51 protein-coding genes and 1 pseudogene (1 of these 52 only partly in view) are annotated in these 57,671 nt (G+C 38.2%); 32 read left to right on the forward strand and 20 right to left on the reverse strand.

Features of this window, described 5'->3' with window-relative positions; translation table 11 throughout:
• Window positions 1–5 precede the first annotated feature (5 nt).
• From DW103_RS06765 to DW103_RS06775, 3 genes are all read left to right on the forward strand, one after another.
• On the forward strand, window positions 6–1,355 hold the full coding sequence (locus tag DW103_RS06765) for an MATE family efflux transporter (protein ID WP_122275037.1): 1,350 nt from the start codon (window positions 6–8) through the stop codon (window positions 1,353–1,355).
• Window positions 1,356–1,423: 68 nt separating this feature from the next.
• Window positions 1,424–2,065 (forward strand): AAA family ATPase, encoded by a 642-nt coding sequence (locus tag DW103_RS06770; protein WP_122274907.1) that lies wholly within the window; start codon window positions 1,424–1,426, stop codon window positions 2,063–2,065.
• Between the two features lie 174 nt (window positions 2,066–2,239).
• Window positions 2,240–3,010, forward strand: coding sequence for a sulfide-dependent adenosine diphosphate thiazole synthase (locus DW103_RS06775; RefSeq protein WP_122274908.1), 771 nt, complete (start codon window positions 2,240–2,242; stop codon window positions 3,008–3,010).
• Between the two features lie 152 nt (window positions 3,011–3,162).
• Here the strand turns inward: DW103_RS06775 and DW103_RS06780 are convergent.
• A pseudogene (locus tag DW103_RS06780) lies at window positions 3,163–4,132 on the reverse strand (hypothetical protein).
• 186 nt (window positions 4,133–4,318) lie between these two features.
• Between DW103_RS06780 and DW103_RS06785 the strand changes: the two are divergent.
• The 6 genes from DW103_RS06785 (at window position 4,319) to DW103_RS06810 (ending at window position 12,501) form a co-directional block, all read left to right on the forward strand.
• Window positions 4,319–4,732 carry a DUF6769 family protein gene (locus DW103_RS06785; RefSeq protein WP_199652987.1) on the forward strand — a complete coding sequence of 138 codons (414 nt, stop codon included), beginning with the start codon at window positions 4,319–4,321 and terminating at the stop codon, window positions 4,730–4,732.
• Window positions 4,733–4,807: 75 nt separating this feature from the next.
• A complete protein-coding gene (locus DW103_RS06790) occupies window positions 4,808–6,046 on the forward strand; it encodes an efflux RND transporter periplasmic adaptor subunit (protein WP_122274909.1) in 1,239 nt (412 codons plus the stop codon).
• An 83-nt stretch (window positions 6,047–6,129) separates the two neighbouring features.
• The gene (locus tag DW103_RS06795) at window positions 6,130–9,297 is read left to right on the forward strand and encodes an efflux RND transporter permease subunit (RefSeq protein WP_122274910.1); all 3,168 of its coding nucleotides are present in this window, start codon (window positions 6,130–6,132) and stop codon (window positions 9,295–9,297) included.
• A complete protein-coding gene (locus tag DW103_RS06800) occupies window positions 9,294–10,475 on the forward strand; it encodes a TolC family protein (RefSeq protein ID WP_122274911.1) in 1,182 nt (393 codons plus the stop codon). The genes DW103_RS06795 and DW103_RS06800 overlap by 4 nt, the downstream gene beginning before the upstream one ends.
• Before the next feature lie 175 nt (window positions 10,476–10,650).
• Complete coding sequence (locus tag DW103_RS06805) at window positions 10,651–11,196, forward strand: RNA polymerase sigma factor (RefSeq protein ID WP_122274912.1); 546 nt, start codon at window positions 10,651–10,653, stop codon at window positions 11,194–11,196.
• Window positions 11,197–11,202: 6 nt separating this feature from the next.
• A complete protein-coding gene (locus DW103_RS06810) occupies window positions 11,203–12,501 on the forward strand; it encodes a porin family protein (RefSeq protein ID WP_122274913.1) in 1,299 nt (432 codons plus the stop codon).
• A gap of 56 nt (window positions 12,502–12,557) precedes the next feature.
• Here DW103_RS06810 and DW103_RS06815 read toward each other — a convergent pair whose 3' ends face one another.
• Window positions 12,558–13,511: a nitronate monooxygenase family protein gene (locus DW103_RS06815; RefSeq protein ID WP_122274914.1), complete on the reverse strand. Its 954-nt coding sequence runs from the start codon at window positions 13,509–13,511 to the stop codon at window positions 12,558–12,560.
• A gap of 176 nt (window positions 13,512–13,687) precedes the next feature.
• Here DW103_RS06815 and DW103_RS06820 point away from each other — a divergent pair, with 176 nt between their 5' ends.
• Both DW103_RS06820 and DW103_RS06825 read left to right on the forward strand, forming a co-directional pair.
• On the forward strand, window positions 13,688–15,808 hold the full coding sequence (locus DW103_RS06820) for a M3 family metallopeptidase (protein WP_122274915.1): 2,121 nt from the start codon (window positions 13,688–13,690) through the stop codon (window positions 15,806–15,808).
• A gap of 80 nt (window positions 15,809–15,888) precedes the next feature.
• The gene (locus tag DW103_RS06825) at window positions 15,889–16,236 is read left to right on the forward strand and encodes an MGMT family protein (RefSeq protein ID WP_122274916.1); all 348 of its coding nucleotides are present in this window, start codon (window positions 15,889–15,891) and stop codon (window positions 16,234–16,236) included.
• Here the strand turns inward: DW103_RS06825 and DW103_RS06830 are convergent.
• The 3 genes from DW103_RS06830 to DW103_RS06840 all read right to left on the reverse strand — a co-directional run bounded on the left by DW103_RS06830 (window position 16,223) and on the right by DW103_RS06840 (window position 18,211).
• Window positions 16,223–17,434 (reverse strand): DUF4861 domain-containing protein, encoded by a 1,212-nt coding sequence (locus DW103_RS06830; protein WP_122274917.1) that lies wholly within the window; start codon window positions 17,432–17,434, stop codon window positions 16,223–16,225. The genes DW103_RS06825 and DW103_RS06830 overlap by 14 nt on opposite strands.
• Window positions 17,435–17,661: 227 nt before the next feature.
• Entirely contained in the window at window positions 17,662–17,889 is a 228-nt protein-coding gene (locus DW103_RS06835; RefSeq protein WP_122275039.1) for a (4Fe-4S)-binding protein, read from the reverse strand.
• 19 nt (window positions 17,890–17,908) lie between these two features.
• Window positions 17,909–18,211 carry a GNAT family N-acetyltransferase gene (locus tag DW103_RS06840; RefSeq protein ID WP_199652991.1) on the reverse strand — a complete coding sequence of 101 codons (303 nt, stop codon included), beginning with the start codon at window positions 18,209–18,211 and terminating at the stop codon, window positions 17,909–17,911.
• A 205-nt stretch (window positions 18,212–18,416) separates the two neighbouring features.
• Between DW103_RS06840 and DW103_RS06845 the strand changes: the two genes are divergently transcribed.
• Entirely contained in the window at window positions 18,417–18,641 is a 225-nt protein-coding gene (locus tag DW103_RS06845; protein WP_122274919.1) for a winged helix-turn-helix domain-containing protein, read from the forward strand.
• A gap of 573 nt (window positions 18,642–19,214) precedes the next feature.
• Window positions 19,215–19,811 (forward strand): recombinase family protein, encoded by a 597-nt coding sequence (locus tag DW103_RS06850; RefSeq protein WP_122274920.1) that lies wholly within the window; start codon window positions 19,215–19,217, stop codon window positions 19,809–19,811.
• Here DW103_RS06850 and corA read toward each other — a convergent pair.
• The 3 genes from corA to DW103_RS06865 are packed head-to-tail and all read right to left on the reverse strand — an operon-like array spanning window position 19,808 to window position 24,809.
• Entirely contained in the window at window positions 19,808–20,890 is a 1,083-nt protein-coding gene (gene corA, locus DW103_RS06855; RefSeq protein WP_122274921.1) for a magnesium/cobalt transporter CorA, read from the reverse strand. The two genes, DW103_RS06850 and corA, sit on opposite strands and share 4 nt — an antisense overlap.
• A gap of 8 nt (window positions 20,891–20,898) precedes the next feature.
• Window positions 20,899–23,376, reverse strand: coding sequence for an endonuclease MutS2 (locus DW103_RS06860; protein ID WP_122274922.1), 2,478 nt, complete (start codon window positions 23,374–23,376; stop codon window positions 20,899–20,901).
• 14 nt (window positions 23,377–23,390) lie between these two features.
• Window positions 23,391–24,809 (reverse strand): PDZ domain-containing protein, encoded by a 1,419-nt coding sequence (locus tag DW103_RS06865; protein ID WP_122274923.1) that lies wholly within the window; start codon window positions 24,807–24,809, stop codon window positions 23,391–23,393.
• A gap of 201 nt (window positions 24,810–25,010) precedes the next feature.
• Here DW103_RS06865 and DW103_RS06870 point away from each other — a divergent pair, with 201 nt between their 5' ends.
• The 11 genes from DW103_RS06870 to DW103_RS06920 all read left to right on the forward strand — a co-directional run bounded on the left by DW103_RS06870 (window position 25,011) and on the right by DW103_RS06920 (window position 35,538).
• On the forward strand, window positions 25,011–25,595 hold the full coding sequence (locus tag DW103_RS06870; RefSeq protein ID WP_122274924.1) for a nucleotide exchange factor GrpE: 585 nt from the start codon (window positions 25,011–25,013) through the stop codon (window positions 25,593–25,595).
• A 132-nt stretch (window positions 25,596–25,727) separates the two neighbouring features.
• Entirely contained in the window at window positions 25,728–26,885 is a 1,158-nt protein-coding gene (gene dnaJ / locus DW103_RS06875) for a molecular chaperone DnaJ (protein WP_122274925.1), read from the forward strand.
• Between the two features lie 239 nt (window positions 26,886–27,124).
• Entirely contained in the window at window positions 27,125–27,877 is a 753-nt protein-coding gene (locus tag DW103_RS06880; RefSeq protein ID WP_122274926.1) for a hypothetical protein, read from the forward strand.
• The gene (locus DW103_RS06885; protein ID WP_122274927.1) at window positions 27,849–28,232 is read left to right on the forward strand and encodes a GtrA family protein; all 384 of its coding nucleotides are present in this window, start codon (window positions 27,849–27,851) and stop codon (window positions 28,230–28,232) included. The genes DW103_RS06880 and DW103_RS06885 overlap by 29 nt, the downstream gene beginning before the upstream one ends.
• A 5-nt stretch (window positions 28,233–28,237) precedes the next feature.
• Window positions 28,238–29,170 (forward strand): glycosyltransferase family 2 protein, encoded by a 933-nt coding sequence (locus tag DW103_RS06890; protein ID WP_122274928.1) that lies wholly within the window; start codon window positions 28,238–28,240, stop codon window positions 29,168–29,170.
• Between the two features lie 51 nt (window positions 29,171–29,221).
• Window positions 29,222–30,421 (forward strand): uracil-xanthine permease family protein, encoded by a 1,200-nt coding sequence (locus DW103_RS06895; protein ID WP_122274929.1) that lies wholly within the window; start codon window positions 29,222–29,224, stop codon window positions 30,419–30,421.
• Window positions 30,422–30,574: 153 nt separating this feature from the next.
• Complete coding sequence (gene potA, locus DW103_RS06900) at window positions 30,575–31,981, forward strand: polyamine ABC transporter ATP-binding protein (protein WP_122274930.1); 1,407 nt, start codon at window positions 30,575–30,577, stop codon at window positions 31,979–31,981.
• 16 nt (window positions 31,982–31,997) lie between these two features.
• A complete protein-coding gene (locus DW103_RS06905; protein ID WP_122275040.1) occupies window positions 31,998–32,771 on the forward strand; it encodes an ABC transporter permease in 774 nt (257 codons plus the stop codon).
• On the forward strand, window positions 32,768–33,568 hold the full coding sequence (locus tag DW103_RS06910; protein WP_122274931.1) for an ABC transporter permease: 801 nt from the start codon (window positions 32,768–32,770) through the stop codon (window positions 33,566–33,568). The genes DW103_RS06905 and DW103_RS06910 overlap by 4 nt, the downstream gene beginning before the upstream one ends.
• Window positions 33,569–33,573: 5 nt before the next feature.
• Window positions 33,574–34,902 carry an ABC transporter substrate-binding protein gene (locus DW103_RS06915; RefSeq protein WP_122274932.1) on the forward strand — a complete coding sequence of 443 codons (1,329 nt, stop codon included), beginning with the start codon at window positions 33,574–33,576 and terminating at the stop codon, window positions 34,900–34,902.
• 21 nt (window positions 34,903–34,923) lie between these two features.
• On the forward strand, window positions 34,924–35,538 hold the full coding sequence (locus DW103_RS06920) for an HAD family phosphatase (RefSeq protein WP_122274933.1): 615 nt from the start codon (window positions 34,924–34,926) through the stop codon (window positions 35,536–35,538).
• Between the two features lie 149 nt (window positions 35,539–35,687).
• Here DW103_RS06920 and DW103_RS06925 read toward each other — a convergent pair whose 3' ends face one another.
• Together DW103_RS06925 and DW103_RS06930 are read right to left on the reverse strand one after the other, a co-directional pair.
• A complete protein-coding gene (locus DW103_RS06925) occupies window positions 35,688–36,371 on the reverse strand; it encodes a queuosine precursor transporter (protein ID WP_122274934.1) in 684 nt (227 codons plus the stop codon).
• Between the two features lie 102 nt (window positions 36,372–36,473).
• Window positions 36,474–37,145, reverse strand: coding sequence for a DUF2490 domain-containing protein (locus DW103_RS06930; protein WP_122274935.1), 672 nt, complete (start codon window positions 37,143–37,145; stop codon window positions 36,474–36,476).
• A 111-nt stretch (window positions 37,146–37,256) separates the two neighbouring features.
• On the opposite strand from DW103_RS06930, the gene DW103_RS06935 reads away from it, so the two are divergent.
• Window positions 37,257–37,928, forward strand: a complete 672-nt coding sequence (locus DW103_RS06935; protein ID WP_122275041.1) for an SGNH/GDSL hydrolase family protein — start codon at window positions 37,257–37,259, stop codon at window positions 37,926–37,928.
• Window positions 37,929–37,931: 3 nt separating this feature from the next.
• Here the strand turns inward: DW103_RS06935 and DW103_RS06940 are convergent, their stop codons facing one another.
• The 5 genes from DW103_RS06940 to coaW all read right to left on the reverse strand — a co-directional run bounded on the left by DW103_RS06940 (window position 37,932) and on the right by coaW (window position 42,639).
• Window positions 37,932–38,666 carry a LytTR family DNA-binding domain-containing protein gene (locus DW103_RS06940; protein WP_122274936.1) on the reverse strand — a complete coding sequence of 245 codons (735 nt, stop codon included), beginning with the start codon at window positions 38,664–38,666 and terminating at the stop codon, window positions 37,932–37,934.
• Window positions 38,663–39,742 carry a sensor histidine kinase gene (locus DW103_RS06945; RefSeq protein WP_122274937.1) on the reverse strand — a complete coding sequence of 360 codons (1,080 nt, stop codon included), beginning with the start codon at window positions 39,740–39,742 and terminating at the stop codon, window positions 38,663–38,665. Before DW103_RS06945 ends, DW103_RS06940 begins: the two co-directional genes overlap by 4 nt.
• Window positions 39,743–40,030: 288 nt before the next feature.
• Window positions 40,031–40,156 carry a hypothetical protein gene (locus DW103_RS18585; protein ID WP_255418440.1) on the reverse strand — a complete coding sequence of 42 codons (126 nt, stop codon included), beginning with the start codon at window positions 40,154–40,156 and terminating at the stop codon, window positions 40,031–40,033.
• A gap of 145 nt (window positions 40,157–40,301) precedes the next feature.
• Complete coding sequence (locus DW103_RS06955) at window positions 40,302–41,675, reverse strand: aminopeptidase P family protein (protein WP_122274939.1); 1,374 nt, start codon at window positions 41,673–41,675, stop codon at window positions 40,302–40,304.
• A gap of 121 nt (window positions 41,676–41,796) precedes the next feature.
• Window positions 41,797–42,639 (reverse strand): type II pantothenate kinase, encoded by an 843-nt coding sequence (coaW, locus tag DW103_RS06960; protein ID WP_122274940.1) that lies wholly within the window; start codon window positions 42,637–42,639, stop codon window positions 41,797–41,799.
• 91 nt (window positions 42,640–42,730) lie between these two features.
• Here coaW and DW103_RS06965 point away from each other — a divergent pair, with 91 nt between their 5' ends.
• From DW103_RS06965 to DW103_RS06985, 5 genes are read left to right on the forward strand one after another with little or no spacing between them, the layout of a single operon-like run.
• Entirely contained in the window at window positions 42,731–43,075 is a 345-nt protein-coding gene (locus DW103_RS06965) for a hypothetical protein (RefSeq protein ID WP_122274941.1), read from the forward strand.
• Window positions 43,076–43,090: 15 nt separating this feature from the next.
• The gene (locus tag DW103_RS06970; protein ID WP_122274942.1) at window positions 43,091–43,516 is read left to right on the forward strand and encodes an anti-sigma regulatory factor; all 426 of its coding nucleotides are present in this window, start codon (window positions 43,091–43,093) and stop codon (window positions 43,514–43,516) included.
• Between the two features lie 4 nt (window positions 43,517–43,520).
• Entirely contained in the window at window positions 43,521–44,900 is a 1,380-nt protein-coding gene (locus DW103_RS06975; protein WP_122274943.1) for a [Fe-Fe] hydrogenase large subunit C-terminal domain-containing protein, read from the forward strand.
• Window positions 44,887–45,225, forward strand: coding sequence for a DRTGG domain-containing protein (locus tag DW103_RS06980; protein WP_122274944.1), 339 nt, complete (start codon window positions 44,887–44,889; stop codon window positions 45,223–45,225). Before DW103_RS06975 ends, DW103_RS06980 begins: the two co-directional genes overlap by 14 nt.
• Window positions 45,222–45,977 (forward strand): PHP domain-containing protein, encoded by a 756-nt coding sequence (locus DW103_RS06985; protein WP_122274945.1) that lies wholly within the window; start codon window positions 45,222–45,224, stop codon window positions 45,975–45,977. Before DW103_RS06980 ends, DW103_RS06985 begins: the two co-directional genes overlap by 4 nt.
• Before the next feature lie 135 nt (window positions 45,978–46,112).
• On the opposite strand, the gene DW103_RS06990 is transcribed toward DW103_RS06985, so the two are convergent.
• The 4 genes from DW103_RS06990 to DW103_RS07005 form a co-directional block, all read right to left on the reverse strand.
• The gene (locus tag DW103_RS06990; RefSeq protein WP_122274946.1) at window positions 46,113–47,210 is read right to left on the reverse strand and encodes an isochorismate synthase; all 1,098 of its coding nucleotides are present in this window, start codon (window positions 47,208–47,210) and stop codon (window positions 46,113–46,115) included.
• Window positions 47,207–48,439: a Cof-type HAD-IIB family hydrolase gene (locus DW103_RS06995; RefSeq protein WP_122274947.1), complete on the reverse strand. Its 1,233-nt coding sequence runs from the start codon at window positions 48,437–48,439 to the stop codon at window positions 47,207–47,209. The genes DW103_RS06990 and DW103_RS06995 overlap by 4 nt, the downstream gene beginning before the upstream one ends.
• Before the next feature lie 107 nt (window positions 48,440–48,546).
• Complete coding sequence (locus tag DW103_RS07000; RefSeq protein WP_122274948.1) at window positions 48,547–49,824, reverse strand: BamA/TamA family outer membrane protein; 1,278 nt, start codon at window positions 49,822–49,824, stop codon at window positions 48,547–48,549.
• A gap of 48 nt (window positions 49,825–49,872) precedes the next feature.
• A complete protein-coding gene (locus DW103_RS07005) occupies window positions 49,873–51,483 on the reverse strand; it encodes an ATP-binding protein (protein ID WP_122275042.1) in 1,611 nt (536 codons plus the stop codon).
• A gap of 326 nt (window positions 51,484–51,809) precedes the next feature.
• On the opposite strand from DW103_RS07005, the gene DW103_RS07010 reads away from it, so the two are divergent.
• On the forward strand, window positions 51,810–54,164 hold the full coding sequence (locus tag DW103_RS07010; RefSeq protein WP_122274949.1) for an ABC transporter permease: 2,355 nt from the start codon (window positions 51,810–51,812) through the stop codon (window positions 54,162–54,164).
• A gap of 33 nt (window positions 54,165–54,197) precedes the next feature.
• Here DW103_RS07010 and DW103_RS07015 read toward each other — a convergent pair whose 3' ends face one another.
• The gene (locus tag DW103_RS07015) at window positions 54,198–55,100 is read right to left on the reverse strand and encodes a helix-turn-helix domain-containing protein (RefSeq protein ID WP_233545633.1); all 903 of its coding nucleotides are present in this window, start codon (window positions 55,098–55,100) and stop codon (window positions 54,198–54,200) included.
• 265 nt (window positions 55,101–55,365) lie between these two features.
• Between DW103_RS07015 and DW103_RS07020 the strand changes: the two genes are divergently transcribed.
• Window positions 55,366–57,671 carry the 5' portion of an ATP-dependent helicase gene (locus DW103_RS07020; RefSeq protein ID WP_122274950.1) on the forward strand. 25 nt of this gene lie beyond the right edge of the window, so 2,306 of the gene's 2,331 nt are visible here — the first part of the coding sequence; it begins with the start codon at window positions 55,366–55,368; its stop codon lies beyond the right edge, outside the window.

Below are 57,671 nucleotides of genomic sequence, written 5' to 3' on the forward strand. Positions count from 1 at the left end.
GTGGCATGATAAAACAGAATTCTCCGTTGGTTCTCGGAACTGAACGTATTGGTAAATTGCTGATGCAATACGCAATACCTGCGATAATAGCCATGACAGCTTCTTCGCTTTATAACATGGCAGACAGTATTTTTATCGGACACGGAGTCGGCCCGCTGGCTATTTCCGGTCTTGCTTTGACTTTCCCTTTGATGAATTTGGCGGCAGCTTTCGGTTCGTTGGTCGGCGTAGGGGCTTCTACGCTGGTATCTGTGAAATTGGGACAAAAAGACTACGAAGGGGCGAATCATGTATTGGGGAACGTGCTAATACTGAATGTCGTTTTAGGGTTGACTTTTACGCTGGTTTTTATGCTGTTGCTCGACCCGATACTTTATTTCTTCGGAGCCAGTGAAAATACAATCTCGTATGCCCGTGATTATATGAATGTTATTTTGCTGGGGAATGTGGTGACGCACATGTATCTGGGATTGAATGCCGTTTTGCGTTCATCCGGTTTTCCTAAGCTGGCGATGTATGCTACATTGTCGTCGGTTGTGATTAATTGCGTGCTGAATCCGCTTTTTATTTTCGGGTTTGGCTGGGGGATAAAAGGTTCGGCGTTGGCAACCGTTATTTCCCAGGTGATATCGCTCACAGGCCAGTTGATACATTTTTCGCGTCCCCGACAATTGCTACATTTTAAGAAAGGTATCTATAAGTTACGGCAGGAGATAGTGAAGGGTATATTATATATAGGTATGTCGCCTTTCCTGATGAACCTTTGCGCTTGCCTGATAGTCATATTGATAAATCGCGGCTTGAAAGAACATGGTGGAGATATGGCTATCGGAGCCTATGGCATCGTGAACCGTATTATTTTCCTTTTTATTATGATTATAATGGGCTTCAATCAGGGTATGCAGCCGATTGCCGGATATAATTTCGGCGCGCGCTTATATCCGCGTGTGACGGAAGTAACAAAGTTGACGATGAAATGGGCTATCGGGGTGGCGACAATGGGCTTTTTGCTTTGTCAGTTGTTTCCGTCCATGATAGTTCGTTTGTTTACAACCGACCCTGATTTAATCAAGACATCTGTATTTGGGTTGCATATCGTATTTGCTGTTTTTCCTATTGTTGGTTTCCAGATGGTTGCAACGAACTTTTTTCTCTCAATCGGCATGTCGAAGAAAGCTATTTTCCTTTCTTTGACCCGCCAGTTGCTGTTCCTTGTTCCCTGTCTGCTTATTTTGCCGTCGCTATTGGGAACTTTAGGTGTTTGGATAAGTATTCCGATAGCTGATACGACGGCTACGATTGTGACGGCAATTGTACTGGTTAACCAGTTCAGGAAATTCAAACATGATAATTAAAAGCTATTTCGTATTTAGATGGAATAAATTTTATTTATCTTTGTATTTAACACCAATACGAAAAAATAATGGATGACAAAATCATATTGACCATCGGCCGTCAATTCGGGAGTGGTGGCCGTGAGATAGGGAAGAAATTGGCTGCAGCATTGGGTATCGCTTATTATGATAAGGAACTGATGGCTGTGGCGGCTAAGGAAAGTGGGTTGAGTGAGGAATTCTTTGAAAAGGCAGACGAACGAGCTTCCAGCGGATTGTCGTATGCGTTTTCTGTAGGTTTTTCCTATATGGGTATGTTTACGCCTTATACGGATATTCTTTCTAATGACGGACTCTTCAAATTCCAAAGTGATGCTATCCGTAAACTTGCCGAAAAAGGCTCTTGTGTATTGGTTGGCCGTTGTGCCGATTACATTTTGCGGGACAATCCGGATTGTTTGAGCTTCTTTATCCATAATACAAAGGAGAATCGTATCCAGCGTATTATCGAATATCAGAACGTGACGGTGGAGCAAGCGAAAGAGTTGATGACAAAAACCGATAAATCCCGTGCGGCATACTACAATTATTATACAAACAAAGAATGGGGAGTGGCTTCTTCCTATAATTTCTCAATTGACGTCTCCGTGCTTGGTGTAGACGAGACAGTGGAGTTTATAAAAAGTTTTGTTGAACGGAAAATGAATAAACGCCCCCCGCATTTCGGATAATTTACTATCTTTGCAATCGACTTATCATAGGGGTGCCTTACTAACACAGGCTGAGATTATACCCATAGAACCTGCCGGTGTAATACCGTGAAGGGAGAACAGGTAGAATTACTAAATAAAGAGAAGCGTTACCTCTATGTGCTTCTCGATGTTTAAACTCTAATTTTTATTGTAATGGAACAAATTGTTTCAACAGGAATTATCGACTCTTACTTTGCGAAGTTAAAGAGTAATTTGTCTATTGATGTTGCTATAGTCGGTGGTGGTCCTTCAGGTATTGTAGCTGCTTATTATCTGGCTAAGGCCGGTAAGAAGGTCGCTTTGTTCGACCGCAAACTTGCTCCCGGTGGAGGTATGTGGGGAGGTGCCATGATGTTTAACGATATTGTGGTACAAGAAGAAGCTATGCCGATAGTGAAGGAATTGGGGGTTGCGTATAAAGATGCCGGTAACGGTACTTATATCATGGATTCTGTTCATACGACTTCCGCTTTGATTTATAATGCGACTAAAGCCGGTGCGACAATCTTTAACTGCTATTCTGTTGAAGATGTAGTCTTTCACAATGACGCGGTTGCCGGTGTTGTTGTAAACTGGGCTCCGGTCATTCGCGAAGGAATGCATGTGGATCCGCTTACTATCATGGCTAAGGCTGTGCTGGAAGGAACCGGACATGATTGTGAAATAGCTCGTGTTGTCGCTCGTAAAAATGATATTAAGTTGAATACTCCGACCGGTGGTGTAATCGGTGAACGTTCATTGAATGTGGAATTAGGTGAAGCTACGACTGTTGAGAATACAAAGGAAATTTATCCGGGTCTGTTTGTCTCCGGTATGGCAGCCAATGGTGTAAGCGGTAGTTTCCGTATGGGACCAATTTTTGGAGGCATGTTGATGAGTGGCAAAAAAGCGGCCGAATTAATTTGTGCCAAGCTGGATAAATAGTCGTAAAGTCTGAAAAGACTGCTCTGACAATAGTTGATAAGGCACGGCTTTTATGGTGAATATGGATAGTAAAGTCATAGTAACTGTAAAAGCCGTGCCTGATTTTTAATAATCAGCGGTATTTATGTTTTTTAAATATATTTGTTTTGTATTCAACTCAATAAGAGATTTACAGTCTCTCTTTGTTTGTTGAAAAATTTTATCCGTTGAATTTCCCCGCTTTCAGAAATCTGCATAGAGAATTTTTTTAGAGAATAAATCCACTCTTTCTGGTTCTGGCACAATTCTTTGTCCATCGAAGTGATGGAGTTGATTGAATAGATGCGAATCAGACTCAATTGAATATTTTGCGCCTCTATATAACTGTATGTCGCTTCTACGTTAATATTGGAGATATAGATATTCACATCTTTGCCTGTTTGGAATTTGCCTTTGGTGGCAATATCTTCCAATTCGTCCAGCAAAGCAAGCAATTCATTTTTTAATAACATCAGCTCTTCTTGTGTGATAAGATGGATATCGCAAAAATACTTGATTTCATTCACCAGATAAGTAAATATCATCGCATCCCAAATATAATTTGTTGTTTGGATATATTGGGAAATATCAACGAAAGCGGTTTGAGCTGTTCGCAATTCATCCGAAAGTTTCAATTCTGAAAATCTCTTCACACAATTAACCTTCTCATGTTGGTACATCCATTTGAAAAGACGGAATTTCGACAAATTGTCGTATTTCAAATAAAATGTTTGCGGAATCATATTGGATGCCGTGTTAAGAATGGATATCGGATCGTTGGCGACTTGTTCAAATATATTTACAGAATATTCAATAAGGGATAAATATGTCTGAATAGGTTCCGAATAATGAAGTAGATTAAGATCGAACATTGCATTATTGGTATAACTTGTCCCGACAATATGATCTAATGAGACTCCTAATTTTTTTTGAAATGATGGAGGCTTCTGCAAATGTGAAAGGAACTTCACCCCTTAAACGGCGGTATATGGCTTCTTTTCCGATATAAAGTATGTCCATCAAAGTGTTGGCGAGGTTTACACCATCGGGTATTTTGACTTTCATAGCTTCGATTAAGTTCTCGTTTAAAATATTGGTTGTCATTGTCTATTTCTCCCTATTTAAATATTGTAGTACTATTTCTTCTTAATAAACGGAAAATGAATGAGTATTGTTTCGGAAAATGCAACATTTTTTTGAAATGTGAATAAAAATAGTAGCTGATAGATGATTATTAAGAAACTTCTTCGTTCAAAAATGAAATAATCTTTATACTTTTGCAGCATTAGTATGGAAATAAGGAAAAAAATAATTCAATATGTCATGCTGGTTGCCAGTATCGTGATGTTGTTGTCGGTAATAATACCGCATCACCATCATAGTAACGGGTTGCCTTGCTATAAATCGTTGGCTACGGAAGTTCCCGATGGAGGACATAATCATCCGCAGTCACACGATTGTGGATGTAGTGGACATAATGTGGCACTTTATACTTCCATACTTTCACATGCTACGGACAGTGATATCAGTCAGCATCTTTTCCCTTTGCTTGTATTATTCGATTATATAAATCCTCCGGAGCCTGTCTTCTGTCAGCAATTGTTTGAGAATGAACAGGATATCTACATCGAATCTATGCACGATACCTGGATATCGACTGCATCGGGACTTCGTGCTCCTCCTTTTGCATTGTTGTTTGTATAAGAATGATTTATCTTATTGTAAATCAACCTTTTCTATTTCTTATTGTTTTATTCAAACATATAATGCATCATTACAATGAAAAAAATATATTTGTTGTGGGTGATTTTTGCCTACATATTAGTCGGATGTGCGGGAAATACCGCACAGCATGAGCACGAACATGATCATGAAGCGCACGAGCATGAAGAAGGCCACGAACATGAAGAAGGTCACAAGCATGACCATGAAGGAGAGCACGAACATGAAGAAGGCCATGAGCATGACCACGAACAAGAAGAGGCACATGCTCCCGGCGAAATCATTTTTAAAAAAGCACTTGCAGAAGCTGTTGGCCTGAAAACGGTAAAAGTAGTGCCCTCGACTTTTACCGACGTTCTTAAAACCAGTGGTCGTGTGATGGCTGCACAGGGTGAAGAGTCTGTGATTGTTGCGACAGTTCCCGGTGTTGTGGCTTTTGGTAATTTGTCGTTTGTTGATGGTACTGCTGTACGAAAAGGCCAGGCAATCCTAAGTCTGGTTTCCGGTAATTTATCGGAAGGAAATGTAGTGGCCAAGGCCAAGTATGCTTATGAGACTGCTAAAAAAGAATATGAACGTATGCAAACTCTGGTAGATGATAAAATTGTTTCTGCCAGAGATTTTGAACAAGCCCGTCTTAATTACGAAAATGCTCGTGTAGCTTGGGAAGCTGTTGCCGGAAAGCAAACGGCAAATGGAGTCTCTGTTGTTTCGCCCATGAATGGTTACTTAAAGAATCTGCAAGTAAAAGAAGGTGATTACGTAACGGTTGGTCAGCCTTTAGCTACGATAGCACAGAATAACCGTCTTATGCTTCGTGCTGAAGTATCGGAAAAATATTATCATTTGTTGCCGGCTGTTCAGTCTGCTAATTTCCGTACCCCATACGATAATACGGTTTATAAATTATCAGAATTGAGTGGTCGTTTGTTATCGTTTGGAAAGGCATCCGATGCAAATTCTTTCTATGTTCCTGTGACCTTTGAGTTTGATAATAAAGGAGCTATCATACCAGGTTCGTTCGTTGATATTTATCTGCTTACGGCACCGATGGAAAATGTACTTAGTGTTCCTGTTGCCGCTTTAATAGAAGAGCAAGGTGTTTATTCCGTTTATGTACGGATAGATGAAGAGGGTTATGTGAAGCATCCTGTTACTTTGGGGGCTGATAATGGTTCGGAGGTTCAAATCTTAAATGGCCTGCATGCAGGAGATGAAGTGGTCACCGAAGGAGCATATCAAATTAAATTGGCTTCCGCTTCTAATGCTATTCCGGCTCATTCACATAGTCATTAGAATTAAGGATTGTAGCTTATGAACTATTCTATAGATGGCATCCATAAGCTATAGTTTAAAATTCATCATTCAAAATTATTCTTATGCTAAACAAGATAATATATTACTCGCTACATAATAGGCTGGTCGTTCTAGTCTGTTCCCTGTTACTGATGATTGCCGGAACATATACAGCTTTTCATACGGATGTAGATGTGTTTCCGGACTTGAATGCTCCGACGGTTGTGATAATGACCGAAGCAAACGGCATGGCTCCTGAAGAAGTGGAACGTTTGGTCACTTTTCCGGTAGAGACAGCGGTGAATGGTGCGATGGATGTACGTCGTGTCCGTTCTTCTTCCACTACGGGATTTTCTGTAGTTTGGGTAGAATTTGACTGGGGAACAGATATTTATCGTGCCCGTCAGATTGTTTCTGAGAAATTGGCCGTAGTAAATGAAAGTCTTCCTGAGAATGTCGGCAAACCCACTCTTGGGCCGCAATCTTCCATTTTAGGGGAGATGATGATTATCGGTTTGACGGTAGACGAAAATAAACGTTCCGACTCGCAAGTCGTTCCGACGACAGAAATGGATCTTCGTACAATTGCCGACTGGACTATTCGCCCACGCTTGCTTTCTACAGGTGGGGTTGCTCAGGTTGCCGTAATCGGCGGTGATATCAAGGAATTCCAAATTTTGCTCGATCCGGCCCGGATGAAACATTACGGAATTAGTCTAAGTGAAGTTTTGGCTGTTACCCGTAACATGAATCGCAATGCAAACGGAGGAGTCCTTTATGAATATGACAATGAATATATCATCCGTGGCGTTCTTTCCACATCCAAAGCGAATGAAATAGGCAAGGGAGTGATAAAGACTGCCAATGATTATCCTATTTTACTGGAAGATGTTGCAACGGTTAAGATTGGAGGGAAAAGTCCGAAATTGGGAACTGCATCCGAAAAAGCCAAACCGGCTGTTCTGATAACGGTTACTAAACAGCCGAATACCAGTACAATCAATTTGACTGAACAGTTAGACGGTATCATGGCCGATTTGCAAAAAAACTTGCCACCAGATGTAAATGTGTCAACCGATATTTTTCGTCAGAGCCGTTTCATAGATAGTTCTATTAATAATGTAAAGGATAGTCTGCTGGAAGGAAGTTTCTTTGTTATTATCGTACTTTTCCTTTTCCTGATGAATATCCGCACGACGGTAATTTCATTGGTTGCATTACCGCTTTCACTTTTGGTATCTATTCTTGTACTTCACTTTATGGGACTGACAATAAATACCATGAGTCTTGGTGGTATGGCTATAGCAATCGGCTCATTAGTAGACGATGCTATTGTCGATGTGGAAAATGTATATAAACGTATTCGGGAAAATCGTTTGCTTCCCCCTGAGCAGCAACGTACTATTCTGGAAGTAGTATTTGATGCTTCCCGTGAGGTTCGTATGCCTATTCTTAATTCTACGCTGATTATTGTGGTCAGTTTCGTTCCACTCTTCTTTCTGCATGGAATGGAAGGCCGTATGTTGATACCACTGGGTATCGCTTTTATTGTTGCTCTGTTTGCCTCTACGGTTGTGGCTTTGACATTAACCCCTGTACTTTGTAGTTATTTATTGAAGGGAAAAACAACAAAAAGTGAGGCTTTGCAGCAAAAGAATGGAGAAGCATCAGGCTTAAAGGAATCGTGGGTAAGCCGTAATCTGAAAAAGGTGTATAAACAAGCTTTATTGGGAGCATTGGCTCATAAGGGAGTTGTTTTAGGTTCTACAATCGCATTATTCGTTGTTGCCCTTGTTGTGTTCTTTACCCTTGGACGCAGTTTCTTGCCTCCGTTCAACGAAGGTTCATTTACGATAAATGTCAGTTCTTTACCCGGTATTTCATTGGAAGAATCCGACAAAATGGGACGTCGTGCTGAGGAACTACTGATGCAGGTTCCGGAAATACAGACTGTGGCCCGCAAGACCGGACGTGCCGAGCTGGATGAACATGCCTTGGGTGTGAATGTGAGTGAGATAGAAGCACCTTTTGTCCTGAAAAACAGAAGCCGCAGTGCTGTGATGAATGATGTTCGTGAAAAACTATCCATTATCAGCGGTGCTAATATTGAAATAGGGCAACCCATCTCTCATCGTATTGACGCAATGCTTTCGGGTACGGAAGCTAATATTGCCATTAAACTTTTCGGTACGGATTTGAACTTGATGTTTACCGTAGGGAATCAAATTCAGACAGCCATTCAAGGTATTCCCGGTTTAGTAGACCTGAAAGTGGAACAACAAATCGAACGTCCCCAATTAACCATCACACCCAAACGTGAATTGATGGCAAAATACGGTATTTCTCTTCCTGAATTTGAAGAGTATATAAATGTAATGTTGGGCGGGGAAGTTGTTAGCCAAGTGTACGATGATGGTAAGACTTTTGACCTGACAGTGAAGACTTCGGATAGTAGTCGTGCTACAATGGAAGATATTCGTAATCTGATGATTGACGCGAATGGTAAGAAAGTTCCGCTAAGTTATGTGGCTGAAGTTCGTTCTGTCAGCGGGCCGAACACAATCAATCGTGAGAATGTACAGCGTAAAATCGTAATCAGCGGGAATGTTTCCGAGCGTGACCTCCGTAGTGTTGTTAATGAAATACAGCAAAAAGTAGATGCTTCCATCAAGCTTCCTGAGGGTTATCATATTGAATATGGCGGACAATTTGAAAGTGAAGCTGCTGCCAGCCGGACATTGTTGCTGACCTCTATGATGTCGTTACTGGTGATATTCTTATTATTATATAATGAATTTAAGGATGCGAAAGAAAGTGGTGTTGTATTGCTAAACCTGCCGTTGGCTTTAATAGGAGGTGTGTTTATCCTGAAATTTACTTCAGGTGAGGTTAGTATTCCGGCAATCATCGGTTTCATTTCTCTTTTTGGCATTGCCACACGTAATGGTATGTTGTTAATCAGCCATTATACACAATTGCGTACTGTGGAAAAGATGCCGCTGCGGCAAGCTGTACTACAAGGTTCGCTGGATCGTTTGAACCCGATTCTGATGACAGCGCTCAGTTCCGCTCTTGCTCTTGTACCGTTAGCCTTGCAAGGCGATTTGCCTGGCAATGAAATACAAAGCCCGATGGCAACAGTCATTCTTGGAGGCCTACTTACATCGACCTTCCTGAACGGGTTTATCATTCCGATTGTTTATTTATTAATGAATAGGAAAGAAGATAAATTAAACAACAACACATTATGAAACAATTTTTGATAATAATGGCCTTTGTCTCTATCGGCTTCTCAGTAGGAGCACAGACTTCGATTGACGAGGTTTTACACAGTATAGAAGCAAATAATAAAGAATTGCAGGCCAATCGTCAGCTCATTACGGCTCAAAAGCTGGAGTCGAAGCTGGATAATAATCTGCCTGATCCATCTGTTTCTTATACACACCAATACGGTAATAAGGAAGGAATGGGTATACAAGGCGAACTAGTTGCATCCCAATCTTTCGATTTTCCTTCTGTTTATGTGCAGAAGAATAAACTTTCCAAAGCAAAAGGAGAAAACTTCGAGCGTCAGGGTGCTGAAGTTCGTCAACAAATACTTCTTCAAGCCAAGGAGATTTGCTTGGATCTTATTTTGCTTAATCAGCAAAAAAATCTGTTGGACCAGCGCCGTCAAAATGCCGAACAATTGACATCTCTTTATGAAATGCGTCTTAATAACGGAGATGCGAATATTCTGGAGACAAATAAAATTAATCTCGAACTGCTGAATGTAAAGAATGAAGCCCGTATGAATGAAGCTGCCCGTGTAGCGAAATTACATGAGCTTGCAACATTGAATGGAGGAGTAGCAATCAATTTTACCGACACTGTCTATATGCCGGTAGAAACTCCGCTTTCATTTGCCGACCTTAAGCAAGAAGCAATTCCGGCGAATCGGCAGTTACTTTCCCTGCAAAGTGAGAAAGCGGCAGCTCTATGTCAGTTAAGTGTCAGTAAGTCGACCGGATTGCCCGGTTTTGAGCTTGGTTATCGTTTGAATACAGCTGCGGGAGGCGAACGTTTTAATGGTTTTTTGGTAGGAGTGAGCATTCCTCTCTTTTCTAACCGCAATCATGTAAAACAGGCAAAAGCGCAAAACCTGTATACAGATTTGCAACTGGAAAGTACCACATCTGTTATAGAGAACGAACTACTCCGGCTTTATAACCAATCTGTTGCTTTGAAGACTTCCATCGATGAGTATAGTACCGTTTTGAAAAGCCAGAATAATCTGGCTCTTTTGAATAAAGCGATTCAAAGTGGTCAAATCTCCATGATTGAATATTTTGTCGACGTTACTACTCTCTACCAGAGCATGCAGAATTATATGCAGTTGCAGAATGAATACCAGAAGGTGATGGCTCAGATATATAAATACCGGTTGTAACAATAGGTATTAACCTTATCCAACAATAAGAAATGCAGATTATGTAGAGATTGCATAATCTGCATTCTTTTTGATAATCGTCGGAATAAATTCTTCAATAAATAATATTTTTTACCTTCCCGTGCAATGTTTGCCATTCGGCTGCATTTATTATATAAAAGTACGATAAGAATTGATGACTGAAACGGAGTTGACCGAAGGCTGTAAGCATGGTGATAATCTGGCACGCAAAGAGTTGTACGAACTCTATGCGGAAAGAATGCTATGTCTTTGCTATCGATACTGCGGTGATGTAGAAACGGCCCATGATCTTCTACACGACGGTTTCCTGAAAGTCTATTCTTCCATTGCTTCTTTTACATATAAAGGTGAAGGAAGCCTACGAGCTTGGATGAGCCGGATATTTGCCAATACCTCATTAGAGTATCTCAGAAAAAAAGACTTGCTTCGTGAAGGTCTTTCCTTGACTGAAGCAGGTGACTTTCCGGATGAGCCGGAACCGGATGCCAGTACGCTTTCAATGGAGTTGTTGATGCACTTTGTGACGGAATTACCATCCGGTTATCGTACGGTTTTTAATCTTTTTGTGTTTGAACAATGGAGCCATAAAGAAATAGCAGCCAGTTTACATATAAATGAAATGTCGTCTGCATCACAACTAAACAGAGCTAGAAAACTCCTTATCAAACGAATAAAAGAACAATTAAAGAAAACAGAATAAACAGAAATGAAGGAAAATAACGACATACTGCAGATGCTTCGTAATCGCGAAGATGAATTTCATCTTCCCCTCCGTAATGACGGTTGGGAGAAGTTGGAAGCAGCATTGACGTCGCAGCAAACAGAACAGCTCTTACCTGTTGTACTGCTTGCAAATCGACGGAAATTGATTTTCCGGTGGACTGTAGCGGCTGCCGTTTTATTATGTTTGTTATTATCTGTTCCATTCTTTATTCCGAAAGAATCTTCAGAGATTGTTTCAGAAAACTTGCAACCGGAATATTCCGTCTCAACCGAACAAGTAGCAGAAGAGCCGAACCAAACAGTACAGGATATTCAGACTGTATCGACAAATCATACTGAAAAATCCATTTCAGCTACAACACCTGTTTCTCCTGTAGTTATTGATTTATTTCCGGAAATACAGTTGGCGGATATAGTTGTAGCTTTGCCGGATGCGATAGCAATACCATCTAAAAAATCGGTAGTCGCTAAACATAAAGATTTGGGACCACAACCGGAAAAAACGGGAATATTTTATACCAATCAGGCAAATTTGTTCGAGAAACATAAAAATAACCATTGGTCATTAGGTTTACAAGCGGGTAGCAACTCACTTTCCGCAACAAAAGGAGGGTTTCATTATATGGAACAAGAGCTTACTGATCCCGGACCTGGTCCGGACCCGGAAGATCCGGAGTACAAACCCGGTAAGCCTGAAAATCCCGGACAAGGCGAAGATAATAAAACCAATAAAATACAAACAAAAGCGGCATCCGGAGGTGGTTCCGGTTCTATTCCGAATAATGATAGATATTATTATTATCACCATCATTTGCCGATAAATGTGAGCTTTTCATTACGACGAAATTTGTTTTCCCATATAGCAATAGAGACTGGGCTTTCCTATACCTATCTATATTCGGAGCTTATTGAGGAAAAGAAAGGAGATTCCGGAAATCAAAAATTGCATTATCTCGGTATACCGCTAAAGGCGAATTGGACATTCTATGAGACAAAAACCTTCTCCATTTATGCTTCGGCGGGTATTATGATTGAGTATTGTATTTCGGCCTCCAATACACTGAATGAGCTGAAGATTAAACGTTGGCAACCTTCCTGGAATGCAGGAATCGGAATGCAGGTGAAAGTAGCCAAGCCTTGGTCTATATTTGCAGAACCGGGTATCAGCTATTATTATATAATGAATCCCAATCAACGTAATTCTCTGATGCGTTTCGAAACCATTCGTATGGTACATCCATTCACTTTCAATTTGCAGCTTGGTGTACGTTTCACTTATTGATAGAAATAATTGTTTTTTAAGTTCTCCGGGGTAGATTCCAAAATGGTAGTAACCAATCAGAATTTAAAAGCATCCCTTTCACTCAGTTTTTTCAATCCGTTTTGGAAATCACTTACAATCTCACTCATAACTTCGGCAACAGTCTGTTTTTGCCGGAAAAGAGAAGCAATTTGGCCAATTTCCAGTTCTCCTTCCTGCAAATCACCTTCGAAGATACCTTTTTTTGCCCGTCCTTTACCTAATAGTTCTTTTAATTCATCTGCTGATGCCCCGCGTTCTTCGGCTTCTTCTATAATTGTCATAAAACGACCTCTCACTAAACGGGTAGGAGAGAGCTTTTTTAACAATAATTTTGTGTCTCCTTCATTTAAGTTCAGACAGTGTTCCTTAAAGTTATCATGAGCAGAACTTTCTTCAGTCAAAGCGAAACGAGTTCCAATTTGTACACCTTCAGCTCCAAGTGAAAAGGCGGCAAGCATTGCTTCGCCGGTTGCAATACCACCGGCAGCTATCAAAGGAAGTTCAGTTGTACGACGTACGGCTGGAATAAGGCAAAGCGTCGTTGTTTCTTCACGACCATTATGTCCACCGGCCTCAAAACCTTCCGCAACAATAGCATCAACTCCAGCTTCTTCACACTTTAAAGCGAATTTAGAACTGCTGATGACATGTGCAACTGTCATGCCATGTCCTTTTAGAAAATTTGTCCATATTTTGGGATTGCCGGCAGAGGTAAAAACAATCTTTATTTTTTCTTCTACCAATATTTGCATCAATATTTCTATTTCCGGATACATTAGTGGTACATTGACACCAAACGGTTTATCCGTTGCTTTTTTACATTTTCGAATATGTTCACGTAATGTATCAGGATGCATCGAACCTGCTCCAATGAGTCCTAAACCACCGGTATTACTAACTGCAGAAGCTAATCTCCAACTACTACACCAAACCATACCTCCTTGAATAATAGGATATTCTATCTGAAATAAATTACAAATCCGGTTCATATATCTTATGTCTTAGTTTTTTCTGCAAGATAGACATTATTTCTTGATAATAATATATGAATAAGGGGATTATCTGGTATGATTGAAATGAACTCTCTGAAAATATGGATTCTTTTTACGTTTCTCTGGGACAAATTAGTTACTTTTGTATCATCTGAACTTAATTACAAAATTATATGAACAAAACACTTATAATAGCTGGATTTACAATCCTTTTAGGAGCATGTAGTTATTCAAAAAAAGAAAATGTATCTGATATGACAACAAGCAATCCGTTTTTTGCAGAATACACAACACCTTTTGGTGTTCCCCCATTTGACCAAATTCAGGTAGAACATTATAAGCCTGCTTTTATAAAAGGGATGGAAGAACACTTCCAGGAGATAAATGCTATCATAAATAATCGGGACAAGGCAACTTTCGAAAATACGATTGCCGCATTCGACCAAAGTGGTAAGCTGTTGACCAAAGTTTCATATGCTTTTAGCGGGCAAGCGAGTGTAAATACGAATGATGAGATACAGCAACTTGAACAGGAACTTTCGCCTCTGCTTTCTAAACATTCGGATGATATTAACTTAAATCCTAAGCTTTTTGCTCGTATTAAGGCCGTTTATGATAATCAGGCAAATTTTGACCTTAATAAAGAGCAAAAGAAATTATTGGAAGAAACTTATAAAAGTTTTGTACGGAGTGGTGCCAATCTTACAGATGATAAACAGGCTGAATTACGTAAACTAAATGAACAAATATCCTTTTTGGAACTTACTTTTGGACAGAATGTTTTGAAAGAGACAAATGCCTTTCAATTAATAATTGATAAGAAAGAAGATTTGGCTGGCTTACCGGAGTCTGTGATAGCTGTAGCTGCTTCGACTGCAAAGAATGCAGGAATGGAAGATAAATGGATTTTTTCCTTGCATAACCCAAGTGTAATACCATTTTTACAATATGCGGATAATCGTGATTTACGTGAAAAAATATATAAAGCATATATTAATCGCGGAAACAATAATAATGCAAATGATAATAAAGAGGTAATCAGAAAACTTATTACTGCCCGTCTTGAAAAGGCAAAATTATTGAACTATAATGATTATGCAGCCTATGTGTTTGAAGAAAATATGGCTAAGGATGAGAAGAATGTTTACAATCTACTCAACCAGCTTTGGACTCCGGCACTTGCAAAAGCAAAAGAAGAATTAGCAGATATCAATGCTGAAATAAAGAAAGATGGGAAAAATTTTGAAGCAGAAGGTTGGGATTGGCGTTATTATTTTGAAAAAGCTAAAAAAGCTCGTTTTGATTTGGATGAAAATGAAGTGCGTCCTTACCTTGAATTGAATAATGTACGTGACGGTGCTTTTTACGTTGCCAATAAATTGTATGGTATTACATTTACTCCTTTACAAAATATGCCTCTTCCTGACCCGGATGCACAGGTATTTGAATGCAAAGATAAAGATGGAACGTCATTAGGTGTTTTATATATGGATTTCTTTACACGTCCTGGTAAAAGTGGCGGTGCTTGGTGTGGTGGTTATAGCGACCAGACATATAAAGATGGGAAACGTGTTTCTCCTGTTGTCACTACTGTTTTTAATTTCAGTAAACCGGTTACAGGTCAACCTGCTTTATTGAGTGCAGATGAGGCGGAAACGGTTTTTCATGAATTTGGACATGCCTTGAATGGTTTGTTCGCAGATGTACATTATATAGGTGTGTCTAATGTTCCACGTGATTTTGTGGAACTACCTTCACAAGTAATGGAGCATTGGGCCTTTGAACCCGAAGTGCTGAATGTTTATGCAAAACACCATAAAACTGGAGAAATCATTCCACAAGAGATTGTCAATAAGATAGTAAAAAGTGGTAAATATGGACAAGGATTTGCTACGACAGAGTATTTAGCTGCTTCTATTCTGGATATGGATTATCATACGTTGAAAGAAATTTCCACAGATTTTTCCGTCGAAACATTTGAAAATAATGTAATTAATAGTCGTGGATTGATAAAACAGATACCGCCCCGTTATCGGTCAACTTATTTCAGTCATACAATGGAAGGTGGTTATACTGCCGGTTATTATAGCTATATATGGGCAGAAGTGCTCGATTGCGACGCGTTTGAAGCTTTTAAAGAGACTGGTGATATTTTTAATCCGAAAGTTGCCGCTAAATTTCGTACTTGTGTTTTGACTCCTGGGTGTATCGATGATGCAATGGATATGTATAAAAATTTCCGGGGTAAAGAACCCGGAATTGAACCTTTATTGAAGAATAGAGGACTGAAATAATAGCTTACAAGGGGAGTGTATATGGAAAATTCTAAAAGTTTTCTTAAGAGAATATGCACTCTCTTTAAATTTTGAGCCGTATGTCAAAATTGGATAAAAAGGATTTTACACAGGCTGTTTATCAGATGGTTCGCTATATTCCTTACGGGAGAGCTACTAGTTATGGCGCAATTGCCCATGCCATAGGTTATCCGAATATGTCTCGTCTGGTTGGAGCTGTCTTAGGCCAAGTTTCCATATCTGATTTGGATATTCCGGCTCATCGGGTAGTGAACAGCCAAGGCATATTATCCGGGAAAGATGCATTTGCAACTTCTACACTTATGCAAGAGTTGCTTGAAGCTGAAGGAATAAAAATAGAGAACAATAAAATAAAGAACTGGAAATCTGTCTTTTGGAATCCACTGGATGAAATTAGTCTTTTATAAATACTTCCAATGGCTTTTTAGTTTTTATCGCAAATTGTTGAATATATTTTACCCATTCTTCGGAATTTTTAAATCCCCATTTGCTCCATCCTGCACCGGCATAATAAACGTATTCACAATTTGGTATATATGAACTGATAGCTGCTACATGTCCCTCTGCATCCCGTTCTGTTTTCTCCAATGGGGAGAAAGGGATAGCTTTTACTTCATTCACTTTGTCAGGAAAAACAGCACCGATAAAAATTTGTCCATTTGTGGGATCAGGAGTTTCTGCATAAGTAATGTATCCTTTTTCTGCATCAACTTGATAATCTTCACTAGGAGCATGCATTACAATACCTGTTAAAACTGGCGTTGTTTCTTTCAGATTATCATAATGAATCGTATATTTATTTAGCTGTGAGCCTGCATCTAATGTGATAAGACGTGTCTCAATAATATTATGATTCTCTTTTACCGTGACGGGGTTATAAGTAAGTTTGACTGTAAAACGAAGTGGACCATTATCCAATATTTCATAAGTTTTATAACAATATGGATAGATGATGGAATCATTAGACAAGAGGGCTGAAGTTCCAGCTCCCAAAGTTGGACCAACTTTGTAAAAGTCCAAACCATTTCCATGGTCAATATGATAAGATACAGATTCTGCTAGTTTCTGTGCTTCCCTTTTATTGGTTTTATTGAGTTCGGCGATGCGACTTCTTATTTCTGGATCAAGTTCTGTTTTATAACGCAAATCGACTACCGGATCAGAAATACATTTTACCCAAACGTCACAGCCATAAGCTTTTTCACCACTAACTTGTAAAGCCGGTCCATAAGTACGGAATGCTATGCGGTCATTTTCCCAAGCTATATCATCTACACGTTCCGGATATTGTTTACCACAAGCTATTGTTCGAAATTTATCAGGGGTTCCTCGAGTAATTTTATAGATGGCACTATCTTTTGGAGCAACTGAAACCGGAAAGATTATTTTATTATCATGAGTTAACTGATAAGGAACTTGCATACCTTTGTTATCGGAAATAATGAAAGTATCATCTTTGAATGGGGTGATTACATCGGATGATATTTCTACTATTTCGTTTATGCGTTCGATAGGCAGAGGATTACTAATTGTAATTTTTACAATCTTTTCCTGTGTGCAGGCGGAGGAAAAAATTACGAATAGTATGCAGATGATGTTTTTCATGAATTTGTTTTATATTTGCCGGCTGTAAAAATAGGAATATTTAACAAGTATACAAAGCATACCGGAGGTTTTATTGCAGGCTATATATTTCTTGGCAGTTTATGGAATGGAACAGAGACACAATATTAAATAGAGTTGGGTTGTGTGTATGCAGATAAAAAGAAGGAGATATGTAAATCAAATTTTACAAAACCTCCTTCTTTCTAAGTAAAAACAAAATAGTTTTTCTATTTAGTCTCTTTTTTTTCTAATCTGAAACTTAATGCACCGGAAGGACAATGATTGATTTGATTTATCAATTCTTCTGTTGTTGCATTCTCTATTTTGATCCAAGGACGTTCTTTGGGATTATACACCTTCGGCAACATCTTTACGCAGATACCGGCATGTTGGCAAATATCAGGTTGCCAAATAATAGTGAGTTCACCATTTGAATATTCATGAATTTTTCCCATACTCTTTATTTTTTTTGTTTTATCCAATATTGATACCTTTCATAATGATTCGCTTCCATTCGGGATGGCGCTGGATATAGCCTGCCACAAACGGACACATAGGAACGAGTCGTAGCCCTTCACTTTCAATCCGTATAAGCACTTCCTCTATTAGATGGCTGGCGATTCCTTTCCCCTCAAGTATTTCGGGAACTTCAGTGTGAGTTAGATAAATTTCTCCGTTTTGAGTCTTAATATATTCAACCCGAGGAGTATATTTATCGATGTGAAATTCGAATTGATGCAATTCGGTGTTGTCTATTAATTCATCTTCTTCCATTATACTTTGATTTTATTAGTGTCTAGTCATTTTTTAAACACTTCAGGTTCTGATATTGTTGTATAAAAACATAAATTAAATTATGCTATTTTGTAGAACCATTTCCATCTAAGGATTGTTTCGTTACAAAACAGTTTACATGTTTTGGCCTGATATAGACCAGATAAAGGATTACGAGGATAAATAATATATCAAAAAACGAGGTGTTATGATTAAGAATGATGTTGCATTGGATGCCGGTAAGATCTGGTATCTGCTATCGGAAAGAGGTATTTTATCTATAAAGAAGATTGGGGAGATGACTCATTATCAGGAATCGCTTATATTTCTTGCTTTAGGATGGTTGGTGAGAGAAAACAAAGTTCGTATATTTGAAAAGAGCGGAGTTTTACATGCAGAGCTGAATGCTCCGATACCGGAAACGTATTATTAATGACTTTGTAAAATAAGAAAAATCCATCTCTCTAATTTCTTTTTGTCTCAACCTTATTTACATTTCATAGATACGTTTCTTTTGTCCCACGAACGTGAAACAATAAAAAGAAGAACGAAAAACTTAAAAAGCTCCTCCATCACTGTTTCACGTTCGTGAAACGAATAAATGATAATACCATTTAATTATTATGCTTCGAACCACTGTGTCAATAGCTTATCTTTTCTTCGTATACATGAAAGAAAACAGATTTTCCGGTTCTTTGTTTTCAGAATATGAAATAGAACGCATGTTTTGTCAAAATGAAAAACAATGTTTTCATCAAGAGAAAAACATAAGAAATAGAAATATAGTGATATGTTATAAATAGTTGTTATTTTGCACTGTTGTAATTGGTTGATAATCAGTTGAGTTAAATTGTTTAGAGACGACTTAATTATTGACAAACAATCTGAATATGCTAACATTTTCTTATAATAAAATGGAAAGTTTAGTACCTATCTATCATTACTTTTATTATCTTCACGCCCAAATAATATTTTACATCTTTTAATTATAAATACGCTGAAATGTATGGTAGTTGCATATTTGAAAGTAGGAACAGCAAAAGAACACCTTGAAGAACAGCGAAATGATATCGCTCAGTTTACTAATGATAGAGGCCTTACTGTTGATAAATGGATAACAGATGTTATTGGGAAAAAAACTCGTAAAAACGAACGTAATCTGGATATGATAGTTGTTCGTATGCAAAGAGGAGATATTCTGGTAATTTCGGATATCTCTCGTCTGGGGCGTACATTGTCTGATGTTATGTCTATTTTAGCCGCTTGTATGGAAAAAGGTATTCATCTTTATTGTATAAAAGACCGTTACATATTGGATGAACAATTAGATAATGTGGCAATGGCACATGTTTTTAATATGGTTGCTGATATTGAACATAATCTAATGTCAACTCGTACAAGAGAAGCTTTGGCACAGAAGAAAAAAAAGGGTGGTCCATTGGGACGTCCGAAAGGTTCGGATGCCAAGCAGGCCTATTTAGATGCCAATAAGGAAGAAGTTATTAGCATGTTGGAACAAGGAGAAAGTGTTCTTGATATTTGCAGACGCTTTAATGTATCCAGAAATACGTATTATCTCTTCAGGAAAAATTATGGACTTTAAAACCAGTCCTTTTTTCGCATATAGGACCAGGTGGCAATAGCTGTGATTAATATGAGGGACCAAGCTATTCCATATCCATACTGCCAACTGAGTTCCGGCATATTCTTGAAATTCATGCCCCATATCCCAGCCAAAAAGGTTAAAGGAATAAATAGTGTAGAAACGATTGTAAGTCGTTTCATTATCGCATTCATTCTTAAATCATTGTTGGAGATGTAAAGATCCACTAGTGAAGAAATGATTTCACGACAACTTTCTGTTGTTTGAGCGACAAATTGTAACTGGTCTGACAAATCATTGTAGATAGGTTGTATGTCCGAACTAATAATACTATTATCTGTATGTAAGAGTTTGGAGAACTGTTCTTTCAGTGGCTGGCTGTTTTTTCGTATTACCATATACTCGCGGCGATGTTGTTGGATAAGAAGTCCCATGTTCCCTTGATTGTTTTTAATATCAAGTAGCGTCTCTTCTATATCTTCAAGCATTTCTTCTACTTTGGATGCGGATTCAACAAGATTGGCAATAATTGTGTTAAGCAGAAAAGCGAGAAGCAAACCACTGTTTTTCTTTCTTATGTTCAACATATTGGTTTCAATGGCTTTGTAAGTACTTTCAAAGACCGGATTATTACTTTCTGTAAATGTAATAATAACATTATCCGTTATAAGGATACAGATATGCTCGGAATTGATTTCCATATTGACATCATAATAGGTCGAATTCAGAACGATAAGGATATGCTTGTCATATTCCTCAATTTTTACTACATGCTGGGGTGTCAAAATATCTTTGGCATCGAGATTGTGCATGCCAAATTCGTTTACCATACGTGTGACGGCGTCAGAGTTTGTTAATCCGCTTACTTGGAACCAATTAATGCAATTATTGTCAGTATGTTTCTTAAATGACACATCATCTGTAGAAATCTGTTTTGTGTGCAAAATTTCTGAATTATATTGGGTAAGGCGAATATCCGTAACGGTATCATGTTCGCCTGCATAGAAATATTTATCGGCCAAATGACGATTTGAAATGTGTTTCCGTTTGTGTAAATGTGTATTTTCTCTTCGTTTCATGCCTGTTTTTATTCAAGTTCTACAACTGTAATACCTGCTCCTCCAAATTGTATATGTTCATCATGATATTGCCGTACCCCGGGAACAGTATGTAGATAATCACGTATCAATTGTCTTAGAATGCCGGTTCCTGTTCCGTGTAAAATGCGTATTCGGGAAGCTCCTACTTGTATGGCATCGTCTACAAAATAAGTGACAGTTTGCAGTGCCTCGTCTCCTCTCATTCCTCTAACATCTATTTCTTGTTTGAAGTTCAGTTTTTTCTCATGCATATCGTCTGTCGTTTGAGCACTGACAAAGGTACTTTTAAGGATTTCTTTTTTGATTTGCCCTTTACTTACTTTTTCAAGCTGTTCTAGTTTAACTGTACTTTTTATCATACCGAATGCGACAATAGCCTGTTTACCCTGCAATTCCATAACTATACCAGCCGAAACTTGTCCTTTCAGGCGAACGTTGTCACCAATTCCGATGATATCTCGATTAAATATTTGTTTGGCGGCAGGAACGTTCTGTTTTTGTTTTTTTCGCTCTTTACGTTCCTGTAGTTTTGCCATTTTTCGGGCTATTTTATCATCATTTTCTTCCGTAGCAGTTACAGAAGCTTTAAACTCTTCTAATGCTTTACGGGCAAGTTTGGTTTGTTCTTTCTCTGCTTGTGCTTCTTTGATTTCTCGGATGGTATTTTCTATTTTGGCATTTGCTTCGGCTAGAATATGTTGAGCTTCTTCTTTTGCTGTTCGTATTATTTCTTTCCGTTGCTTGTTAACAGCTTCTAAATCTTGCTCATATCGAGACGTAATATCTTCCAGCTTTTTTTCCTGTGAACGAATATTTTGACGTTTGGTTTCCCAATATCGTTTATCACGTACGATATCTTGCAAATACTTGTCCATATTGATATAATCAGAACCAACTTTGTTTGAAGCATCAGTAATTACATCTTCTGGCAAACCAATTTTTCGAGCTATTTCTACGGCAAAAGAACTACCAGGGTTTCCGATTGAAAGTTTGAACAGAGGCTGCATCATATGACGGTCATATAGCATTGCTCCGTTTACGATACCTTCTGTATCTTCGGCAAAATGTTTTAGATTCTGATAATGCGTTGTAATTACGCCATAGCTCTGATTTCGATTAAAACGCTCAAGGAGTGCTTCTGCGATAGCTCCTCCTATTTGAGGTTCTGTACCACTTCCGAACTCGTCTATCAAAATGATTGTGTTTTCATTGCAATTTTTGACAAAGTACTTCATGTTTGTCAAATGTGAGCTGTAGGTACTGAGGTCATTCTCAATGCTTTGTTCGTCACCAATATCAATAAAAATATTTTCGAATAGACCGGTACGTGAACGTTCGTATAGAGGAATAAGTAAACCACATTGTAACATATATTGCAGCAATCCTACTGTTTTCAGGCAGACTGATTTACCGCCGGCATTCGGACCAGATATAATCAAAATGCGTTTTTCCCCATCTAACGTAATGTCTAATGGAACGACTTGTTTATTTTGTTTTTGCAGGGATAAATAAAGTAAAGGATGTATGGCTTGTATCCAATCAATCTGTTGTTTATCCTCTACTGTTGGTTTAATGCCTTTTATTTGTTCGGCAAAAAGAGCTTTGGCACGTATAAAATCTATTTCAGCTAAAAAATCATATGATTGCAGAATATCCAGAATCAGAGGACGAACGAAATTTGTAAATTCTGTTAGGATTTTTATAATTTCCCGGCGTTCATCTCCTTCAAGTTCACGAATACGGTTGTTGGCTTCTACTACAATTTCAGGCTCTATAAATACCGTTTTACCGCTGGCGGATTCATCATGTACGATACCTTTGATTTTTCGTTTAAATGCAGGAGCAACAGGAATCATCAATCTCCCATCACGCATTGTCGGAGTAACATCCTTGTCTACAACGCCATCCGATTGCGCTGCACGTAAAATGGATTGAAGGCTTCGGGATATACCGTTTGTTGTCGTATTTATTTCTTTACGAATTTGAGTTAATGCAGGGGAAGCACTATCTTTTATACGTCCGAATTTATCTAATATAGTATTGATTTTTTCGATTAGCTGTGGAAAAACCATAACATCGCCAGCTAATGCTGTTAAGGCCGGATATTTAATTTCTTCACTTTCTTCCTTCGTTGGACGAAAAAAACGGATAATGTCATTGATTGTTTGAAGAGAACGTTTCAAGTCGAACAATTCTTTTTCATCGAGCCAAGTGCCTTCAGGTCGTATACGTTTTAGCGAATAGCGTACGTCAAAAAAGAAGCTGGCCGGAAATTCCACATCTCCGTGTAAAATACGGACAAATTCGTCTGTTTGCTCTAAATGCTCTATCACTGTAGTATAGTCGGCAGAGAAACTCATATTTGCGACTCGTTCCTCACCGAGTGGGCTTAGACATTTTTCGGCTATATAACTCCGGACTTTATCAAAGCCCGTTTTTTGTTCAAAATTTGATGGGTATATCACGTGTTGTAAATACTTTATTTAACTTCAATCGTCACAGACCGACGAATGGCTGGACGAACGATTATTTCCATTTTCTCCTTACCCCGTTTAATATTAAATGTACAAGCATTATTACCGGAAGGATTAATATACGGAGCGTAATAGTATAGATAGGCAAAAGCTGATAAACTTTTTGAATTCTGAATAGCATCGGCTATTTGCGGATATTTGAATGTATCCCAATACATACAACGCTTGAAACCATTGGCATCAGTGAAACGCGTTTTAGGGTCACGGTATTTCATCGAACTGGTTATAAAACTTTTATATGCGGCAGAAAACTCTTCGGCTGTGTAACTCATTTTGTGATTGTTGATTTTTTCAATAACATCGAGTGTACGTAAACCTGCAGCATAGGCGGGTGAATTACGATCGACTTCTGCAACAGTACTCATTTGGTCGATATCGAAACTCAGACCTGTATAATTATATGTCTTTTGGTCTATTTTAAATTGTACATTACGACTGTATTTGACATATGGATATTGCATACACATCAATGGTACATGGATACGGGCATATTCATCCAAATGATATGCATCTTCAAGCAATTCATTCGCTTCACATTCCCAGAGAATACGACCTGGTACATCACGCTGATCAACTAGACGGAAACCAAATTGTAACAGATATTCAGCTTCTGCTTCCGCTGCAGTGTAATTCAAGAATGGAAACTGCTCCATTTTGCTGTGTAGGAAGTTATATCGATAAGTTGGTTCTTTATCAATCAAAATTTTGTTTGCTCCTTTGAAATTAGGATTTTTGTCAAAAAAATAGTATGTCTGAACTAAAATATCCGGATTGTTAATATCAACAGTCAATCCTTTTTTAGTCAGTTCTTTTTCAATACTTTCATTGATTACTGTTTCCAGTTTACTGTTGTTTTCGTCAATAGCAGTAAATGCAAATGTCTTAAACTCCCCAAAATCAACCGGTTCGGATGTTGCGGTTGTTTTAAACGGGCAGGTAAATTCTCGTTCGCTGGTAGTTTCCGGACTATACATGGAAAAAGCAGTGGCAAGCTGATCTTCTGTAATAGCATTGTTTTTTTTACATTCTTTTTTCACAGACACTTGCTTAGAAGGGGTTGCCAGATTGGATATTGTAAGTATCACTTCTTTTTTTCCTGCAGGATTGAGCATCTCTTCAATCTCTTTGGGTGAGATTTCGTTTGTTTCTACTCCATCAATAGCCAGAATAATGTCGTTTTGTTTTAAACCAGCCTGTTCCGCAGGTGTATAGGGGATAATGCCTGTGATGACAGGTCTGTTTGTCCCCCAATTATTACTTTGACTGATATCATAATTGATGCCTAACCGACAAATAGCCCGGTTTTGAGCGTATCCGGATAAAAATGCAAAAAGAAGTAATGCAGACAAAATTATTTTCTTCATATTAATTTCTTCCTGTTATAAACCATAATTAATAACACAAAGGTAAAGATATTTTCGATGTTTTAGAACAGTTGGCAGTATATTTGATGTTATAAAGGTGTACAACAGGCATCATTTGAACATCCGTATGGGTAATATAATTATTTATCAAGTGAGGTAAATGTCTGATAATTAGATTGTAATAAAAATATATAAATCGTTATGAGTAAGATAAATTTTAATAGTAAAAGAGAAACAGCTGACAATAAAAGCGATCAGAACATTGATGATACGACAAATTTGCAGGAAGAACAGGTAAATGCGGCAGAAGAAACTGCTGTTGCTGACAATCTGACGGAAGAGTTGGATGAGTTGAAAAAAAAGTATAATGAACTAAATGATTCGCATCTTCGTTTGATGGCTGAATTTGATAATTATCGTAAACGTACATTGCGCGAAAAGGCTGATTTAATTAAAAATGGGGGGGAGAGCGCTTTGACTCATTTGCTTCCGGTTGTTGATGATTTTGAACGGGCATTACAAAATATTCGAACAGCTGAAGATATTAAAGCCGTAATGGAAGGAGTGGAACTGATTTATTCGAAATTTATCTCATATCTTGCTCAACAAGCAGTTAAGCCGATTGAAACTGTCGGTTTGCCGTTTGATGCGGAAACTTCTGAAGCTGTCGCAATGATTCCGGCTCCGGAACCTGATATGAAGGGTAAAGTATTGGATTGTGTACAAACTGGTTATACATTGCACGATAAAGTAATTCGCCACGCGAAAGTGGTTGTAGGAGAATAATTTGTCAATGAGGCGATTCCCTGAATGTGCCAACATGCCAATAAAGTAGGCACTGCGGAATATCGAACGTTTCTTTTATTGGCATATAGGCAAATTAGCAAATTGTCACATTATAGAAAACAAATACGAAAGATGGCTAAGAGAGATTATTACGAAGTGCTCGGTGTCAATAAAAATGCATCGGAAGAAGATATAAAGAAGGCTTATCGGAAGAAAGCCATTCAATTTCATCCAGATAAAAATCCTGGAGATAAACAAGCGGAAGAGAATTTTAAGGAAGCTGCTGAGGCTTACGATGTATTGAGCGATTCTCAGAAACGTCAGCGTTATGACCAGTTTGGTCATGCCGGAGTTGGTGGAGCAGCTTCAGGAGGCGGCTTTGGTGGTGGAATGTCTATGGACGATATTTTCTCGCAATTTGGGGATATTTTTGGTGGACATTTTGGAGGCTTTGGCGGTTTTAGTGGTTTTGGAGGAGGTTCGCGCAGCGGACGTCACGTGAATCGTGGTTCGGATTTGCGTGTCAAAGTAAAGTTGAATTTAAAAGAAATTGCTACTGGCGTCGAAAAAAAGATTAAAGTTAAGAAATATGTAACTTGTTCAAAATGCCATGGTAGCGGTGCCGAAGATGAACATAGCTCGAAAACTTGTGAAACTTGTCATGGTAGTGGAGTTGTGACACGTATAGCCAATACAATATTAGGGCAGATGCAGACACAATCTACTTGTCCTACATGTGGTGGAGAGGGCAAAATTATTGTAAAGAAGTGTTCTGAATGTAATGGCGAAGGTATTATACGCGATGAAGAAGTGATTACAATAAATATTCCGGCTGGTGTAGCCGAGGGTATGCAATTATCTATGAGTGGCAAGGGAAATGCGGCTCGTCATGGAGGAATTAATGGTGATTTGTTGATTTTAGTAGAGGAAGAACCTCATCCAGAACTGATACGCGACGAAAATGATATATTGTATAATCTGCTTTTAAGTTTTCCCCAGGCAGCTTTAGGTGGAACTGTAGAAGTCCCAACTATCGATGGCAAAGCTAAAGTGAAAATAGAACCAGGTACACAGCCCGGTAAAGTACTTCGTTTGCGTAATAAAGGACTTCCTTCTATTAATAGCTATGGAACTGGTGATTTACTGGTGAATGTAAGTGTATATATTCCCGAAACTCTTTCAGCTTCGGAAAAGGAAATATTGAATGGATTGGAGAATTCACCAAACTTCCAACCTAAGAAGTCTGTGAAAGAGAAAATATTTGATAAGTTCAGACACATGTTTGATTAATAATCCGAATCAAATAATAAGCTATAGCATTACCTGGAAATTCTTATTGTCGATGTTAAGATATTTTCAGGTAATGTTATTTATAAAAGATTGATTTATTAAGTTTATAGTCCAAAGTTAAATTTCATAATCAGCCTTTGTCCCTTTTTCTTCTTTATATGAGGCTTTTCTCACGAAAAAGAACTACTTTTGTTTTGTTTCTTGTTTATTGGATATATACATAACTAAAAAACAGGTCTATGAAAGAGGATGGTGATGTATTTAAAAAGTTCCGGGAGTCTTTTAGTAAGATGGACGGACATTTCCATATATTAGAACAGCGCGTACCGGTTGAACTTCAGATGGAGTATTTTAAATATTCCGAACAGGTGAAAAAAAATAAGCCGGATTGGGATGATTTTGATTATGCCACTTTTTCTGAGAGTTTGGCAGATCCGGAAGTCACAACAGAACGTAAAAAGTATATTTTGTCTGCGTTGGCAACATCCCGCCAGGTGAAAGCTTATCGAGTGTTGGAAAGTTATGTGCAGGAGCCGGGACAAGATGTGCGTGATTGGGCATATATGGCTTTGATGGAGAGCCGGATATCGCTTGAATCGGAATTATCTGACGAAAAACAAATTTATATATCTACGGGATTGGGAGGAAAAGGTGAAAAATTGCGTTTTTATGTATTAATGCTTTCGACAGCTTTGAAACCTTTTCTCGAATATCAGCGTAAAGTTATAGAACGTGAATTTGCTTATTTGTTGTCGAAAGAGGATTGCGAGATAGAGCGTTTGACAATAAAAGAACAATATGTTGAATTGGTCTTTTTAATACCGGTTCGTGCCAATATAAAACTAACATTGGATAAAGTGATTGGTGAATGCAATCAATATGGTAATTTTCTATCAACAATTTTTACGATTACAAATGTAAAGGAATTGTCGGGTGATGAAATTGCGGAGATTATAAGAAAGCATGAGGAAAACGGTAAAGCAAGCCATTAAATATGGCATTGTAGGAGTTAGCAATACATTGATAACCATGGCTGTCATTTATATAATGATGAAGCTGTTGGGATGTAGGGAAGGGTTGTCAAATATAACGGGGTATGTGGCAGGCTTGTTGAATAGTTTTGTTTGGAATAAACAGTGGACGTTTAAAGGCAGTGAGTCTGGATGGAAAAAAAGTGCCTGGCGTTTTAGTCTTGTTTTTATTGTTTGCTATTTACTACAATGGGGATTGGTGACTTTCCTAAATGCGAATCTGACTATCGACCATTATTATAATCATTTGATAGGAATGGCGTTTTATACGGTGATTAATTTTGTAATGAATAAATTCTATACTTTTAAAGCTTAGAATAAATGAAAAAATTATCGGTTATTGTACCTTGTTACAATGAAGAATTAGTGATAACTGAATCATACCGTCGAATAAAAGAGGTGTTGATGTCACTTCCGAATCCAACAGAAATTATCTACATAAATGATGGGAGTCGGGATAAAACTCGTTGGATGCTGGATAAAATTGCAGCATCTGATTCAAAAGTCAAGGTTATTCATTTTTCACGAAACTTCGGCCATCAGCCAGCCGTTACAGCTGGCATTAATAATTGTGATGCGGATTTAGCTGTTATTCTTGACGCTGACATGCAAGATCCTCCTGAAGCAATTCCTGCAATCTTAGCATTACAGGAAAAGGAAGAGGCTAATGTTGTCTATTGTGTACGTAAGTCCCGTGAAGGTGAAAGTCTTTTTAAAAAGTTTACGGCTAAATTCTTTTATCGTTTGATGAATTATATGAGCGATGTGAGTTTCCCTTTAGATACAGGTGATTTCCGTATGATTGACCGTAAGATTATGGATCAGTTTGACCGTTTTCAGGAGCGTGGCAAATACATCCGAGGATTGATAAGCTGGTTGGGGTATAAGCAAATTCCGTTCTACTATGAGCGAGAAGCCCGTATTGCCGGTGAAACGAAATATCCATTTAGTAAAATGTGGAAATTTGCTTCAACGGCGATGCTTTATTTTTCTAAAAAACCGTTGCGTTTGGCCATTAGCTTAGGCTTTATTGCAGTATTGGTGGGTATTGTGTTAGCTATCTGGTTTACCTTAGGTAAAATATATGGTTTTAGTAATGCGGAGACGGGCTGGACATCTATTATGACATCTGTTATTTTTTTTGGTGGGGTTCAACTATTGACTGTCGGTGTACTCGGACAATATGTGGGTATCCTTTTTGATGAAATAAAAGCACGCCCGGAATATATCATTGACGAGAAGAAAAATTTCTGACGGGTAATAAAATTAAGTCAAGCTACGTGAAAATATAAATCTTCTGTTTTTATGGAAAACGATAAACAATTGGGGGTTCTACAGAAAACGATTGTTGGAGTCCAATTCCTTTTTGTGGCGTTTGGAGCAACGGTTTTGGTCCCTTTATTGGTCGGGTTGAATCCTTCTACAGCCTTGTTTACGGCAGGAGTAGGTACACTTGTGTTTCATTTGGTAACAAAAGGAAAAGTGCCTGTTTTTCTTGGGAGTAGTTTTGCATTTGTTGCACCTATTATGAAAGCTACTGAATTATATGGGTTATCAGGAACAATGTCTGGACTGGTTGCTGTAGGTGCGGTTTATGGATTGATGAGTTTACTCATTAAATTGCATGGTGTTGGCTTTATTAAGAAATTATTTCCTCCGGTAGTAATAGGACCTGTTATTATTCTTATCGGTTTATCTCTTGCTGGCTCCGGAGTTAATATGGCAAAAGAAAATTGGTTACTGGCTTTGATTGCTTTATTAACAGCTATATTAGCTTCTCTATTGGGACATGGAATGTTACGGCTTATTCCGATATTTTGTGGTATTGTAATAGGATATGCTGCTGCCTGTCTATTTGGGCAGGTCAATTTTGACTCAATTATAGAGGCTCCGTGGTTTGCCATGCCTCAATTTGTGAAACCTACTTTTTCGTGGGAAGCAATTATATTTATGATACCAGTTACAATAGCTCCGGTAATTGAACATATAGGAGATGTATATGCTATTAATGAGGTAACAGGTAAGGATTTTGTAAAAGAACCGGGACTTCAGCGTACGATGTTAGGAGATGGACTGGCATGTATTATAGCAGGTTTGATAGGTGGTCCTCCTGTAACTACCTATTCTGAAGTAACAGGAGCTATTTCATTGACAAAAATAACAGACCCTGCTGTAATACGGATTGCAGCTGTATTTGGTATTATTTTTTCCGTGTTTGGGAAAGTAAGTGCTTTACTCGAATCGATACCGGCTTCAGTGTTAGGGGGAATTATGCTACTTCTGTTCGGAACTATTGCTTCAGTTGGTATCAACAGTTTAATCCAAAATCGAACTAATTTGGGGGATACTCGTAACTTGATTATTGTTTCCTTGATTCTTACGTTTGGTATTGGTGGTGCTGTCATCGAATTCGGGAGTTTTACAATGGCTGGAATAGGCCTATCTGCTTTACTTGGTGTAGTCTTAAATTTGATGTTGCCGAAGAGTAAAATGATAAGTCACTAAAATTCCGATTTTTTCGAACCAATGTTGCAATAAAAAAGAAGGAACGATTTGCTGATAGCAAACGGTTTTCCCAATTAATTGTATACCTTTGTGCTGCTTTTATGGAAAAGAGCAGATTGTATGTTTAATCAGTTTTGGTAAAAGGTATAGTTTATGCAAAAATCAGACTGCATCATTGGTGTGGAACATGTCTCTAAATTCTTTGGAGATAAGGCTGTATTAAATGATGTGAATTTATTTGTTCGTAAGGGCGAATTTGTGACCATTCTAGGACCGTCCGGTTGCGGTAAAACAACTTTATTGCGTTTGATTGCCGGCTTTCAAACGGCTTCGGAAGGGGTTATCACTATTGCAGGAAAAGAGATAACACAAACACCTCCACATAAACGTCCGGTAAACACAGTATTTCAAAAATATGCTCTTTTCCCACATTTGAATGTATTCAACAATATAGCTTTCGGTCTGAAATTAAAGAAGATATCTACGACTGTCATAGAAAAGAAAGTGAAACAAGCGTTGAAAATGGTCGGTATGACAGATTATGAATACCGTGATGTCGATTCACTTTCAGGAGGTCAACAACAACGTGTTGCTATTGCTCGTGCTATAGTAAATGAACCGGAAGTTCTTTTACTGGATGAACCGCTTGCCGCCCTCGATCTTAAAATGCGTAAGGACATGCAAATGGAATTGAAAGAAATGCACAAATCGTTAGGAATCACATTTGTCTATGTGACCCATGATCAGGAGGAGGCTTTGACCCTGAGTGATACGATTGTTGTTATGAGTGAGGGCCGTATTCAGCAAATTGGAACCCCGATTGACATTTATAATGAACCTATAAATTCTTTTGTAGCCGACTTTATCGGTGAAAGTAATATATTGAATGGCATGATGATTCAAGATAAACTAGTCTCTTTTGCTAATCATGAATTCGAATGTGTTGATGAAGGTTTTGGCAAACAAGTCCCTGTAGATGTCGTTATTCGTCCGGAAGATATATATATATTTGAACCATCTGACGCAGCTATGTTAACCGGTACGGTCACTTCTTCCATTTTTAAAGGTGTTCATTATGAAATGATGATACAAACTCCTGAAGGATATGAATTTATGGTGCAAGATTACCACTGTTTTGATACAGGCCAGATGGTTGGTTTGTTGATAAAGCCGTTCGATATCCATGTGATGAAAAAGGAACGTATATGTAATACGTTCGAAGGAAAGATTGTTGATACAACTCATGTTGAATTTTTAGGTTGTATATTTGAATGTAAGGAAATTTCCAATCTTGAACCGGGTACTTGGGTACAGGTAGAGGTGGACTTTGATAATGTTGTACTTGAAGACAATGAGGAAGATGGAAAACTGACAGGTGAAGTTAAATTTATTCTATATAAAGGTAACCATTACCATTTAACCGTATTTACGGATTGGGATGAAGATATCTTTGTTGATACGAATGATGTGTGGGATGATGGAGATCGAGTTGGCATCACCATAGCTCCCGAAAATATCCGGATTGTTCAAACCATTAATAAAAAGGGATGTGATAAATAATATTTCTGCATTTTTTATGCGGCGTAAGAATTGGACAATTCCTTATGCATTATTTCTGGCTGTTTTCGTCGTGATGCCTTTAGTATTGATTGTAATATATGCATTTACGGATGCTGATGGAGTTTTTACATTCGGTAATTTTCGAAAATTCATGTTACATCCTGAGGCCATAAATACATTTGTGTATTCTATCGGGATAGCTATCATCACGACGTTAGCTTGTTTGATATTGGGTTATCCTGCTGCCTATATCCTGAGTCAGACGCGTTTTAATACTTCCCGGACTATGGTAGTTCTTTTTATTTTACCCATGTGGGTAAATATTCTGATACGGACATTGGCTACAGTTGCATTATTCGATTTTCTTAATTTACCGTTGGGTGAAGGTGCATTAGTGTTTGGCATGGTTTATAACTTTCTCCCTTTTATGATTTATCCTATTTATAATACGTTGCAAAAAATGGATCGCAACCTGATAGAAGCTGCGCAAGATTTGGGAGCTAATCCTTTCGAAGTTTTTACAAAGGTTATACTGCCATTATCAATGCCTGGTGTGATGAGTGGTATTGTTATGGTGTTTATGCCGACCGTTTCTACTTTTGCCATAGCGGAGTTACTGACGATGAATAATATAAAACTTTTTGGTTCTACTGTGCAGGAAAATATATATAATGGCATGTGGAATTATGGAGCTGCTCTCTCTTTAATCATGTTGTTGTTGATTGGCATTACTATTCTTTTTACCAACGAAGATGACAATACTTCTAATGAAGGGGGAGGTGTGATATGATGACAAAAATAATGGCAAAAGCCTATCTTTGGTTACTATTATTATTACTTTATTCACCTATCTTTATTATCATGGTTTTTTCCTTTACCGAAGCAAAGGTATTGGGTAACTGGACTGGCTTTTCAACAAAATTGTATAGTTCGTTGTTTTCAGGAGGTGTACAACGTTCATTGGTAAATGCTTTGTGGAATACATTTACTATTGCTATGATAGCCGCTACTATCTCGACCGTATTGGGTAGTATTGCAGCCATAGGGATTTTTAATTTACGTTCGCGTACACGACAAATCATGAATTTTGCAAATGCTATTCCGATGATGAATGCTGATATTATTACAGGTGTATCGCTATTCTTATTGTTTGTCAGTTTCGGCATATCACAAGGATTCACAACGGTTGTATTGGCACATATTACCTTTTGTACACCTTATGTTGTCTTGAGCGTGATGCCTCGTTTGAAAAAAATGAACCAGAATGTTTATGAAGCAGCATTAGATCTTGGGGCAACTCCATTTCAGGCTTTGCGTAAGGTGATTTTTCCAGAGATACGTCCGGGAATGATAAGCGGCTTTATCTTGGCTTTTACTTTATCTATTGATGATTTTGCCGTGACAATCTTTACGATAGGTAATGAAGGATTGGAAACACTCTCTACTTTTATTTATGCTGATGCGAGAAAAGGTGGACTAACACCGGAATTACGTCCTTTGTCTACTATTATTTTTGTGACAGTTTTAGTTTTATTGATTGTGATTAATAAACGGGCTGAAAAATCCAGAAGTTTGGATAATAGATAGAAAGAATGAATAATTTAGTAAAAATATTAATCGTTTTTGCGTCCTGGGGACTTGTTTTTTCTTCATGTAGTCATGCGGATGAAGCGCGTAGCCATATTTTGAAAGTGTATAACTGGGCTGATTATATTGATGAAGATGTATTGGCTGAATTTCCTGCTTGGTATAAGGAACAAACAGGAGAGGAAATCCGTATTATTTATCAAGTTTTCGATATCAATGAAATCATGTTGACTAAAATTGAACGTGGGCATGACGATTTTGATTTGGTATGTCCATCGGAATATATTATAGAGCGAATGCTGAAGAAAAATTTGTTGCTCCCTATAGACCGTAATTTTGGTAAAACACCAGATTATCTAAAAAATGTGTCTCCTTACATTGAACAACAACTAGATAAATTAAGTCAACCTGGGCGTAAAACAACCGATTATGTTGTACCTTATATGTGGGGAACGGCTGGTATCCTATATAATAAAAAGTTCATTTCTGAAGAAAAAGTCACAAGCTGGGAATGCCTTTGGAATTCTGAAAATAAAAATAAAATTTTAATGAAGGATAGCTACCGGGATGCTTATGGTACTGCTATTATTTATGCGCATGTCCAAGAGTTGGCGAACGGAACGGTTACAGTTGAACAATTGATGAATGATAACTCACCGGAAGCTATTGCTTTGGCTGAAAAGTACTTAAAACTATTAAAACCCAATATTGCCGGATGGGAAGCCGATTTTGGAAAAGAGATGATGACAAAGGGGAAATCTTGGCTGAATTTAACTTGGAGTGGTGATGCTGTATGGGCAATCGAAGAAGCAGATGCTATTGGAGTAGATTTAGGTTATGAAGTTCCTCAAGAAGGTAGTAATATTTGGTATGATGGTTGGGCTATACCTAAATATGCGCGTAATGTAAAAGCAGCCAGTTATTTTATTAATTATCTTTGTCAGCCGGATATTGCTCTTCGAAATATGGATGCAATTGGTTATGTGAGTGCTGTTGCAACTCCTGAAATTCTGAAAGCAAAAGTAGATACGACTATCACCAAAATATCAGATTTAAGCTATTTTTTCGGTCCTGAAGCAGATAGTGTCCATATTAACAATGTGCAATATCCAGACCGTAAGGTTGTTGAAAGATGTGCTATGATAAGGGATTTTGGTGATAAGACGGAGTCGGTTCTTGAAATGTGGAGCCGGGTAAAAGGTGATAATCTGAATACGGGTATCGTTTCATTGATATTTGGAGTATTCGGTCTTTTATTTGTTTGGTTAGTTTATCAACGAATACGACGTTATAAGCAACACAAACGTTTTCACAGGCGTCGTCGCCATTGGTAAAACCTTAAAGAAAAGAGGTCTATGGACGGTATTAAGAATTTGATAATAGATTTTGGTGGAGTAATTATAAATCTGACCCGTAATAGATGTATCGATGCGTTTGAACGTCTGGGAGTTACGAATATCCGGGAGAATATTGCCAATAATTATCAGCATAAAGATCTTTTTATGCAGATTGAGCTCGGTTCTATCACTTCTGAAGAATTTCGCGATGGTATTCGCCGTTTGACACAACAATCTTTAAGCGACGAACAAATTGATACAGCATGGATTGCTATGCTTGATGATATACCTGCTTATAAACTGGATTTGCTGTTGGAGCTTCGCAGGCTATATAATGTAATGTTACTAAGCAATACGAATGAAATACATTGGAATTGGTCCGAACAAACTTATTTCTCTTACAAAAACCATCATGCTGTTGATTTTTTCAATAAAATATATTTGTCTTACAAGCTGCACATGTTGAAACCTAACGTTGATATATTTGAATATGTTCTTGCTGATGCCGCTATTCGTCCGGAGGAAACCCTATTTATTGATGATGCTATCCCTAATTGTCGGACAGCTGAATCTCTGGGTTTAAAGACATATACTCCGCAACCCCGTGAGGACTGGTCTCATCTTTTTAAATAATTTGTTGTCGACTGAATTTGTTAATTAGCCGGATTTTTGAAACAAACTTGCTTCATACTGTTTCTATAGACAAAATCTAATCAAAAATAACTGATTTTGAGGTGAATGAGTGGACCGGAATATTTGGAAACGATTAATATCCCTGTCGGCTAGATATCTTTTACTTTTAATATATTATATGATGTTCCAACATCATATACATCACTTCCATCCACCTTCTTAATGTATTTTACTACTCGGATAGTGACAGGGAGGATGATTACTTCATACATGGATTTCAATATTGCTTGTGTTCCAATCATAATCAACAAATTTTCGGTAGGAATCAGTCCGGCAAAAGCAATAGGAAAAAATAATATTGAATCTGCGCTTTCACCAGCTAATGTGGAAACGATAGCTCGTAATGAGAAATGTTTTCCATTCGAGGCAATTTTCATCTTACTCATTACATAAGCATTTAGAAATGAACCGACCAAAAATGCAATCAGACTGGCAATTGCAATACGTGGAGCCATTCCAAATACAAAATTGAATCCGCTTTCACCTTCCCAAAAAGGTGCGGCCGGGAGCATAATTGCCAGTTGGGCGAATCCGATAACTAGAAAATTGGATGCAAATCCACTCCAGATAATTAATCGTGCTTTCTTAAATCCCCATACTTCAGCTATACAATCGTTAATAATATAGGAAATAGGAAATACAATCAATCCGGCAGTAGCGGTGATTTCACCAACTTGGATAACTTTTGTTTCTAATAGGTTGGAAGCCACCAGACAAATATTGAAGAGGATGCCCAGGAGCATAAAAGATACAGTTACAGTTGTCTTCTGCATAATTCTTGTTTTTTACGAGGTTTAGCAAGCACTCGGGAAGGAATATAAGTCCTCCACTGCATGTCAAATGATTATTTAGGTTGCAAAGATAAGGAAATATTTTTAGAAACGGTGAGAATAGGTAATTCCGATAGCATGTTTATAGTTAACAGGGTCATAAGTATTAAAAATGTGATAACGGTAGTAGACTTGTATGCTGTTTTGTTTATTCAATTTATAGTCACTTCCTGCCGATAATCGTATTCGGTCTGTATGCATTTTACCATGATGCCCTGCATCATTGAATAGTTCGGCATATATGAAAGGTACTAAACCTGATTTTCCTATTTTGCAAGAAACAGTAAGCATCGAGCGCAGATAATTTTTAGGATATTCCGCATGAATTTTATAGGTACTTTGAAATCTCTCCCGTATAGAAAAAGTGAAGATACTTAAAGGGTATGTTCCACAGGCGTAAATATAATAGCGATTTCGTAGTTCATCCGATGCTTTATAACGGCAAAGCGACATATAGCCAATTCCTGCTTTCAGATTATGAGTAATAAGATAATTGATTTCTCCGGTGGTCAGAAACCATTCAGCTTGTCGGAAATCATCTCGGGGACGAATATCTTCTTCAATTAAAAAAGAAAAGTTATGATATAGTTTACCAGACATGCTTATTTTGAATGCTATTCCCGTCCCATCCATCGCCAAGAGTGCTTCATATGGTATAACAGAAAGTAATAGTATGGATAAGATGTAAAATAGATGGCATATATAATTGTTCTTCATGACACAATAAAATATTTGTTTGATTTAGTTTGCTTACAAAGATAATGGATATTTAGATTAATGATTAACTTTGTCCACATTAACAAATTAATATTTAAAGTTCCTTTTATTATGAAGAACATAAAACAAATTCTGATGATAGTTGCTTGTACTCTGGCAACTTCAACGCTTTTTGCCCAAAATGATTGGGCTGGGTTTAATCGTTATGATGCAGACAATAAGGCTCTACAAACCGCTCCCAAAGTAGTTTTTATGGGAAATTCTATTACAGAAGGTTGGTGGAATAATGATCCTGATTTTTTTAAGGTAAACAATTATCTCGGACGTGGTATCAGTGGACAGACATCGTCCCAGATGTTAGTTCGTTTTCGTACTGACGTTATCAACTTAAAACCGAAAGCTGTTGTTATTTTAGCCGGAACGAACGATATTGCACAAAATACCGGCTATATAGCTTTAGAAAATATATTGGGTAATATTATTTCTATGGCAGAGTTGGCAAAAGCTCATAAAATCAAAGTGTATCTTTGTTCAGTATTACCTGCATACGATTTTGGCTGGCGTAAAGGTTTGGAACCTGCTCCAAAAATTGTTAAGCTCAATAAGATGATAAAAGACTATGCCGATAAAAATAAGATGACTTATGTCGATTATTATTCCAAACTGGTAGACGACCGTGGAGGCTTACCTGAAAAGTATTCTCAAGATGGTGTACATCCTACTCTCGAAGGATATAAAGTAATGGAAAATATTATATCTAATGCCTTGAAATCTGTCAAATAGATTTTATATTTTTCCCAAGGAATGTTTTTTAAGATAGTTATTGAACTTTTCTTTATATTGATTGCCTATAGGGATGTAAATATCTTTCCCATACAAAATGCGGTTGTTGGTCACAGCTATTATTTTTTGTAGGTTGATGATATAAGAACGGTGTACACGCATGAATTTGTTCGCTGGAAGTTGTTCTTCCAGCGCTTTCATGCTAGCCAATGTCATGATTGGGCGCTGATTTTCTGAATAAATACGGACATATTCATTCTGACTTTCCAAGTATAAAATTGTATTGATATCCAGACGTATCATTTTATAGTCAGCCTTGACGTAAAGACTGGAAGATTCTTGTTTTGGGAGACTACTTGGACGACTTTTATCTTTTTCCAATAACTCATATTGAATCAATGCTTTGTTTGCCGCTTTCAGGAAATCACTGTAGCCAAACGGTTTCAACAGATAGTCGAGTACGTCTATTCGAAAACTTTCTACGGCATACTCGGAATACGCGGTAGTAAATATAATCATAGGTTTGTTTGTTAGCGATTTAACAAAATCCATTCCGTTTAAATCTGGCATATTAATATCGGTAAAAATTAAATCTATAGGAGTGGAAGATACTAATTTCAATGCTTCCAGCGCACTGTTACAGCTTTTCACCAATTGAAGAAATGGAACTTTGAGGATATAGCCGGAAAGCTGGCTCAGTGCCAATGGCTCATCATCTATTGCAATACATCGTATCATGACTGTATAGGAATTATCAGGAGGACTTGGTATTCGTTTTCTTTATTCTCAATGTGCAACGTATAGTTTTCATTGTACAACAGGCGAAGACGTTTCTTTATATTTTCAAGCCCGATTCCTTTATGTCGTTCTGTTTTGTTCTTGTAATTGCTGTTAACTAACAGGCAATGCAATTCCTTCAATTTAATTTCCATGGAAAGATGGATAAAAGACGGGTTACAATAGCTGATACCATGTTTAAACGCATTTTCCAGAAAAGAGATAAAGAGTAAAGGAGGTATTTGTACATCCGGTATTTCATTTGGTAGAGACATACATATATCCACTTTGTCTGTAAAACGTATTTTCATCAATCCGATATAATTATTCAAAAAACGAATTTCTTTTTCCAACGGAACGGAGGGTAGGGAAGCGTCATACAAGATGTATCGCATCAGCTTTGATAATTCAAGTACTGTATTTTTTGCTCTTTCGCTATTTATATCTATCAAAGCATGGATATTATTCAATGTATTCATAAAAAAATGAGGATTAATCTGATGTTTCAGATATTCTAATTCCGTTTGTAACGTATGTTTCTCCAATTCTTTCATCCGATGTTCATCCCGGATAGATTTGAATAGGAGTTTAATAGCGAGATTAATCCCGATAATCAGGATAATAGTCAGCAAGTGCGGCATAAAAAGCGGTTGTCGTATCATCGGTGGATGATGTATATTCGAATACTTGTCGCTTTGTATCTGTTCCCATGGGGGTCTGTTATTTTGTTTCCGCGGGTTGGGTACTTTGTCCATATTGGCAACGAGCGTAACAATAATGGAAAGAAATATGAATAGGAGGTAAAGCCATGACCTTTTACGTATCAACAAATATGGAATTAGCAAATAATTATTGATGAGAAATAACAGAAAGAAGGGAAGCATGATTCTCCAAAAATGGAATGCTTCCTGCCAGTTCGTGCCTATACTGTTTCCGATGGTATAACTATCCCATAGAGGCATAGATAAAACAACCAGCCATATAACTGCGTAAATCAGATTTTCTAATATTTGCTGCCTGTACTCTTGCTTTTCCATTACTGTCAGAATTTATGCTTGTTCAGCTTATGCTGGTTACCGGTTGTATCTTATGGATTGTTTAATACATATTATAGAAAACAAAAATACATACCTGTTCCAGTATCTTAAAAAGATATCGGTAAACAGTAGGGTTTTATCTATGAAAACAGCATTTTTACAGATTATATGGATAGGAAATAAATATTTCAGAGGTAATCTGATGGTAGGACAGGAGGAAAGTGATTATCTGCGCAGGAATCTTTCGAGCAAACAAATTTAGGTTGTTAAAAGTAAAATACAAATGCCTTAATCACGGTCGTTCTTCTTCAAATTCATGACATCTTTTATTATATACCATAAGACGAAAAAGATAAGCACTCCACCGATTAGAATGCCACCGACTTTAATTATGGAAAAAATATATTGGTCCATATTTGCCTCTGTTTTGTTATTGATTTTGTAAATGTATGAATAATAATGATAGAATAAAGGTATTTTTGAAAAAACTCGGGACAGAGAAATAAAAAAAGGCTGTCTAAAATAAATCAGACAGCCTCAATCATTAGTCCATATATTTTTATCTTAAAGCTTCTACTTCGTCTGTATGAAGAGGAATTTTTTTCCCTAATAAACGAGCACCATTCTCTGTTATCAGATAATCTTCTTCGTTACGGATACCACTAAAATCCTTATAAGTGAAGAGCTTTTCATAATTAATAAACTCGGTGAATTTATTTTCGCTTCTCCATAAATCCATCAGTTCAGGAATAAAATAAACACCCGGTTCGATAGTTAGCACAAAGCCAGGCTCTAGTTTTCGTCCCAAACGTAAAGATTTGCGACCGAACTGCGTGCTTTTGGGTTGTCCGTCGTATCCAACATATGTTTCACCTAGATTTTCCATATCATGAACATCCAGTCCCATCATGTGGCCAAGTCCACAGGGCATAAACATGGCATGTGCACCGGCTTTTACGGCTTCCATCGGGTCTCCTTTCACAAAGCCCAGATTTTTTAAGCCTTCCATTATGACTTTACAGGATAATTCATAGACATCGACAAAAGGAATTCCCGGACGTAAAGCGGCAACGGCTGTTTCATGTGCAGCTACCTGAATGTCATAAATATCCTTCTGGCGGGTTGTGAATTTAGAGTCAGCCGGAATAGTAGACGACATATCGCCGGCATATCCCATTTCCGTTTCAGCTCCGGCATCCAGCAAAAGCATATCGCCACTCTTAATCATATTACTGTGATCATGATTATGCAATGTCTGACCGTTAATTGTTGCAATAATCGGGAAGGAAAGCTCATAATTATTTTCGAAGGCTACTTCTGCAACAGCAGCGGCAACTTCACATTCGCGGATACCCGGACGAACGGTACGCATGGCGGCCAAATGCATATCGGCTGTTACGATACAGGCTTTTTCTATTTCGGCAATCTCTTCTGCACTTTTATAATTACGTTGATTGACGACGCCCATAATGAAAGGAACAGAAGGTTGTTCTGCTCCCGGAACAATCCCTAACCATTGGAAGAGTTTAATTTGATGCTCAGCCCGGTAGGTTGGCAAATAATGAATGGACTGTCCCTTTTGTTGAGCGTTTTTCAGATAGGTTTCAATCTCTTTAAACGGGCGTACTTCAGTAATACCTGCAGCTTCGCTTTTCTCTTTCAAGGTAGGTTGCGTCCCCATCCAAACAATTGCGTCGATAGTTAGTTCATCTCCAAAAATAATTTCCCGGTTGTTATCTATGTCGATGATTGCCGACAATCCTGCATATGGCAATCCGAAAAAATACAAGAAGGTAGAATCCTGACGGAAGTGATAGGTGTTATCTGCATAATTCATACCAGATTCATCATTTCCCAAAAACAGGAGAAGGCCGGAGCCTATTGTCTGTTTCAATTTAGCCCTGCGGGCCATATAAGTTTCTTTTGCAAACATAATACTGTAATTTTGTTTTAATGTTATCAAAGATAGGAAATAAATAATAATAATATGAGTTCACCGAGTATTTTTTATGCAACATCCTGTTACCTTCTAACTCTTCCACAAAATTTTCTTCTTAGCCGACTGTATGAGTCTCCGAATGATTAATATATGTCAATGCTGCTCCGATGGCAGTCCTGTATTCCGAATAGCGGGGGATATGGAAACGAATGTGATACATTTCTTCCATCTTAGGGAAAATATCTTTACATTGAGGAAGTTGTGTAAGATTTCCTATTAAGACAAAGTCTTTTATTTGGCTGTTTAGTGCAGACAAAATAGCAGCTTGTCCAATCGATTGTAACACCATGTGGATAATTCCTGACGCAATATCTTCCGGAGATGCATTTCCGTCTGTTTTTCCAAAATTGGATGCTGTGGCATCTAAAGGGAGATCCGGTAGCGGTTTATTGCAAATATCCTGAATCTGTAAGTCGATGTTTGTTAGTGTCCCTTTTAACGCCATTTCGGAAATCTGGTGAATATCTTGTGTTTTCAAAAGCAAACGTGACAAGCCCAATAATGTTCCTCCTCCTACACCGAGGCCACCTATATGTTGTATTTGACTGTCCTCTACTTTTACAAAAGAGGTTCCGGTTCCCATGCTGACGACAATCAGGTTTGTAAGTGAAGTGTTATATTGGGCCCCCATGCCATTTGCCATAAACTCATCGGTTTTTGCTGTTGGCAAACCGTATAAGGGTTGGTCTATATAGGCACTTCCGACACCGGTCAACATTACTTTTTCTATATCTGGCAGCGTGATATCATTATCGTAAATATATTTTCCAAACGCTCCGAACAGAGATGTTACCGGGTCAGTCGCTTTCACGAACATAGGTGATTTGATTTTCCCATTCTCAATACCTATTATTTTGGTGGTACTTCCTCCCACATCAATACCGATTACGACACCCATATTTAATTTTATGTAAAGTTTCTGTTAGTTTTGCTTGCAAAGTTATAACTATTTCTTACATTGCTACCTCTAATTTTAACCTTTAATATTTATGAAGATACGGCAAATACAGGAACTGACGGATGCAACGATTATATGCGGGGAAGAAAGCGTTGAGCATGATGTGCAGTACGCATTTTCCAGCGATTTGATGAGTGATGTACTAACGCTGGATTGCAATGAAATGATTCTGATTACAGGATTATGTAATATGCAGACTATCCGTACGGCAGAAGTGGCGGATGTGAGTTGTATTCTTTTTGTTCGAGGGAAAAAGGTTACTCCTGAAATGCTGCGATTGGCAACCGAAAATAATATGATTTTGATGAAAACGGAATATTCTATGTACCATGCGGTAGGAGAGTTGTATTGTAACGGCCTTTTATCTATTTATTAAGAAGGGAGGATACGCATGCAATTCAAATTCGAACTGGAAGGAGGTAATTTTTCAAAGGCAGGCTATGCATCCAGCCAGATAAAAAAAGTGTTGAAACAACTATCTATCGACTCGCACATTATAAAACGTGTAGTGGTTGCTCTTTACGAAGCGGAGGTTAATGTTGTGGCACACGCTTGGCGTGGAATCGTGCAGGCTGAAATTGATGCTGATAAAATAAGTCTGATACTACAGGATGAAGGACCGGGAATACCGGATATTGATCAGGCTATGCAAGAAGGCTTTTCTACCGCGTCTCCGGCTGTACGTGAGATGGGCTTCGGTGCCGGAATGGGATTGCCTAATATGAAAAAAAATGTAGACGAATTAAAGATAGAAAGCAAGGTTGATGAAGGTACAACTGTTCGTATGACAACCTATTTCTCAGTGAAAGGAGAATAAAGTAATGGAAGACACAAAGTTTTATCATGCGTTAAAAATAGACAAGGAGCGTTGTATCGGTTGTACACACTGTATGACGAAATGTCCGACCGGGGCTGTCCGTATACGTGATGGCAACGCATCTATCCGCAAGGATTGGTGTGTGGATTGCGGTGAATGTCTGAAAGCATGTCCGACAGAAGCAATTTCTGTAGAACAGGATGACTTTCAGAAAATTTTCGATTATAAAGCAAGAATCGTACTGGTTCCAACTGTTTTTATCGGGCAATTTTCTAAATATACGACAGAAGAAGAAATTATCAGCGCACTTTACGAACTGGGATTTACACATGTTTTTCATGTTGAATTTACAGCAGATATGATTCACCGAGAAATGCTCAGGCAGATGGAAAGCATGGACGAAAAGCCGGTTATCAGCTCTTTTTGTCCGGCTATTATCCGTTTGATACAAGTTCGTTTTCCTGCTTTGGTCGATAACATTTTACAAGTGAAATCGCCGGTTGACGCAACGGCGACTTATTATCATAAAGTATTAGAAGAAGAAGGAGTCCCATTTGAAGACATCGGTATTTTCTACATTACGCCTTGTGCTGCTAAAATTGCGGCACTAAAAGGGGCTGAGGGATACTCATCTGCTATTAAAGGTGTAATCAATATGGACACCTTATATAATAAGGTATATCATATTTTGAAGAATCGCCCGAAAGATTATAAACCTGAGTGTGCTCTCCCACCGGCATTAACTAAAAAGGAAATGCGATGGAGTCAGACTGGGGGAGAAGCCAAGCATTTTTCAGGCCGTTGTCTGGCTATTGACGAGATACATAATGTCATTGAATTTCTGGAACGAATGGAAACGACAACAGAGGTTCGTAATGTCGATTTTCTGGAATTACGGGCTTGCGATTTGAGTTGTGCCGGAGGTGTACTGGCTGTAGCGAACCGTTTTCTTACAGCCGAACGCATTATGAAACGTTCCATGAAGCGTGATAAAGCTCCGCTTATATATGTCTCGGAACGTAAAGAAGCATTAGCTTATTTAAAGCAACATATCACGATTCCTCCACTTCACCCCAACCCTAAACTGCGTTATGAAGGTAATATTGAGGAAATCTTGAAAAAGATGGAACAGGTCAGAAATTTGATGTGTTATCTTCCGGGAATTGATTGTGGCGCCTGTGGTTCTCCGAATTGCCAAAGTTTGGCGGAGGACATTGTACGACATGAGGCTCAGTTCAGTGACTGTGTTTTTATGCAGCGTAATATGGAGAAACATGGAAAGTTGGATAAAGAACATGCTTTTCGAATTGTGGAAAAAACATGGGGTAAAGATAGATTAAATAAAGATTGTTATAAGAAAGGAGCTAAATATGAAGGTCGATGATTTAGTTAAGGAATTGGATTTGAAAGTGTTTTGTGGGAAAAACGGCTTGCAAGAAGAAATCACCGGTGGATATACCAGTGATTTGCTGAGTGATGTAATGGGGCATATTGAGGAAGGTATGATATGGATTACCATGCAGACACATCAGAATATATTGGCGGTTGCTACCCTGAAAGATGTGGCTGCCGTTCTGATTGTAAATGGTGCTTCACCGGATGAAGAAACGTTGAAAAAGGGAGAAGGTGAAAACATTCCCGTGCTTGGTACTTCATATGCCTCTTTTGAAATAACCGGAAAAATCTACCAACTTTTGCAAAAAGCATGAAACGATACCGGATAGACTTACATATCCATACTTGTCTTTCTCCTTGCGGAAGTTTAGAAATGAGTCCTTCTGTTATTGTAGAAACAGCTCTTGAAAGAGGGTTACATGCTATAGCTGTTACGGATCATAATAATACGATGCAATGTCCTGAAATACAGAGGTTAGGAGCTAAGGCCGGTTTAATCGTCTTTGCCGGTGTCGAAGTGACAACTCGTGAAGAAGCCCATTGTGTAGCTTTGTTTGGCACAGAATCTTCTCGTATCATCTTTCAGCAATACTTAGACGTTCATCTTCCGCATATACCGAACGACCCCGAACGTTTTGGCGACCAGGTTTGGGTAAACAGCCGGAACGAGATAGTAGGTGAGGCTCCTTATTTACTCCTTTCGGCTCTGGACCAGAGTGTGGAAAAGGTATCGGCAGTTGTCCGAAAGTTGGGAGGTTTGTTTATTGCAGCTCATGTGGAGCGTCCTTCGTTTAGTCTGATTAGCCAGCTGGGGTTTATAGATTCGTCACTCATGTTGGATGGCATAGAGTTTAATGATTCTTCCCGTTATCAGTTACTCTTACAGCAACATTCTTATCTTCGGGAATACACACAATATGCAGCTTCCGATGCCCACTATCCAGAACAGATTGGTACTCAATATGCTATTTGGCAAACGGAAGCGCTTTCTTTTGAAAATCTTCGAATGGCTTTTGAAAAAGAAGGGGAGCATTTATTATTTTCCACCCAACCAAATATACATTAATCAATTGTCTTCCTTTCTTTCAATAATTGTTGAAACTAAAATACACAATTGTTTATTATACTTTCCATATATATGGAAACAAATATAGCAAGCATGTTTTTCTGAAAAAGATACAGTTGAAAAATCAAAAGCATACTAATCAATTAGTCTTTCCATCGTTTTCATTTTTGCTTCCGTTTCATTCCATTCATCGGCCATGCGGGAGGAAGGTAAGAGACCGCCTCCGGCGTATAATGTCAGAGTACGGTCGGTGATGTTCATGCAACGTAGGTTGACATACAAATCGCTTCTTTTTTCAGGGTCGATCCAACCGACAAAGCCGGAATAATAAGAGCGGTTGTAACCTTCGTGAGCGAGAATGAAACGATATGCTTTCTCTTTTGGTAATCCACAAACAGCGGGAGTGGGATGAAGCAGTTGCAATAAATCTCCAAGACGTCTGTTGTTGGGTAGTTGGAAATAAAAATCATTTTTCAGATGCGAAAGTTCACCGGCACGAACGGAGTAGGGAGCGGTTTCTGACGGCTTAATACCCAACGATGTAAGTTGGGTACGTATATAAGAGGCTACAAAGCCCTGTTCTTCTTTATTCTTGTCGTCCCATTGAGTGGGAAGTTCTCCATTTTGAAGAGGTTGTGTCCCGGCAAGGGCAACAGTATGCCATTCTCCGTTTTCTCCAGCCAAAATAATTTCCGGTGTACTACCCAGCCATGTTCCGGTTTGTGGAGTATGACAAAGGTAGACATACGAATATTTATAGCGTGCACATGCCTGAAAAAAAACGCTGCCCGCAGAAAAAGAGGAGGACCGGGTGATAGTCCGGCTTCGGGATAAAACCAGCTTATCGAATCTCTTTTCTTGGAGGGAGTGGATAAAAAGTTCAAAACAGGCTGAATAATTAATTTTTTCGTTTTCTATGGACAAAACCTTATTTTCTGAAGGAAAATAAGGAAATTCTCCGGATGGCTCGTCCTCCTTCAAGTTTTCAGGAATTTCAAAACAATCCGGTTGAATCAGTACGATTGGTAATTGTACTGCAGATTGAAACGGTGCAATGACAAAACCGCATTGCTCGTCTAACTCTTTGATATGATGAAAAATACGGGCAGAACCTGAACTTTGCATGATGAATCGAGGTTCTTTTCCAGGTATCCGCCAGATTGCAAAGTTTCGATTCTGCTTGATTAATTTGTCGATTGTTTGGCTGTTGCGTTGTATTTCTTCCGATGTCATTTTTTCTTTAATATACTGTTGACTACACGGATGGAAGAGACAAGTTTGTCGGTAGAAGTAAATACATCTACATTCCATACGTGTGAGGAACGCCCTTTATGAATAATCGTTCCGACAGCACGTACTGTATCTCCTTCATGGGCTGACGACATGTGATTTCCACTCACCTGCATTCCGACTACGATTTCGTCCGGTTTGGCCAGTATCATAGAACCCAGTCCGGCAACGGTTTCAGCCAACGCAAGTGTAGCTCCTCCATGCAAAATACCAAAAGGTTGGCGGGTACGTTCGTCGACCGGCATAGTTGCTTCCACACGATCTTCTGATGCATACGTATATTGGATACCGAGGTTACCCATCAAGGCATGTTTAGCTCTTATATTTAGCTGATCCAAGGGGATTTCAGTCGGACGTATTTCTGCCAGAATTAAGGCTTCGACTGCAACTGCAACACCATCTTGTTCATTACTTAGCGTTGTTTTGTCGACACAGATTTTTACTGAATCTTCAGCATTTCCCATCGCAATACCAACGCCGGCCAATTGCAGCATCGTAACATCACACACACCATCGCCAATGGCTATTACTTCTTCCGGTAAAACGGATAATTTGGAAAGTAATACGCCTAATGTATTGCCTTTGTCTATGAACTGTGGAACAACTTCAAGGAAATATGGCTCTGAACGGAATGCTTCCAGCACGCCATTGAGCCGTTTTTTCCAATGATTTTCCAATCCTACCAATGCTTCTTCGTCATCACTAACCAACATACATTTGCAAGGAGCAAAATCAACTGCTTCGGCAAAGTTGTCCGTACTGATTATTTTCATATTGCTCAACCGGGCTTCCTGCTGAACGTGTTCATCGTCCGGATTGTTCGTCAGAATATAATCTTTGTGATAAGTGAAGATTGCAAAATTGTTTTTCTTTGCTTTCTTTTCTAAATAGGGAATCCATTCGGGGGCAATGCGTTTCTCAAATAAGAGTTCACCGGTTTGCACATTGATAATTTGTCCGCCGTTGTATGAAAGAATAAAACCTCCGTAATGGTTTAGTTCCAGTTTCTCAGCGATGGGCATAACACCATTGGTAGGCCTTCCGGATGCCAATACAATATGTATACCCATTTGTTGTACTTTTAGCAAAGCAGCTAAAGTGCGGGGGCTTATTTCCTTGTTGTCGTTGAGTAGCGTCCCGTCTACATCGAGAACTAATAATTTATACTTCATAGCCTCTGTCTTTTTTGTTTATAAAGACAAATATAAGCATTATTCCTCTATAATTAATGCGCCTTCGGATTATTCTTGGCTGGATTGTCTGCCACGGGGATTTATTTTTAGAATGCTTCCGTCATGTTCATATAAACTTGCATACCGGGCTGGCCGGGTTCTTTTCCGACATCGAGACGGAAATTTTTACCCGGTTGCATTTGAATACGAATACCTGCCCCGTAATTGAGCTTCCATTTATTCCAGTCAAAAGGTGAATTCCCGATAGAGGCGGTACCGCCCCAAACCACAAAGCCACATTTTGCCCAAAAATTTCCGCTTTTGTATTTAGCCGGCGAACCGAACATATGGCGATATTCTATGATGCCGTAAGCCATCGATTTGTCCCTGTATTTACCCATATAGTAACCACGCAGGTCGAAGGGAGAGCCAAAGGTGGGAAGTTCCGTAAAGGGAATGTCTCCCATACCTATCTGACTTTTTGCAATCCAGGCAAGAGTACTGCGCGGGCGGAAAATGTTTTTAAACTGTCGGTATTCCAATTCCAGAATTTCGTAATTGTAGTTGCCTCCCAAGTATTTACCGAACATTTTAAAATTAGCACTGAGCAGGACACCTTTGGATGGGGTAGCTACATCATCACGGGTATCATACTGTATTAAACCCCCGATACCAACATTCAGATAGGTACTATCGTATTTGTTGAAATATGTATCTTTCAACATGACCGGATTAATTTGCGTTGCTTTTGTGTAATTTAATTCAAACAACCCTCCTATATAAAAATGAGGGCGTATTTCCCATACGAAACGAGGGTAAATTTGGAAGTAGTTTCGATGATATTTGGTTGTAGAGTCACTTCTTTCAATATTTTCGGCTATACTCATTCCTTTTCCATAGTAATGGGCCGGCTCATTACGGTATCCGTAGCTGGCATAGATGCGGAATTTATTTTCGTTAAAGAAAAAAGTTCCGGCACCGGCAACAACAATTGTTCCATTGAGAGACAGGTTTAAGCCTGCCGGAAGGAAGGAACGCTGCGAAATGGTATCTTTCTTGTTTAATCTGAAGCTGGCTAAAATTGCACCTCCCACACCCAAAGATGCTTCCGGCGTATAAGAAGGTCCTCCTAAAACTGACCACCAAATGTTTTTATGAGCACGAATGGAATCGCGTCGTAGCTGGCGGTAATAACGTTTTAATTGTCTTTCGTTTAGTTCGCGTCCGTCTACAATAATAACTTCTTTCTTTTTCGATATTGTGTCCGAAGAAGTTTCCGCCTTTTCCAAAGGCTGTGTAATGAACTCCCGCTGTTTCTGAGCTTTTACGGGAGAGGCGGAAATGAGCGCAGCTATTCCCGCAGAAATAAGAAAATTTTTCAACATCTACAAGTCCTATAATTGGGCTGCAAAAATACGAAAAAAAACGGATTTTCAAGGGATGGGAAGTTTAAACCAGAAAGTAGAACCTTCTCCGATTTTAGAATCTACACCTATTGTACCTCCTAGTTTTTCGACAATCATAGCTGAGATTGGTAGTCCAAGACCTGTTCCTTGCGCGAAAGTATTTAGTTTGACAAATCTGTCGAATATTTTTTCCTTCTGATTTTCAGGTATACCAATGCCCGTATCTTTAACAAAAAAGAATATTTCTTTTTCAGTTTTATCATAGCCGAAGTGAATATAACCATCTTGGGTAAATTTCATGGCATTCGTAATAAAGTTAATCAATACCTGCATGATTCTATTTCGGTCTGTATTGATGATACAGGAGGATTGCTTTTGGGTAAATTCTATTTCAACAGTTTCCGGTCTTGTATTTTTTAGTTGCATTTGTTGTCTGATGTTTCCCATAAGCTCGTTGATATCCGTATCTACATAGGAAAAATCCAATGTGCCGGATTCTATTTTAGCCATATCGATGATATCGTTGATAAGTTGCAGTAGCAATTCATTATTTGCACTGATGATATGCATAAATTCCTTTTTTTCTTTCGGGTCATCTGTTTCTGTCAATAGATTGGAAAAACCGATTATCGCATTTAAAGGTGTGCGGATTTCATGGCTCATATTTGCCAAGAAGGCTGATTTTAAACGATTGGCTTCATCTGCCTTCTTTACTTCATACATTAAATGTTCAATCCGCTTTTTGTCTGAAATATTTTCGATTTTCATTAATCCTCCGGATATTTCTTTGCTCAAATCGTTATAAATAGGAAGTGCACTGATTTCGATGGTCACATCGTCTTCGACCCATTCATGTCGTACGGATGTCCCTTTTTTAATCGCTTCACTAAGAGCACAATGAGGACAAGGACTTTGGCGTCCCATTACCGTTTCGTAACAAACTTTGCCTGCTGTATAATGTCTGTTTTTGGCTAATTCTTTGAGATTGGATGTAGCTTCCCATTGTACTTTGTAATTCTTATCAATATATACCAGTCCGAAATTAATACTGTTGAGCACGAGATTTTGATTTTTAACAGCGTTTTCCAATTCTTCTTTTGCCTGAATCAATTTTTTCTCATATTCTTTTATTGGGGTAATATCCCAACGAACTATCAACAGCCAATGATTTTCTTCACTTGAAACGATTGATTTATCTACAATCGTGCTATGTTGGACTCCGTCGGGAGTTACATAACCTTCCTCTGCCCGGTAGCTTTTCCCGCTTTGTATTAATTGTTCATCTATTTCTCTGTACTTACGTCCTCTTTCTTCTCCGTAAATTTCAAAATCAGAATGCCCGATTATATTTTCCCTGCTTGTACCGGATTGAAGCTCAGCCTCTTTGTTCCACAATTTATATTTGAAATTATCATTAATGTCTTTGACAAAGACCGGAAATGGCAGGTTGTCCAAGATATTCAGACAAAATTGTTGAGACTCTCGGATGTTCCTGCTTAATGCCTGTTTTTTGCGGCTTTTTATCAACAAGAAAAGTAAGATGAAAGTGGTTAGCATGAACAATAACAACAATCCGCTAAGAATAGCTTCAGATGACAGCATTAGTATATGAAGATATATCGTAGTCAATGAATTCATATTAATTATGTGTGTTAACATTACCCTATTTTGTGATTGGAAGAAATATACGTTGATTCTTAATTATTTTGCAAAGATAATAAAAACGTAAATCAATTGTCTGGTATTTTTTTATCATTTATATTTTGTAGTTGAGACGGATAGTTTACTTCTTTGATAGTTGTCTAATAATTATACAGTGGTGTCAAAATTTTGGACAATCTTAGTTTTTTGCATTATTGTACATTGTGTTGTATATCAGTAGTTTAATGTGTGTGGCACGTATTTTGTCTTTATTGAATTATATTTCTTGTTTTTCAAGATGTCAATAAAAACAATGCTATATTATGAAACAATTATTTTACACATTCCGCTATTTGATACGTAGTAGAGGAAATAACTTGATTAAAGTTATATCGTTGACGCTTGGTTTGGTTGTGGGACTGGTTTTATTTTCACAAGTGGCTTTCGAGTTGAGTTATGATAACTTTTACCCGGATGCGGATCGGATATATAGTATCCAACGTAATCTGACTATGAAGGATAATGAAGCGTTTAAATATAAGGGTCCGATTATTAATGCACCTGTCCCCGGGGCTATGCGGGATGATTTAAATGAAGTAGAGGATGCTACGGTCATTTCCGGCTGGCAGAATGATATGATGATGAAATATGACGATAAAATATATAAAGAGAAAGTTTGTATTGCTGATTCTTCCTTTTTTGATGTTTTCGGATATAAAATATTAGAAGGTGATAAAATGAAACTTGCTTTGTCATTAAATATGTTTTTATCAAGTTCTGCAGCACATCGTATATTCGGTTTGGAGAATCCGGTTGGTAAAACAATCTTATTGAATAAGACGGAGCCGGTAACTATAGCAGGCGTGTTTGAGGATATACCCAAAAATACGCATCTACCTTTTGATGCTGTACTTTCCTTTAAAACACTGACGCAAGCTTGGGGATACCATCCCGGCTGGATGAATAACGATGCTTATATGGGATATGTGAAACTTCGTCCTAATGTTTCGGCAAAAGAAGTCGAAGCTAAAATACCGGGTATATTGCCTAAATATTATGATGTAGAAGCTTTTAAGGCTAAAGGTATCATGTTTGATTACTATTTAAAACCGGTAACGGAATTACACTCCACGGATTCTACAATTAAACGTATGCTTCAGATATTGAGTCTTTTGGCTTTTTCCTTGCTATTTGTTTCTGCCATGAATTATGTATTGATTTCAATTTCATCGTTGGCTGTACGGGCCAAATCGGTAGGTGTCCATAAGTGCAACGGAGCATCAGATGGGAATATATTTGCGATGTTTATTTATGAAACCTTTTCTTTGGTACTCATTTCATTCATCTTGGCTATTATTTTGATTTTGATTTTTCGTGGACAGATAGAAAGCCTGATACAGGCATCTTTGATAAATATTTTTTCTTTGAGTAATTTGTGGGTTACTTTAGTTGTGGTTGTTTCTTTGTTATTGTTGGCAGGTGTTATTCCTGCTCGAATTTTTTCCATAATACCTGTTACTCAGGTTTTTCGTACTTATACAGCCAATAAACGGTATTGGAAACGAACTTTATTATTTGTCCAATTTCTAGGTATTGCATTTATGTTAACTTTACTAGTGATAATTACAAAGCAATATAGCTTGATGATTAATAAAGATTTGGGATATACAACCGAGTATATTATCAGTGCGGCTGATATGGGAGATGTTAGCGGTGAACAGATTACACGTTTAAAGTCAGAATTCAGCCGTATGCCGGAAGTGGAAAAAGTGACTATAACAACTGCTCTTCCGATTGACGGAATGAATGGTAGTGTGGTTTCCGAACAAGATAAAGAAGAGTTTTTGTTCTCCTCACGCGTGATGTCGGCAGATAAGGATTTTATAGAAACATTGCGTATTCATCTAAAGGAAGGGGAGAATTTTTCAGAAAGCAGACTGGATTATAATCATGCTATCGTAAACGAAACCTTTACACAAAAAATGCATTGGAACGAACCCTTTGTTGGTAAAACATTCCGGCTAGAAGGAGAAACAGCTGAAGTTATCGGTGTCATGAAGGATTTTCAGATTGGTTCGTTGCAGAACGAAATTCCTCCGTTAGTGATGTATTCTAAAGGAGAAATGGATGCAACTTGGACTGGTAGTAATAACCTTGTTATCCGCTTAAATGACCTGAATCCGGTTTTATTAAGTGAGCTAAATGCCCGGTTACGCGAATTGCTGAACAATGATGATGCTTGTTTTATAGATTATTCTACCCGGATAACGGAAAGTTACAAGACTGCACGTCTATTTCGTAACTCGATATTATCGGCATCCATAATTATGCTGATAATAACTTTATTGGGATTGTTAGGGTACACAGAAGATGAAATACACCGACGTAGTAAGGAAATAGCAATTCGTAAAGTTAACGGGGCTAAAGCAGAAGATATCTTGTTTGTTATTTCACGGGATGTTTCCTTTACAGCTATTCCGGCTATACTGATAGGCCTTATGGTTGCCTATTTCACTGGAAATAACTGGTTGATGCAGTTTGTTGTTAAAATATCGATGGGAGCGACTTTGTTTATCTCTTGTGGTATTGTTGTGTTAGCTATCATAATCGTCTGTGTTACAATACGTGCCTGGAGGGTCTCAAATGAAAATCCGGTAAAAAGTATCAAATCGGAATAGAAAGATACAATATTGTACCGCTGGTCTGACTTTTTAGACCAATGTTTCTTCTAAGACATAGGCCCGACCACGGTCGGTAGTGATTTTTAGGTTGGTATTGTCTTCTATCAGCGGACGTAACCTGCGGATGAGCGTGTTTAACGTTTCATCCGCATTTATTTTTCCGGGCCACAGGGCTTCGCAAATTTCAGAACGGCTCAGAATATGAGTGGATGAGCGGAAAAACATTTCCATCAGTTCATATTGTTGTGGAGTTAGTTTCAATTTTTCACCGTCTTTTTTATAAAAAGAGGCTTTGTCACATGAAAGAATAAGGTTACCATAAACGACTGTGTTTTTGTTTTCATGGCAACTCATTGATTTATAACGATGGAGATAAATAAAGCCTGCTGCTGAAATAAAAGCTAAGAATAAAAATAAAAGAGGAAAAGTCTTATTCATTAATGTAAGAATAATGAATGGGGAACAATTCGCATACCCTTGGAAAGAAATGCCTATATCTTCGAGCTGAGTATTTGCTTTTGGAGTGGCGGAAATCCATATAACAGTATCACTTGCCAGATAATTGTCTGCTAACTTCTTGTTTGTAACCGGTAGGGGATTGGCTGTTTCTTTTTTATTTTTGACTTGTACGATAATACCGGTTTTCTCTTTTATTTCTGAAAAATTTAAGGCTTCAGAAAACTCTTTATTATAGCTTTCTATATATATTGGATTCCCAAAAACAGTCGATAAGCGGGAATATGTTTGCAAGGTGTCCTGGCTCATCCACAAGTTGGACTTTTGCATGATGGTCCGTTGCAATGCTTGGTTCAAATCGGAAACGATTGCTTCTTCGGTTTTGGAATAACTATGAAAACCGAAACTGAATGAAAGCAAAAGCAGGGCAAATGTTGAAAATACAGACAGATTAGCTGTTAATCGTGTGTTCATCATATTATTCTGTAAACATCATTTCGTTAAAAATAACGTCCGAAGATAAGGATTTATTATAATAGTTAGTTGAGAAATTTGTTTATAGGGGCGAATTTCTTCCGAATAACAGATTGTCATGCAATTGTCAGATAAATGTCAGATAGTTATACGTTTGCTTCTCTGAAAGAAAAAGTCAGGAAAGTAACTTGTAGCATCGAGAACGATGACTCGAGGAATAGAGATAAATAAAATTTCATACCTTTGTGCTTTTAATAAAAAGAAGTGTGTGGAAGAATATCTGAAACAATTAAATAAAAGTCAGTACGAAGCGGTTGTCTATACAGAAGGTCCTTCGTTGGTGATAGCTGGGGCCGGTTCGGGAAAGACACGTGTGCTGACTTACAAAATAGCTTATTTATTGCACCAAGGACTACCTCCTCAGAGTATTTTGGCTTTGACCTTTACCAATAAGGCTGCCCGTGAAATGAAAGAGCGTATTGCCACCTTGACTGACGAACAGACAGCCCGTCGTTTATGGATGGGAACATTTCATTCCATTTTTTCGCGTATTCTTCGTTATGAAGCCGAACATATCGGATATCCGTCCAATTTTACCATTTATGATACAGCCGATTCTAAAAGTTTGCTACGTTCCATCATAAAAGAAATGCAACTGGATGATAAAGTTTATCGCCTGAATATGATACAAAGCCGTATTTCTAATGCTAAGAATGCGTTAATCACTTATAAGGCTTACGAACAAAATAAAGAATTGGTCGAGCATGATATGGAATGTAAAATGCCTTTGCTCCGGGATATTTACAAACGTTATCAGAATCGTTGTCAGCAGGCCGGTGCAATGGATTTTGATGATTTGTTGTTGCAAACTAATATTCTCTTTCGCGATCACTTGGATGTATTGGAAAAATACCGTAATTTTTTTCAGTTTGTTTTAGTAGATGAATATCAGGATACGAATTTTGCACAACATTTGATTGTACAACGTATATGTGAACAACATCGCCGTATCTGTGTCGTAGGAGATGATGCCCAAAGTATCTATTCTTTCCGTGGTGCAAATATTGATAATATTTTGCAATTTAAGAATTTGTATCCGGGTTGCCATATTTTTAAATTGGAAAGAAATTATCGCTCTACACAGAATATAGTAAATGCAGCCAATAGCTTGATACATAAGAATACCCAGCAAATACATAAAACGGTTTATTCGGAAAAGGAAGAGGGAAGCAAGGTTTGTGTTTGTGCTTCTTATTCGGATTATGAGGAAGGATATGCGGTTGCCGGAAAAATAAACGATATGCGGATGCAAAATTATGACTATGCGGATTTTGCGATTCTGTATCGTACAAATGCTCAATCACGTATCTTGGAAGAGGCGTTGCGAAAGCGGGGGATTCCTTATAAAATATATGGTGGTCTTTCTTTCTATCAGCGGAAAGAGATAAAAGATGTCATTTCGTATCTGCGTCTGATTATCAATCCACATGACGAAGAGGCTTTTAAACGTGTTATCAATTATCCGGTTCGGGGTATTGGCGAAACAACACTCGAAAAGTTAATTACAGCTGCAAATGAAAAAAATGTAAGCCTTTGGACTATATTGAATGACCCGATTGGTTTTGCTCTTCCCATTAATAATGGTACAGCGAAAAAATTAACAGGTTTCCGGGAATTGATTGAAAGTTTTATCAGCCGTAATGCACAAATGTCTGCTGAAGAGATCACATCCATTGTCGTGAAAGAAAGTGGAATTGTCAGTACATTATTTCAGGACCGCTCCGTGGAAGGTATTAGCAAACAGGAAAATTTGCAGGAATTACTGAAAGGTATTTCCGAGTTTTGTGAAATCCGGAAAGAGGAAGGTATAGAACATGTTTCTTTGGCGGATTTTCTATCTGAAGTGTCTCTTCTGACAGATCAGGATAATGATAAAGATGAGCAAGCTAATAAAGTGACAATGATGACTGTCCATGCTGCAAAAGGGTTGGAATTTAAGAATGTTTTTGTGGTTGGTCTGGAAGAAGATTTGTTTCCATCGCTAATGGCAAAAGATAATTCGAGGGCAATCGAAGAAGAGAGGCGTTTGTTTTATGTAGCAATTACCCGCGCTGAACAGAACTGTATCCTTACGTTTGCCAAAAGCCGTTACCGGAATGGACAAAGTGTCATGTGTTCTCCCAGTCGTTTTTTGAAAGATATAGATGTCCGATTTCTAAATATGCCGGAGGTACAATCCGGAGATACTTTTGCAGCCGTACGCGAACGTTTTCAGCGTCCTGCGGCATTTAATTCTTCTTTCCAGCAGCCTAAGGCTGTTGAACCGGAACAAGATACGTATGTTTCGCCAACATCTCAAGCTGTCAAATGTCAACAACGTTTAACCAAAGTGGATACGACGTCAACCGCTTCATCTTTGCCGGCTTCCAACCTGTCAGGACTTCATGTCGGAACTAAGGTCCGTCACGACCGCTTTGGAGAAGGCGAGGTCACCGCTATAGAAGGTGAGGGGGGGAATATCAAAGCTACTGTTACTTTTATGAATTTTGGACAGAAGCAGTTATTACTGAAGTT

This window comes from Parabacteroides sp. AM08-6, from assembly GCF_003473295.1.
GTDB lineage: Bacteria > Bacteroidota > Bacteroidia > Bacteroidales > Tannerellaceae > Parabacteroides.

Bases quoted from the DNA above. Each gene is read 5' to 3' on its own strand.
- DW103_RS06790 (WP_122274909.1), top strand. From the start codon at position 4,808: ATGAAAAAAATATATTTGTTGTGGGTGATTTTTGCCTACATATTAGTC.
- DW103_RS06765 (WP_122275037.1), top strand. From the start codon at position 6: ATGATAAAACAGAATTCTCCGTTGGTTCTCGGAACTGAACGTATTGGT.
- DW103_RS06910 (WP_122274931.1), top strand. From the start codon at position 32,768: ATGATGACAAAAATAATGGCAAAAGCCTATCTTTGGTTACTATTATTA.
- DW103_RS06770 (WP_122274907.1), top strand. From the start codon at position 1,424: ATGGATGACAAAATCATATTGACCATCGGCCGTCAATTCGGGAGTGGT.
- DW103_RS06890 (WP_122274928.1), top strand. From the start codon at position 28,238: ATGAAAAAATTATCGGTTATTGTACCTTGTTACAATGAAGAATTAGTG.
- DW103_RS06815 (WP_122274914.1), bottom strand. From the start codon at position 13,511: ATGAACCGGATTTGTAATTTATTTCAGATAGAATATCCTATTATTCAA.
- DW103_RS06885 (WP_122274927.1), top strand. From the start codon at position 27,849: ATGAGGAAAACGGTAAAGCAAGCCATTAAATATGGCATTGTAGGAGTT.
- dnaJ (WP_122274925.1), top strand. From the start codon at position 25,728: ATGGCTAAGAGAGATTATTACGAAGTGCTCGGTGTCAATAAAAATGCA.
- corA (WP_122274921.1), bottom strand. From the start codon at position 20,890: ATGAAACGAAGAGAAAATACACATTTACACAAACGGAAACACATTTCA.
- DW103_RS06955 (WP_122274939.1), bottom strand. From the start codon at position 41,675: ATGTTTGCAAAAGAAACTTATATGGCCCGCAGGGCTAAATTGAAACAG.
- DW103_RS06930 (WP_122274935.1), bottom strand. From the start codon at position 37,145: ATGAAGAACAATTATATATGCCATCTATTTTACATCTTATCCATACTA.
- DW103_RS06965 (WP_122274941.1), top strand. From the start codon at position 42,731: ATGAAGATACGGCAAATACAGGAACTGACGGATGCAACGATTATATGC.
- DW103_RS06785 (WP_199652987.1), top strand. From the start codon at position 4,319: ATGGAAATAAGGAAAAAAATAATTCAATATGTCATGCTGGTTGCCAGT.
- DW103_RS06850 (WP_122274920.1), top strand. From the start codon at position 19,215: ATGGTAGTTGCATATTTGAAAGTAGGAACAGCAAAAGAACACCTTGAA.
- DW103_RS06935 (WP_122275041.1), top strand. From the start codon at position 37,257: ATGAAGAACATAAAACAAATTCTGATGATAGTTGCTTGTACTCTGGCA.
- DW103_RS06940 (WP_122274936.1), bottom strand. From the start codon at position 38,666: ATGATACGATGTATTGCAATAGATGATGAGCCATTGGCACTGAGCCAG.
- DW103_RS06805 (WP_122274912.1), top strand. From the start codon at position 10,651: ATGACTGAAACGGAGTTGACCGAAGGCTGTAAGCATGGTGATAATCTG.
- DW103_RS06970 (WP_122274942.1), top strand. From the start codon at position 43,091: ATGCAATTCAAATTCGAACTGGAAGGAGGTAATTTTTCAAAGGCAGGC.
- DW103_RS06990 (WP_122274946.1), bottom strand. From the start codon at position 47,210: ATGACATCGGAAGAAATACAACGCAACAGCCAAACAATCGACAAATTA.
- potA (WP_122274930.1), top strand. From the start codon at position 30,575: ATGCAAAAATCAGACTGCATCATTGGTGTGGAACATGTCTCTAAATTC.
- DW103_RS06980 (WP_122274944.1), top strand. From the start codon at position 44,887: ATGAAGGTCGATGATTTAGTTAAGGAATTGGATTTGAAAGTGTTTTGT.
- DW103_RS06995 (WP_122274947.1), bottom strand. From the start codon at position 48,439: ATGAAGTATAAATTATTAGTTCTCGATGTAGACGGGACGCTACTCAAC.
- DW103_RS18585 (WP_255418440.1), bottom strand. From the start codon at position 40,156: ATGGACCAATATATTTTTTCCATAATTAAAGTCGGTGGCATTCTAATC.
- DW103_RS06865 (WP_122274923.1), bottom strand. From the start codon at position 24,809: ATGAAGAAAATAATTTTGTCTGCATTACTTCTTTTTGCATTTTTATCC.
- DW103_RS06825 (WP_122274916.1), top strand. From the start codon at position 15,889: ATGTCAAAATTGGATAAAAAGGATTTTACACAGGCTGTTTATCAGATG.
- DW103_RS06975 (WP_122274943.1), top strand. From the start codon at position 43,521: ATGGAAGACACAAAGTTTTATCATGCGTTAAAAATAGACAAGGAGCGT.
- DW103_RS06895 (WP_122274929.1), top strand. From the start codon at position 29,222: ATGGAAAACGATAAACAATTGGGGGTTCTACAGAAAACGATTGTTGGA.
- DW103_RS06830 (WP_122274917.1), bottom strand. From the start codon at position 17,434: ATGAAAAACATCATCTGCATACTATTCGTAATTTTTTCCTCCGCCTGC.
- DW103_RS06925 (WP_122274934.1), bottom strand. From the start codon at position 36,371: ATGCAGAAGACAACTGTAACTGTATCTTTTATGCTCCTGGGCATCCTC.
- DW103_RS06800 (WP_122274911.1), top strand. From the start codon at position 9,294: ATGAAACAATTTTTGATAATAATGGCCTTTGTCTCTATCGGCTTCTCA.
- DW103_RS06915 (WP_122274932.1), top strand. From the start codon at position 33,574: ATGAATAATTTAGTAAAAATATTAATCGTTTTTGCGTCCTGGGGACTT.
- DW103_RS06870 (WP_122274924.1), top strand. From the start codon at position 25,011: ATGAGTAAGATAAATTTTAATAGTAAAAGAGAAACAGCTGACAATAAA.
- DW103_RS07015 (WP_233545633.1), bottom strand. From the start codon at position 55,100: ATGATGAACACACGATTAACAGCTAATCTGTCTGTATTTTCAACATTT.
- DW103_RS06905 (WP_122275040.1), top strand. From the start codon at position 31,998: ATGCGGCGTAAGAATTGGACAATTCCTTATGCATTATTTCTGGCTGTT.
- DW103_RS06820 (WP_122274915.1), top strand. From the start codon at position 13,688: ATGAACAAAACACTTATAATAGCTGGATTTACAATCCTTTTAGGAGCA.
- DW103_RS06845 (WP_122274919.1), top strand. From the start codon at position 18,417: ATGATTAAGAATGATGTTGCATTGGATGCCGGTAAGATCTGGTATCTG.
- DW103_RS06880 (WP_122274926.1), top strand. From the start codon at position 27,125: ATGAAAGAGGATGGTGATGTATTTAAAAAGTTCCGGGAGTCTTTTAGT.
- DW103_RS06795 (WP_122274910.1), top strand. From the start codon at position 6,130: ATGCTAAACAAGATAATATATTACTCGCTACATAATAGGCTGGTCGTT.
- DW103_RS07000 (WP_122274948.1), bottom strand. From the start codon at position 49,824: ATGTTGAAAAATTTTCTTATTTCTGCGGGAATAGCTGCGCTCATTTCC.
- DW103_RS06945 (WP_122274937.1), bottom strand. From the start codon at position 39,742: ATGGAAAAGCAAGAGTACAGGCAGCAAATATTAGAAAATCTGATTTAC.
- DW103_RS06775 (WP_122274908.1), top strand. From the start codon at position 2,240: ATGGAACAAATTGTTTCAACAGGAATTATCGACTCTTACTTTGCGAAG.
- DW103_RS06810 (WP_122274913.1), top strand. From the start codon at position 11,203: ATGAAGGAAAATAACGACATACTGCAGATGCTTCGTAATCGCGAAGAT.
- DW103_RS06835 (WP_122275039.1), bottom strand. From the start codon at position 17,889: ATGGGAAAAATTCATGAATATTCAAATGGTGAACTCACTATTATTTGG.
- DW103_RS07005 (WP_122275042.1), bottom strand. From the start codon at position 51,483: ATGAATTCATTGACTACGATATATCTTCATATACTAATGCTGTCATCT.
- DW103_RS06920 (WP_122274933.1), top strand. From the start codon at position 34,924: ATGGACGGTATTAAGAATTTGATAATAGATTTTGGTGGAGTAATTATA.
- DW103_RS06985 (WP_122274945.1), top strand. From the start codon at position 45,222: ATGAAACGATACCGGATAGACTTACATATCCATACTTGTCTTTCTCCT.
- DW103_RS07010 (WP_122274949.1), top strand. From the start codon at position 51,810: ATGAAACAATTATTTTACACATTCCGCTATTTGATACGTAGTAGAGGA.
- coaW (WP_122274940.1), bottom strand. From the start codon at position 42,639: ATGGGTGTCGTAATCGGTATTGATGTGGGAGGAAGTACCACCAAAATA.